Origin of the sequence: Pseudoselenomonas ruminis (assembly GCF_008271295.1) — a bacterium.
In the GTDB taxonomy this organism is placed as follows: Bacteria; Bacillota; Negativicutes; order Selenomonadales; family Selenomonadaceae; genus Selenomonas_A; species Selenomonas_A ruminis.
The window spans coordinates 1-57,671 of record NZ_VTOY01000001.1; the positions used below are offsets into that span (position 1 = coordinate 1).

Annotated in this window: 46 protein-coding genes, 3 tRNA genes and 1 pseudogene (1 of these 50 running past the window's edge); 46 read left to right on the forward strand and 4 right to left on the reverse strand. The window is 48.0% G+C overall.

Features of this window, described 5'->3' with window-relative positions; all coding sequences use genetic code 11:
* The first annotated feature begins 127 nt into the window (after positions 1-127).
* The 8 genes and pseudogenes from FZ040_RS00005 to FZ040_RS14150 all read left to right on the forward strand — a co-directional run bounded on the left by FZ040_RS00005 (position 128) and on the right by FZ040_RS14150 (position 7,650).
* The gene (locus FZ040_RS00005) at positions 128-325 is read left to right on the forward strand and encodes a hypothetical protein (protein WP_149170108.1); all 198 of its coding nucleotides are present in this window, start codon (positions 128-130) and stop codon (positions 323-325) included.
* Positions 326-449: 124 nt separating this feature from the next.
* Positions 450-2,414, forward strand: coding sequence for a molecular chaperone HtpG (gene htpG, locus FZ040_RS00010; protein ID WP_149170109.1), 1,965 nt, complete (start codon positions 450-452; stop codon positions 2,412-2,414).
* Between the two features lie 105 nt (positions 2,415-2,519).
* Positions 2,520-3,266, forward strand: coding sequence for a nitroreductase (locus FZ040_RS00015; protein WP_255448677.1), 747 nt, complete (start codon positions 2,520-2,522; stop codon positions 3,264-3,266).
* 145 nt (positions 3,267-3,411) lie between these two features.
* Positions 3,412-4,287: a UTP--glucose-1-phosphate uridylyltransferase GalU gene (galU, locus tag FZ040_RS00020; RefSeq protein WP_149170110.1), complete on the forward strand. Its 876-nt coding sequence runs from the start codon at positions 3,412-3,414 to the stop codon at positions 4,285-4,287.
* A gap of 10 nt (positions 4,288-4,297) precedes the next feature.
* The gene (locus FZ040_RS00025; RefSeq protein WP_149170111.1) at positions 4,298-5,536 is read left to right on the forward strand and encodes a DUF445 domain-containing protein; all 1,239 of its coding nucleotides are present in this window, start codon (positions 4,298-4,300) and stop codon (positions 5,534-5,536) included.
* Positions 5,533-6,837: a DUF445 domain-containing protein gene (locus tag FZ040_RS00030; protein WP_149170112.1), complete on the forward strand. Its 1,305-nt coding sequence runs from the start codon at positions 5,533-5,535 to the stop codon at positions 6,835-6,837. Before FZ040_RS00025 ends, FZ040_RS00030 begins: the two co-directional genes overlap by 4 nt.
* Positions 6,838-7,041: 204 nt before the next feature.
* Positions 7,042-7,395 (forward strand): annotated as a pseudogene (locus FZ040_RS14145) (P-type ATPase actuator domain-containing protein); the annotation flags it as partial.
* 15 nt (positions 7,396-7,410) lie between these two features.
* Positions 7,411-7,650 (forward strand): HMA2 domain-containing protein, encoded by a 240-nt coding sequence (locus FZ040_RS14150; RefSeq protein ID WP_255448725.1) that lies wholly within the window; start codon positions 7,411-7,413, stop codon positions 7,648-7,650.
* A gap of 58 nt (positions 7,651-7,708) precedes the next feature.
* Here the strand turns inward: FZ040_RS14150 and FZ040_RS14305 are convergent, their stop codons facing one another.
* Both FZ040_RS14305 and mutY read right to left on the reverse strand, forming a co-directional pair.
* Positions 7,709-9,772: a methyl-accepting chemotaxis protein gene (locus FZ040_RS14305; protein WP_304621455.1), complete on the reverse strand. Its 2,064-nt coding sequence runs from the start codon at positions 9,770-9,772 to the stop codon at positions 7,709-7,711.
* Between the two features lie 116 nt (positions 9,773-9,888).
* On the reverse strand, positions 9,889-10,983 hold the full coding sequence (gene mutY, locus FZ040_RS00050; RefSeq protein WP_255448678.1) for an A/G-specific adenine glycosylase: 1,095 nt from the start codon (positions 10,981-10,983) through the stop codon (positions 9,889-9,891).
* Positions 10,984-11,349: 366 nt separating this feature from the next.
* Between mutY and ilvN the strand changes: the two genes are divergently transcribed.
* The 15 genes from ilvN to FZ040_RS00125 all read left to right on the forward strand — a co-directional run bounded on the left by ilvN (position 11,350) and on the right by FZ040_RS00125 (position 25,010).
* Entirely contained in the window at positions 11,350-11,880 is a 531-nt protein-coding gene (ilvN, locus tag FZ040_RS00055) for an acetolactate synthase small subunit (RefSeq protein ID WP_149170113.1), read from the forward strand.
* Positions 11,861-12,877 (forward strand): ketol-acid reductoisomerase, encoded by a 1,017-nt coding sequence (ilvC, locus tag FZ040_RS00060; protein WP_149170114.1) that lies wholly within the window; start codon positions 11,861-11,863, stop codon positions 12,875-12,877. The genes ilvN and ilvC overlap by 20 nt, the downstream gene beginning before the upstream one ends.
* An 80-nt stretch (positions 12,878-12,957) precedes the next feature.
* Positions 12,958-14,220 carry a 3-isopropylmalate dehydratase large subunit gene (gene leuC, locus FZ040_RS00065; RefSeq protein WP_149170115.1) on the forward strand — a complete coding sequence of 421 codons (1,263 nt, stop codon included), beginning with the start codon at positions 12,958-12,960 and terminating at the stop codon, positions 14,218-14,220.
* Between the two features lies 1 nt (position 14,221).
* Entirely contained in the window at positions 14,222-14,710 is a 489-nt protein-coding gene (locus FZ040_RS00070; protein WP_149170116.1) for a 3-isopropylmalate dehydratase small subunit, read from the forward strand.
* Between the two features lie 2 nt (positions 14,711-14,712).
* Positions 14,713-15,780, forward strand: a complete 1,068-nt coding sequence (gene leuB / locus FZ040_RS00075; RefSeq protein WP_149170117.1) for a 3-isopropylmalate dehydrogenase — start codon at positions 14,713-14,715, stop codon at positions 15,778-15,780.
* A 38-nt stretch (positions 15,781-15,818) separates the two neighbouring features.
* A complete protein-coding gene (ilvB, locus tag FZ040_RS00080) occupies positions 15,819-17,483 on the forward strand; it encodes a biosynthetic-type acetolactate synthase large subunit (protein WP_149170118.1) in 1,665 nt (554 codons plus the stop codon).
* An 80-nt stretch (positions 17,484-17,563) separates the two neighbouring features.
* Positions 17,564-18,436 carry a glucose-1-phosphate thymidylyltransferase RfbA gene (gene rfbA, locus FZ040_RS00085; protein WP_149170119.1) on the forward strand — a complete coding sequence of 291 codons (873 nt, stop codon included), beginning with the start codon at positions 17,564-17,566 and terminating at the stop codon, positions 18,434-18,436.
* 5 nt (positions 18,437-18,441) lie between these two features.
* Positions 18,442-19,008, forward strand: a complete 567-nt coding sequence (gene rfbC / locus FZ040_RS00090; protein ID WP_149170120.1) for a dTDP-4-dehydrorhamnose 3,5-epimerase — start codon at positions 18,442-18,444, stop codon at positions 19,006-19,008.
* 19 nt (positions 19,009-19,027) lie between these two features.
* Positions 19,028-20,071 (forward strand): dTDP-glucose 4,6-dehydratase, encoded by a 1,044-nt coding sequence (gene rfbB / locus FZ040_RS00095; protein ID WP_149170121.1) that lies wholly within the window; start codon positions 19,028-19,030, stop codon positions 20,069-20,071.
* A 94-nt stretch (positions 20,072-20,165) separates the two neighbouring features.
* Positions 20,166-20,241: transfer RNA gene (locus FZ040_RS00100), tRNA-Ala, on the forward strand.
* A gap of 24 nt (positions 20,242-20,265) precedes the next feature.
* Positions 20,266-20,341: transfer RNA gene (locus FZ040_RS00105), tRNA-Ala, on the forward strand.
* A 462-nt stretch (positions 20,342-20,803) separates the two neighbouring features.
* Positions 20,804-22,312, forward strand: a complete 1,509-nt coding sequence (locus tag FZ040_RS00110) for an IMP dehydrogenase (RefSeq protein ID WP_149170122.1) — start codon at positions 20,804-20,806, stop codon at positions 22,310-22,312.
* Between the two features lie 142 nt (positions 22,313-22,454).
* Positions 22,455-23,132 (forward strand): response regulator transcription factor, encoded by a 678-nt coding sequence (locus tag FZ040_RS00115; protein WP_149170123.1) that lies wholly within the window; start codon positions 22,455-22,457, stop codon positions 23,130-23,132.
* Positions 23,132-24,457: a sensor histidine kinase gene (locus tag FZ040_RS00120; RefSeq protein WP_149170124.1), complete on the forward strand. Its 1,326-nt coding sequence runs from the start codon at positions 23,132-23,134 to the stop codon at positions 24,455-24,457. Before FZ040_RS00115 ends, FZ040_RS00120 begins: the two co-directional genes overlap by 1 nt.
* A 103-nt stretch (positions 24,458-24,560) precedes the next feature.
* Positions 24,561-25,010, forward strand: coding sequence for a hypothetical protein (locus FZ040_RS00125; protein WP_149170125.1), 450 nt, complete (start codon positions 24,561-24,563; stop codon positions 25,008-25,010).
* Between the two features lie 34 nt (positions 25,011-25,044).
* Here FZ040_RS00125 and FZ040_RS00130 read toward each other — a convergent pair whose 3' ends face one another.
* Positions 25,045-26,205: an FprA family A-type flavoprotein gene (locus tag FZ040_RS00130; protein WP_149170126.1), complete on the reverse strand. Its 1,161-nt coding sequence runs from the start codon at positions 26,203-26,205 to the stop codon at positions 25,045-25,047.
* 134 nt (positions 26,206-26,339) lie between these two features.
* On the opposite strand from FZ040_RS00130, the gene FZ040_RS00135 reads away from it, so the two are divergent.
* From FZ040_RS00135 to FZ040_RS00145, 3 genes are all read left to right on the forward strand, one after another.
* A complete protein-coding gene (locus FZ040_RS00135) occupies positions 26,340-27,575 on the forward strand; it encodes an efflux RND transporter periplasmic adaptor subunit (protein ID WP_255448679.1) in 1,236 nt (411 codons plus the stop codon).
* Positions 27,572-30,670, forward strand: a complete 3,099-nt coding sequence (locus tag FZ040_RS00140) for an efflux RND transporter permease subunit (RefSeq protein ID WP_149170128.1) — start codon at positions 27,572-27,574, stop codon at positions 30,668-30,670. The genes FZ040_RS00135 and FZ040_RS00140 overlap by 4 nt, the downstream gene beginning before the upstream one ends.
* A 13-nt stretch (positions 30,671-30,683) precedes the next feature.
* Positions 30,684-30,760, forward strand: a tRNA-Pro gene (locus FZ040_RS00145).
* Between the two features lie 57 nt (positions 30,761-30,817).
* Here the strand turns inward: FZ040_RS00145 and FZ040_RS00150 are convergent.
* Positions 30,818-31,099 carry a hypothetical protein gene (locus tag FZ040_RS00150; RefSeq protein ID WP_149170129.1) on the reverse strand — a complete coding sequence of 94 codons (282 nt, stop codon included), beginning with the start codon at positions 31,097-31,099 and terminating at the stop codon, positions 30,818-30,820.
* A gap of 184 nt (positions 31,100-31,283) precedes the next feature.
* On the opposite strand from FZ040_RS00150, the gene FZ040_RS00155 reads away from it, so the two are divergent.
* The 20 genes from FZ040_RS00155 to neuC form a co-directional block, all read left to right on the forward strand.
* Entirely contained in the window at positions 31,284-32,660 is a 1,377-nt protein-coding gene (locus FZ040_RS00155) for an amino acid permease (protein ID WP_149170130.1), read from the forward strand.
* A 221-nt stretch (positions 32,661-32,881) separates the two neighbouring features.
* Complete coding sequence (gene nifJ / locus FZ040_RS00160) at positions 32,882-36,406, forward strand: pyruvate:ferredoxin (flavodoxin) oxidoreductase (RefSeq protein ID WP_149170131.1); 3,525 nt, start codon at positions 32,882-32,884, stop codon at positions 36,404-36,406.
* Positions 36,407-36,555: 149 nt separating this feature from the next.
* Positions 36,556-37,152, forward strand: a complete 597-nt coding sequence (locus FZ040_RS00165; protein ID WP_149170132.1) for a recombinase family protein — start codon at positions 36,556-36,558, stop codon at positions 37,150-37,152.
* 436 nt (positions 37,153-37,588) lie between these two features.
* The gene (locus tag FZ040_RS00170; RefSeq protein WP_149170133.1) at positions 37,589-38,941 is read left to right on the forward strand and encodes a GumC family protein; all 1,353 of its coding nucleotides are present in this window, start codon (positions 37,589-37,591) and stop codon (positions 38,939-38,941) included.
* Between the two features lie 4 nt (positions 38,942-38,945).
* Positions 38,946-40,781, forward strand: coding sequence for a polysaccharide biosynthesis protein (locus tag FZ040_RS00175; protein WP_149170134.1), 1,836 nt, complete (start codon positions 38,946-38,948; stop codon positions 40,779-40,781).
* A gap of 118 nt (positions 40,782-40,899) precedes the next feature.
* Entirely contained in the window at positions 40,900-42,114 is a 1,215-nt protein-coding gene (locus tag FZ040_RS00180) for a DegT/DnrJ/EryC1/StrS family aminotransferase (protein WP_149170135.1), read from the forward strand.
* Entirely contained in the window at positions 42,111-42,794 is a 684-nt protein-coding gene (locus tag FZ040_RS00185) for a sugar transferase (RefSeq protein ID WP_149170136.1), read from the forward strand. Before FZ040_RS00180 ends, FZ040_RS00185 begins: the two co-directional genes overlap by 4 nt.
* A complete protein-coding gene (locus FZ040_RS00190; RefSeq protein ID WP_149170137.1) occupies positions 42,746-43,765 on the forward strand; it encodes a glycosyltransferase family 2 protein in 1,020 nt (339 codons plus the stop codon). The genes FZ040_RS00185 and FZ040_RS00190 overlap by 49 nt, the downstream gene beginning before the upstream one ends.
* A gap of 26 nt (positions 43,766-43,791) precedes the next feature.
* Positions 43,792-44,880: a glycosyltransferase family 4 protein gene (locus FZ040_RS00195; RefSeq protein WP_149170138.1), complete on the forward strand. Its 1,089-nt coding sequence runs from the start codon at positions 43,792-43,794 to the stop codon at positions 44,878-44,880.
* A gap of 18 nt (positions 44,881-44,898) precedes the next feature.
* Complete coding sequence (locus FZ040_RS00200) at positions 44,899-46,047, forward strand: O-antigen ligase family protein (RefSeq protein WP_149170139.1); 1,149 nt, start codon at positions 44,899-44,901, stop codon at positions 46,045-46,047.
* 74 nt (positions 46,048-46,121) lie between these two features.
* Positions 46,122-47,453, forward strand: a complete 1,332-nt coding sequence (locus FZ040_RS00205) for a surface carbohydrate biosynthesis protein (RefSeq protein WP_149170140.1) — start codon at positions 46,122-46,124, stop codon at positions 47,451-47,453.
* A 333-nt stretch (positions 47,454-47,786) separates the two neighbouring features.
* A complete protein-coding gene (locus FZ040_RS00210) occupies positions 47,787-49,211 on the forward strand; it encodes a lipopolysaccharide biosynthesis protein (protein WP_149170141.1) in 1,425 nt (474 codons plus the stop codon).
* Positions 49,212-49,216: 5 nt separating this feature from the next.
* A complete protein-coding gene (locus tag FZ040_RS00215) occupies positions 49,217-50,425 on the forward strand; it encodes a polysaccharide biosynthesis protein (RefSeq protein WP_149170142.1) in 1,209 nt (402 codons plus the stop codon).
* Between the two features lie 18 nt (positions 50,426-50,443).
* Entirely contained in the window at positions 50,444-51,622 is a 1,179-nt protein-coding gene (locus tag FZ040_RS00220) for a LegC family aminotransferase (RefSeq protein ID WP_187620177.1), read from the forward strand.
* Positions 51,615-52,697 (forward strand): nucleotidyltransferase family protein, encoded by a 1,083-nt coding sequence (locus tag FZ040_RS00225; RefSeq protein ID WP_149170144.1) that lies wholly within the window; start codon positions 51,615-51,617, stop codon positions 52,695-52,697. The genes FZ040_RS00220 and FZ040_RS00225 overlap by 8 nt, the downstream gene beginning before the upstream one ends.
* Before the next feature lie 536 nt (positions 52,698-53,233).
* Positions 53,234-53,875, forward strand: coding sequence for an acetyltransferase (locus tag FZ040_RS00230; RefSeq protein ID WP_149170145.1), 642 nt, complete (start codon positions 53,234-53,236; stop codon positions 53,873-53,875).
* On the forward strand, positions 53,868-55,058 hold the full coding sequence (locus FZ040_RS00235) for a thiolase family protein (protein ID WP_149170146.1): 1,191 nt from the start codon (positions 53,868-53,870) through the stop codon (positions 55,056-55,058). Before FZ040_RS00230 ends, FZ040_RS00235 begins: the two co-directional genes overlap by 8 nt.
* On the forward strand, positions 55,055-55,888 hold the full coding sequence (locus tag FZ040_RS00240; RefSeq protein WP_149170147.1) for a 3-hydroxyacyl-CoA dehydrogenase family protein: 834 nt from the start codon (positions 55,055-55,057) through the stop codon (positions 55,886-55,888). The genes FZ040_RS00235 and FZ040_RS00240 overlap by 4 nt, the downstream gene beginning before the upstream one ends.
* Before the next feature lie 12 nt (positions 55,889-55,900).
* Complete coding sequence (gene neuB, locus FZ040_RS00245) at positions 55,901-56,896, forward strand: N-acetylneuraminate synthase (protein WP_149170148.1); 996 nt, start codon at positions 55,901-55,903, stop codon at positions 56,894-56,896.
* Positions 56,893-57,671: the 5' portion of a UDP-N-acetylglucosamine 2-epimerase gene (neuC, locus tag FZ040_RS00250; protein ID WP_149170149.1), read on the forward strand. It continues 382 nt past the right edge of the window; the window shows 779 of its 1,161 coding nt (coding positions 1-779); the start codon lies at positions 56,893-56,895; its stop codon lies off the right edge, out of view. Before neuB ends, neuC begins: the two co-directional genes overlap by 4 nt.

Here is a 57,671-nt window from a genome sequence, read left to right on the forward strand (position 1 = left end):
AGAGCTGTTTCGAACCCAGCCTCTCTACCCCACAAACTGCAATTTGAAAACGCAACGGTGATTGCATCTAAATTACAGAGATATAGTATAATATAGAAAAAGCATTAAAAACGAGGAGGTCTTGATTATGGTGACTTATGAAGAGTTATATGAAGCGGCTAAGAAGCAGGGGTTTGCGGGGACGTTTGAGGAATTCCGGGTGGCGTATAATACGTTTCAACAGCGAAAGCCTTCTACGGAGACCCAGGTTCGCGGTATGGTTCAGCAGGAAAGCCTGGCTGACCATATGGATAAGAATTTGGAAATCGCGTATAAAAAACTTTGATCGGTCAAGTGTAAATTTTGACTTTTTGTTTTTTTTGTCGTATACTAATACCTGTACGTTAGCACTCGGCGCCTAAGAGTGCTAAAACTTCAAAAACTATTTCTGAAAAGGAAGGCAGATAGATATGGCAAAAGAAACCCATGAATTTCAAGCGGAGACCAAACAGCTCCTGGAACTGATGATTCATTCCATTTACACGAATCATGAGATTTTCCTGCGTGAGCTTATTTCCAATGCATCGGATGCAATTGACAAGGTTCATTTTGAGAGCCTGACGAATCGCGACCTGCTTGAGGGTGATGACAACTTTGAGATTTTCCTCGAGCCGGATAAAGATGCGCATACGCTGACGATTTCCGATAATGGTATCGGCATGAGCCGTGAAGAAGTCATTGAAAATATCGGTACGATTGCCAAATCCGGTACGAAAGCTTTCATGGAACAGCTCAAGAAAGCCAAAGAAGCCAGCGAAAATGGCGAGAGCAATACGGATAAAGAGCTCATCGGCCAGTTCGGTGTTGGTTTCTATTCGGCCTTCATGGTAGCCGAGAAGGTTACGATTGAGACGCGCAAAGCTGGCGAGACGCAGGGCACGCGTTGGGAGTCCACGGGTGACGGTTCCTACAGCATCGAAGAATGCGAGAAGGAAAAACGTGGCACGACGATTACGATTACGCTGGGCAAAGAGTTCTTCGGCGATGCTTCGGAGGAGAACTACACGGATACGTATAAGCTCGAAAGCCTCGTCAAGAAATACTCCGATTATGTCCGCTATCCGATTAAGATGAACTTCACGTTCGAGGAGACGCCAAAAGACGATGACGGCAAGGAAATCGAGGGTGCTGAAAAGGTAAAACGCGTCGAGCTTCGCACGCTGAACTCTATGCAGCCGCTTTGGACCAAGAATAAGTCCGAAATCAAAGACGAAGAATACGACGAGTTCTTCAAGAATCAGTTCCATGAGTGGGAAAAACCGATGGAGGTATTCCACACCCATGCAGAGGGGTCGGTTGAGTACACGGCGTTGCTTGCAATTCCGGCGCATGCACCGTTCAACCTCTACCATACGGATTATGAGCCGGGTGTTCAGCTCTATTCCCGTCACGTGTTCATCATGGACAAGTGCAAAGACCTGCTGCCGGATTATCTGCGCTTCATGAAGGGCCTCGTCGATTCGCCAGACCTTTCGCTCAACATCAGCCGCGAGCTGCTTCAGCAGAGCCGTGAGCTCAAGACCATCGGCAAGGCACTGGAGAAAAATATCCTCAAGGCACTCGGCCGTAAGATGAAGAACAAACGCGAGGACTATGAGAAGTTCTGGAACGAGTTTGGCAAGTCGCTGAAGATTGGCGTCTATGGCAGCGTTTATTCGGGCATGGATACCATCAACAACCTCAAAGATCTGCTGCTCTTCATGAGTTCGAAAGAGGGCAAGCTGGTATCGCTGAAAGAATACGTTGAGCGCATGCCGGAAAGCCAGAAGAAAATCTACTATGCGACGGCAAAAGACAAGCAGACGATTGAGCAGCTGCCGCAGATGGAGACGCTGCGCGACAAGGGCATCGAAGTCCTCTATCTGTTAGATCCGGTGGACGAACTTTGCATCGAAGCACTGCGCGAGTACGAGGGCAAACAGTTCCATTCCATCAGCCGCGGCGACCTGGATCTCGACGATGCTGAGAGCCAGGAAGTCAAGAAAGAGACGGAGGACATCCAGAAGAAGAATGACGACCTCATGAAGGATATCAAGGAAGCTCTGGGGGAAAAAGTCGCTGATGTCAAGGTTTCGGCCCGCCTCAAATCGAGTGCAGTCTGCCTCGTTGCCGATGAGGCTGGTCCGTCACTGTCGATGGAGCAGACTTTTGCCGACATGAACAATCCGCTCTTCAAGGCACGCCGTATTCTTGAGATCAATCCGCATCATGACCTCTTCACGCGTCTGCAGTCCTTGCACGAGGCCGGCAAAGACAGTGCAGAGTTCAAAGACTACTGCGATCTTCTCTACACGCAGGCACTCCTCATCGAGGGGATTCTGCCGGAGAATCCGGTTGAATTTGCGAATAAAGTGGCAAAACTTATGGCAAAATAAGGAAAAATTCAATAAAAAGAAATGCCTGCTTCCATTTGGAGGCAGGTTTTTTTCTTTTGACAACGAATTATATACAATAGAACCGAATGAAATGGAGGGCATAGAATGGATAAACAGCCGGATATGGAATGGTTTGATTATGTAATCAGCAAACTCGAAGATGTCGATGATGTGCTGCTGATGGAGGGCCATCAGAAATCGCATAAGAAAGTCAGTGATGCCATCGACCTTCTGACCTGGTCGGAAGAAAACCTCATGAAGGGCGCTCTGCCATGTATCGCGTCGCGGCACAGTACGCGAAAATTCAAGCCGGAGCCGATTGAGGAAGAAAAGTTGCGGCAGGTAATTGAAGCCGGGCGGCAGGCACCAAGCGGCAAGAACAAACAGCAGAATCATTTCTTGGTAGTCCGTGATAAAGAAGTGCTCGACACGCTGGTACGCCTGGTGCAGGAAGAATTCGCCAAGATGGAGATTACCGACGAGAACAGCGAAGATATCGGCAGTGCAATCCGACTCTCCAAGAAGGGAAATTATGTGTTCAAATACAATGCACCCTGCCTGATTATCGTTGCCAACAAGCGCAACTATGGCAACCGCTATGCGGATACGGCCTGCGCCATCGAGAATATGATGCTCGCGGCCAATGCCCTTGACCTTGGTTCCTGCTGGATCAACCAACTGCGCTGGCTCAAGGACAATCCGGTTATTATGGAGTATCTTTATGAACTGGGGTTGCATGAGAATGAAGCAGTATTTGGTTCGCTATCCCTAGGCTATGCTGATACGGAAGATGGCATGCCGAACCGCCGCGAAATTCCCATTAAGGGCAATGAAGTTACCTATATCGGTTAAAAAGGAAACCAACGGGCGTGTAAGCAATCGTTCGTTGGTTTTTGTTTTGGGGCATTGGGTGTGGGTTTTGGTAAGTAGCAGGAATTTTTCCATTCATGTATAATATATATACTTAGGACATTTTACCAATAAGGGGATTTATACTATGCAGAAGATAAAGAAAGCAGTAATTCCAGCAGCTGGTTATGGTACGCGTTTTTTGCCGGCCACGAAGGCGACGCCGAAGGAGATGCTGCCGATTGTCGATAAGCCGACCATTCAGTATATCGTGGAAGAGGCAATGGCCAGTGGTATCGAAGATATCCTGATTATCAGTGGTCACGGCAAGCGTGCTATCGAAGACCATTTTGATGGGGCACCAGCACTCGAAGCAGAATTGGAAAAGAAGGGAAAACTGGACCTTTTGGAAAAAGTCCAAGAGACTGCCGACATCAATATTCATTACATCCGCCAGCGTTATATGCGCGGTTTGGGTGATGCAATTCTCTGTGCCAAAGCGTTCATGGGCAATGAACCCTTTGCGGTACTCCTGGGTGATGATGTGGTCTATAATCCGGAAAAGCCGGCGCTGCGCCAGCTTATGGATGTTTATGAGGCCACGGGCGGTTCCGTGCTTGGCTGCCAGAATGTGCCGGAGGAAAAGGTCTCCGCTTACGGTATCGTTGCGGGCACTAAGACCGATAATGACCGTTTGATGAAGGTTACCGACATGGTCGAAAAGCCGGCGCGCGAAGAGGCGCCAAGCCGCATGGCCGTATTGGGACGCTATATCATCAAGCCGCATATTTTTGACATTCTTGAGCAGACGAAGCCGGGTAAGGGCGGCGAAATACAGCTGACTGACGCACTTAAAGTTCTGGCGCGGGAGGATGCCGTCTACGCCTATGATTTTGAAGGCAAGCGCTACGATGTTGGCGATAAGCTCGGCTTCCTCAAGGCGACAGTAGAGTTTGCACTGCGCCGTGAGGATTTAGGCGGACCGTTCAAGGAATATCTGAAAGAGATTACGGGTCGTATTTGAGGTGTGACTTTTGCAGACAAAAAATAAAGCCAACCTGGCTTTAGGCATTAGTGCCGCCGGTTTCATCGGAACGATGGCAGCCGGCGGCACTGGCTTTTTGCCAGGCCTTTTGCATCACGGATTTCTGGCCGCAACGATTGGCGGCCTGGCCGACTGGTTTGCCGTGACGGCGATTTTCCATAAACCACTCGGCATATCGTATCGCACGGATATCCTGCGCCGCAACCGGTCGCGCATCATGGACGCCATCGTGACGTTTGCCAGCGATGATCTGTTGAGTACGCAGAACATTATGCGCGTCATTGAGGGACAGGATACGGCACGCCTGCTCGTCGAGTATCTCGAGCATCGCGGCGGCCGTGAGCGCGTGCATGAAGTGGTCGAGACAGTCCTGCTCCGGGCGGTGGATGACCTTGATACGGCCGCGGTAGCGGCCGAGCTTTCGCCGGCAATCCGCGAGGGGCTCCAGTCGTTTGCGCTGGAGGATGTCGTGTCTGACCTCTTGCGCATGCTGGCTGAGGAGGAGCATTCGGAGCGGATACTGGCAAGCCTATTAGCCATCAGCCAGCGGCTGCTGGCTTCAGAACCACTGCAGCAGGTACTGCTCGCGCGCATCACGAGTCTGCGCCAGCAGTATGAGAAGGACTCAGCGGGACGGGCTTTTGTGCTCGCTTCACTGGGCATTACCGATGAGCGGATTCTCGAGCTGCTGCTCGCGCGCATGCAGCAGCAGTTAACGACTATGCTGGCCGAGCCGACGGAAAGCTATGCCAGCATAAAGGCTGGCCTTGAGACTATGCTGCGCGCATTGAGCCAGGATGCGCGGCTGCGCGATATTTTGCAGGACCGCAAGGAGCAGCTGCTCGAGCGTCTTGATATCGAAGGCGGGCTTGCGCGCTGGCTTGAGGCAAATCTCAAGGGCGAGGCGCCGTTCTGGCTGCCACAGGTGCATGTTTTCCTCGATGACCGCATTGATGATTTTACGCGCTCAGAGCCGTGGCAGCGGCGCTTTGACCGTTTCGTCAAGCAGTTTGTCGAAGATGAGCTGACGAAACATCATGATTTGATTCCGGGAATTATCCGCGAACGGCTTGCTGAGTTCTCTGACGATGAACTCGTGGCCTTCGTCGAGGCCAAGGTCCAGGACGATTTGCAGATGATCCGCATCAATGGTTCTCTGGTCGGCTCGCTGGTTGGCATGGGGCTTTACTTGGTCGTCACGCTGCTGGAAAGGATGTGGGGACTATGAGATGGGCGGATTGGAACAAGGCCGATAAGACGTTGCTTTTGGCGCTGCTGATTTTTTTCCTGGCGTTAGCCCTGCATCTGACTTATCCGGATAAGGTGCTGGCCGATGCGTTTCTGTTCTGTGCCGAGGCGGCCCTCGTCGGCGGCATTGCCGACTGGTTTGCGGTGACGGCAATTTTCCGCAAGCCGCTTGGGTTCCCTTATCATACGGCTATCTTGCCGCGCCGGCGCCAGTCGTTTATCGAGGCATCGGTGACGATGGTGCAGAAGGAGTTCTTTTCGCGGCGCAAGGTATTCCGCCATTTGGAGCGGCTGCATCTCTTGCCGATGCTTTTGAGCTGGCTGGCTGAGCCTGAGACGGAGAACCAGTTGGTTTTGCGTCTCGTCCATTATGCCCGGGACTTTTTATTGCAGCAGGATGCAAAGGCGCAGGCGAAAGTGATTGCCGGTAGATTCCGCGGCACGCTCGATGCGCTTGAGCCAGAACCGTTCTTTGCGATGTGGGGCGGCTGGCTGCGGCAGACGGGCAAGGATAAGGAGTTTTTGAGCCGCGTGGCTATCTATCTTCGCAGCCGGGCAGCTGCGGAGGAAACCCGCGGCGCTCTGGCGGCGATGTTTGAGCGCTATGGCGAGGAAAAGGTGCAGGATAATTCGCTGGGGGCTTTCCTGATGGGGCTGGCCAAGGCCGTAGACCTCGTCAATTACGACGAGGCCGCAAAGCTTGTACAGCAGCAGATTGTAGTGATGCTCGACGACCTGGCAACGAAGGATTCCCACTTGCAGCAAGAAATGCTCGCGCTGTTTTATGAAAAAGCTGCCGAGCTTAATCAGGAGCCTTCTTTCCATGAACTTGTTCATGAACTCAAAGACCGGCTCGTCAATGATCTGCCGCTTGAGGAGGCCGTTTTCCGGACGCTTGACCATCTGCACCGCCATTTTGCTGAGGACAAAGCGCGCCATGTCGACCCGCTTACCGAGCATATGCCGGCCCTTCGGACACGGCTCGAGGAAATCCTGCGCGGTGAGTACCGGCGCATGCTGCAACTCGTGAAGTCGGATGAGGTGCTGCGCCGCTCGGTCGGTCATTTCCTCTATGACCTTATTGCGCGCACGGCGCTGCATGCGCAGACACTCGTCGGTGTCATCGTCACGAACGTCCTGTCGCGGCTTACCGATGAGCAGCTCAATCATCTTGTTTACGATAAGGTCGAGCCTGACCTTCTGTGGATTCGCATGAATGGTTCGATTGTCGGTGCAGGGATTGGCTTGTTGTTGTTTATTCTTATTCGCTGTGCTGGCTGAACTTCCGATTGCTGACCTCCAGCGCCAGAAGGAAGAGCTCGAGGATCTTATCGCAGCTCAGGAAGCTAAAAAGGCTAGCAAATAATAATTCGTTTCAGGACGAGAAAGGAGACTGCCGCTCTGCACTTTTGCGGCAGTCTTTTTGTATGATTAGGGGGAAATCGTTTTGAGTTTGCTGGGAAAGATGCAAATCCCAACGAATATGGTGCCGAAATGCTCACAAGCTACGCCGCCGAGAAGGCGCGCACCCATATTTCGGGGCTGCTGTCGCTTGACCAGCGCTATGTGTGGCTCGTTGAGGGCGATACGGAAAAGAAAGTCCCCGTCGAGCAGGTCAAAGTTGGCGATACGATTGCGGCCCATACGGGCGAGAAAATCGTAGTCGATGGCCGGGTGCTGGCGGGTGATGCCGCTGTCAACCAGGCATCCATCACCGGCGAGTCGAATCCAGCCATGAAACACGCGGAGTCGCCGGTTTATGCGGGCAGTGTGGTCGAGGCTGGCGAGTTTATCATCAAGGTTGAGAAGGTGGGCGAGGACACGTCGCTAGCGCATATAGCGGCCAGCTTTCAGGTGGATTCCTATATGCCCGGGCGGGTGCGCCTGCGCAGCAGCATGCTGGCAGCTAATCCGCAGTGGCAAAAATCCTTGGAGGATTATGTGAGGTCCTTTACTGGCGTAAAATCGGCGGCGATAAATCCGCTGACGGGGTCGCTGCTTATAACTTATACCCCCGAAGAGCTGCGCCAGAAATCGAAATTGGCACGTTTGGAGCAGAAGCTTGCTGATTTGGCGGCAGAACGAATCAGATGAGGAACAAAAAAGAACTATGGTGCATGGCACCATAGTTCTTTTTTTGTTCCTCATCTGATTAGATACCCATCTCGATATTGTGGATGATTGTCGTAAGTTTTTCCATTTCAGCGGCAGTCCGTTCGTTGATGGCCTCGAGTGCCTGAATCGACTGCGTGGATTTTTGGATATGGGCGACACCTTCGTTGAGGCTCTTGTGGAGATTCTTCATCTCGGCCGCGAAGTGTTTGTCGAATTCGTTGATCTTATCTTCGAAGTCCTTGTTGGCCGAGAGGATGTTGTCGATTTCAGCGACGTCGTGCAGCAGGACCTTGATGGCCTCGTCGGAGGTATGCAGGCTCGTCTGCGTGTTTTCCGAGAGCTTGCGGACTTCCTGGGCGACAACGGAGAATCCGCGGCCAGCCTCGCCAGCCCGGGCAGCCTCGATGGCGGCGTTGAGGGCGAGCAGGTTCGTCTGCGCGGCAATCTCGTTGATCATCTTCATGACATCGTCAATCTTCTGCGTGCTCTGCGAGAGCATGTCGAGTTTCGGCGTGATCTCACGGTTGCGGTCGGTCAGCTGATTGAAAAGACCGTTCTGCTCGTCGATGCCCTTGGAGAGCTGCTGGATAGCCTCCTGGATAAGGTCGACATCCCCGGACATGCGCATGATGGTCTGCACGATGCCAGGCATCTTCGACTGGTAATCCTTGAACATATTGATGAGGTTGTCCTTGAGTATCTCGGTGTGTTTCTGCCGGTCGATGACGCGTTTGAAGAAGAACGAGTTGCAGTTTGCATAGCTGCGCGCAAAGTTATCGACATAGGCGTCAGAGAAGGACTGTCCTTCGGGCACGTGGTAGAAACAGATGGCTGTCAGCGTCTCATTGACATGAAGCCCCATGATTTCACCAAAGCTTGAGAAACCAGCAACGGGTAAATCATCGAAGAAGTCCATATGCTTGATTTCTTCCGGATAGCCGAGACGGCGCAGGATGCAGTCATTGAGGATAGCGCCGACGGCATGTGGTTTGCCGTTCGTGTAGCTGCGGATATCGCGGTTAAGTGTTGACTCGAGTGACTGGCGTTTGAGCAGGTAAAGTTTCTCGCCCGTTACGACATCGCAGAAGAAACTGATGCGGTCATTGACATCGTCGATGCCGGAAATCGTGCGGACAAAATCATCGCCGTTGACATCGGTGGCAAACGTATATCCCTGCAGCTTTGTCTGCAGGTCAGCCGTGCTGCTGGCGCCAAAGTGGTCTTTGAGCGTCTCGATAAAGGAGACCGGTTCGCCGTTTGGACCTTCGACGGTCTCGACGTAGCGCAGGGCGGTGTTGGCACTGCCAACGGTGAATACGTCACCCGTGCGCTCGACGGCCTGCGATTTGAAGATACCATAGCGATAGGCCTTCTTGAGGCGGATCAGCGTGATGACTGCATGATTTTCAAGACACTGCTTGTCATTGTAGATATACGTATGCGTAAAGGTCATATCGCCAGCCGAGCTGCCGCCGATAAACGGAATCGGATATTTGCCCGACTCGAATAGTGCCTGCAGCACGAAGGTCTCGCAGGCCGACGCGCCATCGATGTAAATCATGGCGAAAGAATGCGCAACGCTGAGGCGGAACGGAACCGGCAGCTTGTCGATTTCGCGGCGGATGGCGGCAACGCGCTCATTGACCGTGAGCTCGACTTCGCCGCGGCGGAGGTCTTCGCTCGGTAGCGGGATGCTCATGATATGCGCTTCTTCAATCATGCGGTTCGAGAAGGATTGAAGAAGTACTTTGGCCCGGCCATCTGGTGCTTCGCAGTAAAGCGTACGGCTGCCCTGCGGGCGGCAAAGCTCGCCGGAGGTGGTCATCAAAATAACCTTGGTGGTAGTTGGAACTTCACGTTTGATCGCTGAAGCAACTTCGGAAAGATTGAGATCTGGCGATACAAAGCCCATGATGAGCGCACAGCCCTCGGCGACATCAGCTAGGTCTTTGAGACGGACTGCCGTAAGGTCACTTTTGCCAAGGTAAGCAACCTTCATATCCTGCTGCGTGGAGACAACAGGAGCAGCTGGGGTAACGCGGGCAGCTGCCGGGCTGGCAGCTTCGGCTTTCTTCATAGTCGAAGAAAAAATATTCATCATTTCGCAACACCTCTCTGCTTATGCCAAAAAATTTCATCGGAATGTTTTTTGAATTATTGCTTGTACTATTTATTTTTTATTTTTCGCCAAGCGAAAAAAATCTCCTGCCAAAAGCATTATTTTATATAGGAAATATAGTGAGCAAAGGCGGCTGGGATGCTATACTTGCCGGCAATTTCTTCAGGGGTGGCCCAGATGAATTGGTCCCTTGCTTCGGCTGCCGTTAATCCGGCCGTGTCCAGCTGGATTTTCCAGCCAGTCAGCTGCCAGGTAACATGGGAAAAGATGTGTTTGGCAGCAGGCAGTTTTTCAATTTTCACGGCTGTCAGCTGGTGCTTGCGCAGATAATCTTTGACATTTGACAAGTCAAGTTGACCAGTCAAATTGGGAAACTCCCATAGTCCGGCAAGCAGCCCGCGGTTGGGGCGTTTGTGCAGGGCTATACAGCTGCCCTGTTGGAGCAGCAGGATAGTGCGGTCTTCCACCTTCCTGGCTTTGGCAGTGGCTTTTTGCGGAAATTCCTGCTGGGTTTCTGTTTCGTTTGCCAGACACAGGCTGGCGAGTGGACAGCGGGAACAATGCGGCGCGCCATGGGGCAGGCAGATGGTGGCGCCGAGGTCCATAAAGGCCTGATTCAGTGCGCCCGCGTCTTTCCCCGTAGGATAGTGGGGCAGGAGCAGCTGCTCGAAGGCCGTTCGCGTACGCGCCGCCATGATGTCGTCACGGCAGGTGATGACGCGGGCGATAACGCGGAGGATATTGCCGTCAACAGCTGGCAGCGGCAGGCCGAAGGCGATGGAGGCGATGGCGTTAGCCGTGTAGCGGCCAATGCCTGGGAGGGCCATGAGCTGTTTTTGCGTGGACGGGAGCTCTCCTTGATATTCTTTCATAATGACCTGCGCGGCTTTTTTGAGATTCCGCGCCCGTGAGTAGTAGCCGAGTCCCTGCCAGCATTTCATCAGAACTTCATCGTCAGCAGCTGCCAGAGCGGCAATATCAGGAAACGCTGCTAAAAAGCGGTGGTAATAGGGAATGACTGCTGTCGCCCGCGTTTGCTGCAGCATGATTTCCGAGAGCCAGGTGTGATAAGGCGTAGGTTCCTCACGCCAAGGGAGCTGGCGCGTTTGGGCCTGTCCCTTATACCAGGTGAGCAGTGGCGAAATGATTTCGCCGATGGTATCGGCATGGCCGGTAATGCGAACAGATTGCAAAATAGATGGTTCCTTTCCAATAGTTAAAATAGGTTTGCCTTATCGTATCACAAATGCTTGGGAAAGACTAGCAAGGAAAAAACATAAAAAGATAGCAAATCAAATGACGATTCAGAAAAAAGCAAGAAAATATAACCTGCGTTCCTTGTAAGATGGACAGATATGCTGAAAAATGAATTGATATGGCGAGCTTTGTACTTGGTAAGCGGAATAAAATATTAAAAATCATCGACAAAATACAAAAATGTTACAAAACTCTATTGACAAAACCGTCTATCGGCGTAATAATGTATACATGCTTTACAACGTTACATTTTAGAAACAGCAACGACTTTGGTTTTAGGCAATATGGAGAGGAGAATGGCCATGAAACATGTTTTGTCTGTATTTGTCGAAAATCAGACCGGCGTACTGGTTCGGGTTGTAAGTATGTTTTCCAGACGGGAATTCAACATCGACAGCTTGTCGGTGGGAGTGACCGAACGCCCGGAATTTTCCCGCATTACGGTCGTGGTGCAGGGAGATGAAAATCTTGTGGAGCAGATGATAAAGCAGCTCGAAAAGATGCCGGTGGTGCAGGCCGTTCAGCGTTTGGATGAAAAGACCGCTGTGTGCCGCGGAATGACGCTTATCAAGGTCAAAGCGGATGATACGAGCAGACTCGATGTCTTGAAGATGGCGGAGCTCTTTCGGGCTCATGTAGTAGATGTGGACTCGTCTACGCTGGTCTTTGAGATAACGGGGAGCGATGATAAGGTTTCAGCTTTTTTGAAGCTTGTCGAGCCTTATGGCATTGCCGAAGTCATCCGTACTGGTCTTATTGCATTGGAACGCGGTGAGCATACCATTTATGAACATTGTGAGGAGAGAGAGTACTATGGCAAAAACTTATTATGATCAGGATGTCAACTGGGAAGTCTTAAACGGCAAAAAAGTTGCAGTCATTGGCTATGGCAGCCAGGGACATGCACATGCCTTGAACCTCAAAGAAAGCGGCGTTGACGTTGTAGTCGGCCTCTATGAGGGTTCTAAGTCCAAAAAAGTTGCTGAAGAGCATGGCCTGACGGTCAAAAGCGTTGCGGATGCAGTCAAAGAGGCTGACATCACGATGGTCCTGATTCCGGATGAGAAACAGTCCGATGTCTATAAGAACGAAATTGCTCCGAACCTCAAAGATGGCAGTGCTCTTGCGTTTGCTCATGGCTTCAACATTCATTACCAGCAGATTGTTCCGCCGGCTAATGTCGACGTATTCATGGTCGCTCCGAAAGGCCCGGGCCATCTCGTTCGCCGCACGTATACGGAAGGTTCCGGCGTTCCGGCAGTATTCGCTGTTCATCAGGATGCTTCGGGTAAGTGCTTTGATATCGCGCTGGCTTATGCAAAAGGCCTCGGTGCTACGCGTTCCGGCGTTCTGCAGACGACGTTCCGCGATGAGACGGAAGAAGACCTCTTCGGTGAGCAGGCAGTCCTTTGCGGTGGCGTTTGCCAGCTGATGCAGACGGGTTACGAAGTCCTCGTTGAGGCTGGTTATCCGCCAGAAATGGCATACTTCGAGTGCTTCCATGAGATGAAACTCATCGTTGACCTCTGCTATGAGGGCGGCTTCACGAAGATGCGCAAATCCATCTCCGATACAGCTGAATACGGCGATTACATGGTAGGCCCGCGCATCATCACGGAAGAGACGAAGAAAGAGATGAAGAAAGTCCTGAAGGAAATCCAGGATGGTACGTTTGCCCGCAACTGGCTGCTGGAGAACCGTGCAGCTGGCCGTGCAAACTTCATGGCTCAGCGTCGTCTCCATGCTGAGCATCCGATTGAAAAAGTCGGTGCTGAGCTCCGTCAGATGATGCCGTGGCTCCGCGATGGTGCAGACCTGTCGAAAGACTAATTGGTGCAATCGAACAGATTAAAAGCCTTCCCCCGAAGGGGAAGGCTTTCTTTAGGATATATGACTAGGAGGGCAACAACATGGGCATGAATATGAGTGAGAAAATCCTGGCCCGTCATGCAGGCTTGGAGTCGGTCAAAGCCGGTCAGCTGATTACCTGTAAGCTGGACATGGTATTGGCCAATGATATAACGGCGCCGCCGTCGATTAAGAAATTTGAGGAAATCGGACGGCCTGTTTTTGACAACGAGAAAATCGCCTTGGTTCCGGACCATTTCCAGCCGGCCAAGGATATCAAATCAGCGGAACTGGCCAAAGCTGTTCGCGACTTTGCCAATAAATGGAATATCGTCAATTACTTCGAGCAGGGCCGCGTTGGTATCGAGCATGTCATCCTGCCGGAAAAGGGCATCGTTGGCCCAGGCATGCTGACCATCGGTGCGGATTCCCATACTTGCACCTATGGCGCAGTCAATGGCTTTGCCACCGGTGTCGGCTCCACGGATTTGGGCGCAGCTATGGCAACTGGTGAAGCCTGGTTCAAGGTGCCGGAGGCGATTAAAGTCAATTTGACCGGTCAAAAGCCGGAAAACATCAACGGCAAGGATGTCATCCTGACGCTTATCGGCATGATTGGCGTCGATGGTGCCCGTTATAAATCGCTGGAATTTACGGGCCCGGGCGTCAAGGAACTCACGATGACGGACCGCCTGACTATTGCCAATATGGCGATTGAAGCCGGCGGCAAAAATGGCATTTTCCCGTTCGATGAAGTCTGCAAGGAGTATGTTGAGGGCCGCGTCAAGAAGCCGTATGAGCCGGTCGAGGCTGACGCCGATGCGCAGTACTGCCAGACGGTTGAAATCAATCTCAGTGAACTGAAGCCAGTGGTTGCGTTCCCGCATCTTCCGGGCAATACGAAACGGGTAGAGGATATCGAAACGCCGATTGCCATCGACCAGGTAATCATCGGTTCCTGCACCAACGGCCGCTTGGAGGACATGCAGATTGCCGCGGAGATCCTCAAAGGCCATAAGGTGGCTGACCGCGTGCGCTGCATTATCATTCCGGGCAGCCCGGCCATTTATAAAGAATCCATGCGCCTTGGTTATATCGATGCGTTTATCGATGCCGGCTGCTCGGTATCGACGCCGACCTGCGGCCCGTGCCTGGGCGGTTACATGGGCATCATGGCAGCCGGCGAAAAATGCGTGTCGACGACGAACCGCAACTTCCGCGGCCGTATGGGACATGTAGACAGTGAGGTATATCTGGCAGGACCGCATGTTGCGGCAGCCAGTGCCGTCTTGGGACGCATCGCAACGCCAGAGGAGGTAAAGTGATATGAAGTTAGAAGGTAAGGTATGGCGCTACGGCGACAATATTGATACAGACGTCATCATTCCCGCTCGTTATCTGAATTCGTTTGACCCGAAAGAACTGGCCAGCCATTGCATGGTCGATATCGATGAGAGCTTCTCCCAGAATGTCAAAGCTGGCGATATCATGGTGGGCGGCAAAAACTTTGGCTGCGGCTCCTCGCGTGAACATGCGCCGGTAGCCATTAAAGCTTCTGGTGTGCCAGTGGTCATTGCGGCCAATTTTGCCCGCATCTTTTATCGCAACGGCATCAATATCGGCCTGCCGCTTTTGGAAATTGGCGATGATGTGGAAAAAATCAGTGCCGATGACCAGCTGCGGGTGGATACGGCTACGGGGGTAATTGAAAATGTCACGACTGGCGATGTCTTCCATGCGAACCCCTTGCCGGGCTTTATTCAGGATATTGCCAAGGCTGGCGGTCTCATCAACTACATAAAGGAGAAAAAATAACTATGGCGTATAAGATTACGGTAATTCCGGGCGACGGCATCGGCAAAGAAATCACCGATTCAGCCGTAGAAGTTTTAAAGAAAGCCGATGAGAAGTTTAGCCTGGGCCTCTCGTTTGCCTATCATGATGCCGGCGGTACGGCTTATGATAAATTCGGCACGCCGCTGCCGCAGGAGACCATCGATGCCTGCAAGGAGTCGGATGCGGTATTGTTCGGTGCTGTGGGCGGGGACAAATGGGATAACGTTGACCCGGCTCTTCGCCCCGAAAAGGCCATCCTTGGCCTGCGCAAGAATCTCGACCTTTATGCCAACCTGCGTCCGGTAAAGGTCGCCGATGCGCTGGTCGACTATTCGCCGCTCAAACCGGAACTCGTGCGCGGCGTCGACCTCGTTATCGTGCGTGAGCTCGTCGGCGGCATCTATTTCGGCGACAAATGCGAATCCGAGCAGCACAATGGTGCAGAACGGGCTTGGGATTTGGAAAACTATTCCGTTCCGGAAGTTGAGCGCATCGCAAAACTCGCCTTCGAGACGGCGAAATTGCGCCGCGGGAAGGTCACATCAGTCGATAAGGCAAACGTGCTGGCAACGTCGCGGCTCTGGCGCCGCACGGTGGCCAAAACTGCCGAAGGATATAAGGATGTGGAGCTCAACAACCTCTACGTCGATAACTGTGCGATGCAGCTGGCCATCCGCCCGACGCAGTTTGATGTCATTGTGACGGGCAACCTGTTTGGCGATATTTTATCCGATGAGGCCGCTGTGGTTGGCGGTTCGATTGGAATGATGCCGTCGGCTTCCATCGGTACCTGCACGAGCTTGTACGAGCCGATTCACGGCAGTGCGCCGGATATCGCCGGCAAGGGGATTGCCAATCCGATGGGAACCATCCTGTCGGCCGCAATGCTGCTGCGCTATTCGCTGCATGAAGAGCAGGCGGCCAAGGCGATTGAAAACGCGGTAGATAAGGCATTGGCTGACGGTTATCGCACGCCGGACCTTTGGAAAGAAGGATTTTCGAAGGCGAATACCGAAGAGATTACACGGGTAATCTGTGAGCGTATTTAAGTCTTCCCACTTGGGGTAGGCTGTTAGGAGGCGATTGTTTGAATGGTGCACAAGCAGTAGCGGCCTGCCTCAAGGAGCAGGGCGTTACCACAGTTTTTGGCTATCCCGGCGGCATGATTCTGCCGCTGTATGATGCATTTTATGATGACAAGGACATTCATCAGGTGCTCGTTACGCATGAACAGAATGCGGCGCATGCCGCCGACGGTTATGCGCGGGCTACGGGGAAAGTCGGTGTCTGCATTGCAACGTCCGGGCCCGGCGCGACAAATCTCGTAACGGGCATTGCCACCGCCTTTATGGATTCCATTCCGATTGTGGCGATTACCGGTCAGGTGGATACGACGCTTCTCGGCAAAGATGCCTTCCAGGAAACCGATATCCTCGATGTCACCATGCCCATTACCAAGCATAATTACAAGGTAAAAGAGGCACGCCAGTTGGTGCCAACCATTCGGGAAGCTTTCAAACTGGCTCGCAAGGGCCGCCCAGGTCCCGTGCTCATCGATGTTCCGCGGGATTTATTCTTTGCGGATGTCGAGTTTACGGCACTGGAACCGGAAGCAAAACGCGGCGGCGAACCGGATGCGGATTTTTTAATCTGTGCAGCTGAGGCGGCTGAGGAAATCGCCCGGGCAAAGCAGCCGGTGGTTATCGTTGGAGGCGGCGTTATTTCGGCCGGGGCCTCGGCTGAAGTCACGGCGTTTGTGGAAAAATTCCATTTGCCGGTGGTCCATACCCTGATGGGCTTGGGGGCGATACCAAGCTCCCATCCGCAGTCCTTGGGCTTTGCTGGCATGCATGGCGAGAAAGCGGCCAATCATGCGATTGCGGCTGCTGACTTAGTCGTGGCCATCGGCAGCCGTTTTGGCGACCGGCAGACGGGAAACCTCAAGAAGTATACCCAGGATACGAAGTTCATTCATATCGATATCGACCCGGCTGAGATTGACAAGAATGTGCGCAATACGCTGGGGCTGGCTGGCGATATGAAAAAGATACTGGCGCTTATCATGCGCCATGAGCCGGGCGGAGAACTTACCGACTGGTGGACGCAAATCCGCAAGTGGAAGGAATCCTACGAATACGATTATCACCTTAACCGTTTGACCGTGCCTTGGGCCATGCATCAAATCGCGGTCAGCACGCGGGGAAAAAAATACGCCTACGCTACCGATGTGGGCCAGCATCAGATGTGGGCGGCACTTCACCTTCGCGTTGAGGAACCGCGCACATGGCTGACATCTGGCGGTCTCGGGACGATGGGGTTTGGCTTGCCGGCAGCCATGGGCGCCCAGCTTGCCTATGGAGATACCCGGCGGGTAATCCATGTGGCCGGCGATGGCGGCATCAAGATGACGGGCAATGAATATTACACCATTGCGCGGCTGCAGCTGCCAATCATTTCGCTTATTGTGAATAACACGAGCCTGGGCATGATTCGCCAGTTGCAGAAAGTCATGTACAAGGAGCGCTATATCGCCTGCGAGTTTGATTATCCGATGGATTATGCCGCCTATGCGGGGAGCTTTGGCATAGAAGCCGAGAGCGTATCCACGCAGGAGGAATTTGCGGAGGCCTTGCAGCGGGCTTTGGAGGATAAAGAACATCCGCGAGTTATCGTGCTTAATGTCTGGCGGAGCTTCGTGGAGCCGATGATAAAGGGCGGCGCCCGTATCGACGAGTTCGTCGAATTCAAATAACAACTTCATAAAAGAAGGAAAATCACCCCGGTTTGTTGTATAATATTAAAGATGCAACGAAATCCGGAGGTGATTTTCTTTTGATAAGAAAAGGAATAATACTAGCAGGCGGTTCGGGAACGCGTCTCTATCCGCTCACGAAAGTTGTTTCCAAACAACTCATGCCGGTATACGATAAGCCGATGATATATTATCCGCTGAGTACGCTGATGCTGGCGGGCATTAACGATATCCTGATTATTACGACGCCGGAGGATCAGGAGTTGTTCCGGCAGCTTTTGGGTGATGGCAGCCAGCTGGGAATCCAGATTTCCTATGCGGTGCAGCCAAGTCCCGATGGACTGGCACAGGCGTTTTTGATTGGGGAGCAGTTCATAAACGGTGAGGCCTGCGCCCTGATTCTCGGCGACAATATCTTTTACGGTTCGGACCTTGCGCAGGCCATGCAGCGGGCGGCATCCCTCGATGAGGGCGCGACGGTATTTGCTTATTATGTCTCTGACCCGGAACGCTATGGTGTAGTGGAATTTGATGCCGAGGGAAAAGCTCTGAGCCTTGAGGAGAAACCGAAGGAACCGAAGTCGAATTATGCGGTTACGGGGCTTTATTTTTATGACAAGGATATCGTCGATATCGCCAAGACCATCCGTCCGTCGGCACGTGGGGAATTGGAGATTACAGACGTAAATAAGGTCTATTTGGAGCGCAACACACTGCAGGTGGAAAAGATGCGCCGCGGCTATGCCTGGCTCGATACCGGCACGCATGAATCCCTGCTGGATGCCGGTGCGTTCGTGCGCACTATTCAGGCGCGTCAGGGCTTAAAGATTGCCTGCCTCGAGGAGATTTCCTATCGCATGGGTTACATCGATGCTGCTCAGGTGGAGAAACTGGCCCAGCCATTGCTGAAAAATGAGTACGGAAAATATTTAATCAATATGCTGAAAGAGTGAAACTAGTGAAAGCAACAGAAACAAAATTAAAAGGTGTATTTATACTGGAGCCGCAGGTATTTGGCGATGCACGCGGCTGGTTTATGGAGAGCTGGTCCAAGCGCAAAATGGAAGAGGCCGGCATAAACGTGGATTTTGTGCAGGACAACCAGTCCTTTTCGGCGCAGAAGGGAACGCTTCGCGGCCTTCATTACCAGCTGAATCCGAAGTGCCAGGCAAAACTTCTTCGCTGCACGCGCGGCAAGATTTTTGATGTGGCCGTCGATATCCGCAAGGGATCGCCGCAGTATGGCCAGTGGGTTGGCGTTGAGCTTTCGGCGGATAATAAGAAACAGCTCTTCATTCCGCGCGGGTTTGCCCATGGCTTTATCACATTGACTGATGATGTCGAAGTGCAGTATAAGGCAGATAACTACTATGCGCCGGAATGCGACGGCAATATCCGCTGGGATGATGCGGATATCGGGGTAGAGTGGCCAATCGAGCCGGTCATCCTGTCCGATAAGGACAAGAACGCCCCGACGCTCAAGGAGAGGGCAGCAAATCACCTCAACTTTGTATATGAGGGTTGATAGGAAAGAGGTAATTTCTATGAATATCGTTGTAACTGGCGGAGCCGGTTTTATCGGTTCTAACTTTGTGTATTACATGCTCAAGAAGCATCCGGCTGATAAGATTATCTGCTTTGATAAACTCACCTATGCCGGCAATCTGGAAACGCTGGAAAAAGCGCTGACGAAGGATAATTTCAAATTCATTCGCGGTGATATTGCCGACCGTACGCAGGTCTATAAGATGTTTGAGACGGAAAAACCGGATATCATCGTGAACTTTGCCGCAGAGTCGCATGTTGACCGGTCAATCGAGAATCCGGAAATCTTCCTGCAGACCAATGTCATCGGTACGAGCGTCCTGCTCGATGCCTGCCGCAAATACGGCATTGACCGCTATCATCAGGTCTCGACGGATGAAGTTTATGGCGATTTGCCGCTGGACCGTCCGGATCTCTTCTTTACGGAGACGACGCCGCTTCATACGTCAAGCCCGTATTCGTCATCGAAAGCCGGCGCTGATTTGCTGGTTCAGGCATATCAGCGCACGTACAAAATTCCGGTGACCATTTCGCGCTGCTCGAATAACTATGGCCCGTTCCATTTCCCTGAGAAGCTCATTCCGCTTATGATTATCAACGCCCTGTCGGATAAGAAACTGCCGGTTTATGGCGATGGGCTCAACGTTCGCGACTGGCTCTATGTTGAGGACCATTGCGCGGCCATTGACATCATCCTGCAGAAGGGCAAAGTCGGTGAAGTCTATAACATTGGCGGCCATAATGAGCGCTCGAATATCGATGTCGTCAAAACCATCCTGAAAGAATTGGGTAAGGGCGAGGAAAACATCGAGTATGTCACGGACCGCAAGGGCCACGACCGCCGCTATGCCATCGACCCGACCAAGATTCGTGAGGAACTGGGCTGGGAACCGACGACGAAGTTCGAGGATGGAATCAAGCAAACCGTGAAATGGTATCTGGATAACCGCGATTGGTGGATGGGGATCATCAGTGGCGATTATCAGACCTACTATGAACGCATGTATGATACGCGGGTAAAACTCGAATTTGCAAAAATATAATTGCTGGTAAATTTTAAAAATAAGGGGTTGACAGAAAGTTGTCAGCCCCTTATAATATTATCTGTTGACAGCAACAAATCGACAGATTGGTCTTGGGGGCATAGCTCAGCTGGGAGAGCGCTTGAATGGCATTCAAGAGGTCAGGAGTTCGATCCTCCTTGTCTCCACCATAACAATGTTCGATTTAAACCAATGGGGGCGTAGCTCAGCTGGGAGAGCACCTGCCTTGCAAGCAGGGGGTCAGGAGTTCGATTCTCCTCGTCTCCACCATTTTGAAATAATAGGACTTAGCAGTTTGCTAGGTCCTTTTTTGTTGTTAAAATTTTTACTGATATAATCAGAAAATTATTGACATTCATAAAACTCCACGCTATAATAAAACCAAATAAAGGAACTGATAATTCTGAAAAGGTAATAGCTAGCCAACGGAAAATCAGATTCCTGAAGTGTACACGAGCTGATTAAGGAGGGGAGTCCGATGGGCCCGTAAGAGTACCCAAAAGGTAACCAAATGAAGACGATAAAAACGAATAGCGACGAATAGCAGTCAATGAGAAAAAAGCATTGGCTGCTATTTTTACGCCCGAATTACCCGTTTGTAACATTGTAAAGCGAACTGCAGTTTTAAGATTGACACAGATTCGCAATTATATTAACATATATAACAATATACACAGGCACAGTGTACTATTGCGATAGGTATTCAAAGGTATCAAGAAAGAAGGGGTTACGTTGGCATTCTATTTTAAAGAACCATCACACACTTTTGGCGAGTATTTGCTTGTTCCGGGATATTCCTCGGACAAATGTATTCCGAACAATGTATCGCTCAAAACTCCGCTGGTAAAGTTCAAAAAGGGTGAGGAGCCGAAAATCTCCATGAACATCCCGATGACTTCGGCTATCATGCAGGCTGTTTCGAACGATAAGATGGCAATCGCACTCGCTCAGGAGGGTGGCGTATCCTTCATTTATGGTTCGCAGACGATTGAAGAAGAAGCAGCAATGGTGGCTCGCGTCAAAAACTACAAATCCGGTTTTGTAAGTTCTGATTCCAACATCAAACCGACTACGACGCTCGGAGAAATTCTTGACCTCCTGCAGAGAACGAGCCATTCTACGATGGCCGTTACTGAGGATGGTACGCCGGACGGTAAACTGCTGGGTATCGTAACGAGCCGTGACTATCGCGTTTCCCGCATGTCGCTTGATACGCAGGCACAGGAATTCATGACCCCGTTTGACAAGCTCGTTTATGCAAAAGCTGAGGAAGTAACGACCATCAGCCAGGCCAACGACCTGATTTGGGAAAACAAGCTTAATATGCTGCCGATTGTTGATAAAAATCAGCACCTCCGTTACATGGTATTCCGCAAGGATTATACGAGCGATAAAGAGCATGAGCTCCAGCTCATCGATAAAAACAAACGCTACATCGTCGGTGCAGGTATCAACACGCGCGACTATGCTGAGCGCGTTCCGGCTCTCTTGAAGGCTGGCGCTGATGTACTCTGCATCGATTCCTCGGAAGGTTTCTCCGAGTGGCAGCGCATCACGCTCAAATACATCCATGAGAATTTCGGTGAGGATGTCAAAGTCGGTGCCGGCAACGTCGTCGACGGCGAGGGCTTCCGCTTCCTGGCTGAGGCTGGCGCTGACTTCATTAAAGTCGGTATCGGCGGTGGTTCCATCTGCATCACGCGTGAGACGAAAGGTATCGGCCGCGGCCAGGCTACGGCACTTATCGACGTTTGCCGTGAGCGCGATAAATACTATGAAGAAACGGGTATTTATATTCCAATCTGCTCCGATGGCGGTATCGTCCATGACTATCATATGACGCTGGCACTGGCAATGGGCGCTGACTTCCTGATGCTCGGCCGCTACTTCTCCCGTTTCGACGAGAGCCCGACGGATAAAGTCAAAGTCAATGGCACGTACTACAAAGAGTACTGGGGCGAGGGTTCCAACCGTGCCCGCAACTGGATGCGTTACGATCTCGGCGGTGCGCGCAAACTTTCCTTCGAGGAAGGCGTTGACTCCTATGTACCGTATGCTGGCCCGCTCAAAGACAACGTTCAGACGACGCTCGCGAAGATTCGCAGCACGATGTGCAACTGTGGTTCACTGAGCCTGCCGGAATTCCGCGACAAGGCAAAACTCACGCTTGTATCGGCTACGAGTATCGTTGAGGGCGGTTCCCATGACGTCATTCTCAGAGACCGTCTTGGCCGCGAATAATGTTTCCTGGTGTGAGCCTGTAATTACATAGAAATGAGGAAAGGACGGATTTCTTAGGAAATCCGTTCTTTTTTCATAGGAATTTCAAGAAAAGCAGGATATAATAGTAGATAAGATAAACTATCCGGGAGGCATTTTATTTATGCGCGTACTTTTAGCTGAAGATGATAAAAGGCTGGGGAAATTAATCCAGTATATGCTGGAACAGAATGATATTCAGGTTGAATGGGTGACAAATGGCAACGATATTTATGAATATGCCAAGTACACCGATTATGATATTCTTGTGCTCGATTGGATGATGCCGGGCGTGACTGGTGTGGAGGCTTGCAGCCGCCTGCGCCATGAGGGCTATGAAAAAGCAATTCTGATGCTTACGGCGCGCGATTCGGTGGAAGACCGGGTCACGGGGCTTGATGCCGGGGCGGATGATTACCTCGTAAAGCCGTTTGAGTTTGCCGAACTTTTGGCACGCCTTCGCGCGCTGGGACGCCGCAGCACGCAGAAAATCCAGCAGGATGTAGTAGAAGTTGGCGATTTTACGCTGAATCGCACGGCTAAGGTCTTGAAGAAAAAGGACGATGTCATTCAGCTGTCGCCGCGTGAGTTCCAGATTTTCGACCTGCTGGCGCAGAATATCGGCATCGTTGTTCCGCGCGATATTATCCTTGACCGCATTTGGGGACTCGAGTCGGATGTCAGCTCCAACAATATCGATTCGTATATGAAGATTTTGCGCAAAAAGCTTGACCTTGGTGATGGAGATACGATTATCAAGACGGTTCGCGGCGTTGGGTATAAACTGGAGGCCCATAAGTAATGACAGAGAACCTTTTTGGTAAGAGCCGGCGAAAGCTGACGATGCTTTATTCGCTGGTTATGATTATTTTTTTGGCCGTGCTGATTTTTGCTATGCATCAGTCCATGGAATGGTCCATCCGCTCGGAGCAGGCAAGGGAGCTTTGGGATACGGCCGATAATGTCGCCGAGGCACAGAAATATCTCAATCAGCATCCGGAATTGGTCATCGATGATACGGTGGCGTATAAGAGCACGAATGACCGCTTGTTCTTCTATGTGTTTGACGAGGACGGCCGCCTGCTCAATTTTGCCCGGGCATCGTTCCGCATCGAACCCTTTATCCTCGATGTCATGAATCAGTGGAATTCCAGCGAGGGCGAAGTGGCGGTCGTCACCAAGCCGCGGGAAAATGGTCATAAGACGAAAATCATGATGACCATGCAGAAGATTCAGCAGCCGGGCATGACTCCGCAGACGGTTTACGTCGGAAAAGATGTCACGGCGCTTTACAACGGCATGGAGAAAGCGACGACCATCATGGCCGGCCTTGGCCTGCTGGCACTGATTGTCGCGACGATTGTCGGCCATATCCTGTCGGGCAAGGCCATGGTGCCGCTCAAAGCAGCCTATGAAAAGCAGCGCCAGTTTGCAGCCGATGCCAGCCATGAGCTGCGCACGCCGCTGGCTGTTGTCATGGCGTCGGCCGATTTGCTGCAGAACGACCCATCGATAAAGTCGCCGTTCCTCAAACAGGTTATTGAAGACGTGCGGGATGAAGTCAAGAAAATGACGAAACTCGTCGGCGACCTGTTGGTGGTCGCCCGCAGCGACAATAAAGCGCTAAAACTTAAGCCGTCGAAGTTCGATTTCGGCGCAGTGGTAGCGCAGACGGCAAGGCTTATGGCACCGCTGGCTGAGCAGAAAAAGATTACGCTGGTGGCCGACCGCCTGCCGAAGGCCATCATTCATGCCGATGAACAGAAAATTCGCCAGCTGGTGCTGATTTTGGTCGACAACGCCGTAAAGTATACACCGGAGGGCGGGCAGGTGACAGTCGAGTTCCGCAAGGCAGAAAAGGGCAAGGTAAGTCTCGCGGTTGCCGATACGGGAATCGGCATATCGCCTGAGGATCAGGAAAAAGTCTTCGACCGTTTTTACCGCGTCGATAAAGCCCGTTCGCGTGAGATGGGCGGCAATGGCTTAGGTCTTGCAATTGCCCAGGAGATTGTCAACCTTCATCAGGGCGACATCCGCATTGAAAGTGAATTGGGTAAGGGAACGACGTTTATCGTTACGCTTAAGACGAAAGTCAAGGGGAAAACGAAGCCCCTCAATATGATTTAAAAAAGAATAAAATATCTGGTTGGTTCAGCAGGATTTCTTTGGCGGGATAACGAACTATTAAGGTAGTTAAGTGTGCGCAAGTTTTCGCAGCGGAGGTGTGTTCATGAAGCATGACGGTTTTGATGAACGCCTTGATGGAATTCTTGTACGGGCTGCCATCCGCCTCCAGGAGAGGATGCGGCTGGCATATTCTCGGGGGAACTTGTCTGCTTATTTGAACCGTATCGGATTAGGAAAACTTTTGGAGCCTTCGCTCTTGGAACGCGGCAGTCTGCTGGAGCTTCAGGATGAAGCGGCCATCGCCATGGCCAGGGCTATCCGCAAAGCCAGGTTAAGAGGGTATCTCAAGGATTTTCTCGAGCAGATTAACATGCTGGAACTATTGGACTATGGCAAAGAGGAGAAGGTACATAAGCCTTCACGCGGTCATGAGCATAAGGTAAAGAAGAAAAAATCCTACCTGAAGATGGTTGAGGGCGAAAATAAGCGCTCGGCAATGTCAGAAGCTGAGAAGAAGGAACTCCTGAAGAATTTCAAGGTAATTAAAACATGAAAAAGAGGACTGGTGACAGTCCTCTTTTCGTATATCAGATGTTAGTTATGCTTTCGGTGATTTTTGCCAGCTGCTCGGCAGTGGGCGTGTTGGCGATGCGGATATTCGGCAGGATGATTTCAATGCCGGCGGCTTTTAGTTCGTTTTCGACCTGGGCGATGCTCTGGCCGCCCCAACCGTAGGAGCCAAAGGCAAAGCCCAGGTGATTCTTCGGGGCAAGGCCTTTTAGATAGCAGAGGAAGCTTGCGATGGTCGGCATCATCTGGTTGTTGATGGTCGGAGATCCTACGGCGAGGTATTTGGCCGTGAAGATATCGGTGACGATGTCGGAGAGATGATTCTTTTTGATATCGTAAAGTGAGCAGGGAATGTTTCGCTGCTGGAAAGCTTCGGCGATTGTGTGGGCGATCGTTTCCGTTGCGTGCCACATGCTGTCAAAGACGACAACGGCCCGCTCTTCGACTTCGCAGGCAGACCACTTTTGATAGCAGGCCATGATTTCGGGGATATGGCTGCGCCAGATGACGCCATGGCCAGTGGCCAGCAGCTCGATATCAAGGCCACCGAGGGCCTGAAGGGCGGTTTGTGCCTGACGGCCGTAGAGCATGAGAATGTTGGCATAGTATTTTCTGGCTTCGAACAGAATGGTTGACAAGTCATTTTCGTCGTCGAAGCGCTGGCTCGAGGCGAGGTGCTGGCCAAAGGCGTCGTTAGAGAACAGGATTTTTTCCTCGGGGCAGTAGGTGACCATACTGTCGGGCCAGTGAAGCATGGGCGTCGGTACAAATTGCAGTTTGCGCTTGCCGATATCGAGCTGGTCGCCGGCTTTTACGCCTTCGTAGGGCAGCTCCCCATAGCGTGCCTTGAGGCCTTTTAGCCCGTTGGGCAGGCTGGTGATGATTTTTGCCTTCGGGCATTGCTGGGCAAGGATGGCCAGTGAGCCTGAATGATCCGGCTCGACATGGTTGGAGATGATGTAGTCGATTTTGGCTGGATCGATGACGGACGAAATCCGCGCGAGCAGTTCCTCGGCGAAACTGTCTTTTACGGTATCAATCAGCGTGATTTTATCGTCGATGATCAGATAGGCATTATACGTTGTGCCGCGGCCGGTCTGGTAGCCGTGAAAACTGCGCATGGACCAGTCGATGGCACCGACCCAGTAGATATTTTTCTTGATTTCAACTGCTTTCATGTAGATGGCCTCGCTTTCAAATTTTTACTATACCAAAATATTCTGCAAATGTGTGCATTTACCTGCTCTGCGTGTTAAAATAAAGCTATCATATTAAGGTAGGGTGAAAGACCATGCGTCATAAGTTTCAAGACATGAATAGAAAACAGCAGCTTATTGCGGCGGCGGCTTGCCTGGTGGTATTAGCTGTTGCGCTTTATTTTTATTTCGGCAATGCCCGGAATACAAAAAAGGCGGTGCGTCATGGCAATCCGCTCGTCAAAGTGCAGACCGTAGTGCGGCAGGATATGATGCGGCACATTGCGCTGTCGGGGCAGACGGTTGCCGATGCCAATATTCCGCTGGCGCCCAAATACACGGGGCGCATTACGGCGGTCAATGTCAAACTGGGCGATGTGGTCAAAGCCGGCCAGGTCCTTATGGTTCAGGACACGGCAGACCTTGATATCTCCATCAATCAGAATGCGGCGGCGGCCAATGCCGCCCAGGCCGATGCCCGCGAAGCGGCGGCTTCCTATGATGCCAATTACATCAAGGCCAAGAATGCGTACGAATTGGAGCGCAGCCGCTATCAGCGCAATCAGTATCTCTTTTCCATCGGGGCGATATCGCAGGATAAACTCGACTCGGTGGAGCAGGAGTATATGGCCAGCAAGGCAGCCTTTGATGTGCTCGCCAATCAGGTGGAAGGCGGTGACGCAGCCAGCGTCCAGTCCAAGGAATACACGGCTGAAAAGCAGAGGCATGCTACTGATGCCCTGCGCAAACAGCGCGACGATATGATCCTGCGGGCGCCGCGCGATGGTGTTATCGGCTACCGCAATGCCGAGGTCGGTGCCATCGTATCGGCGGGCACGAAGGTGCTCTCGCTCGTCGACAACAGCCATATCAATGTCGATTGCACGCTGTCGGAGAGCGATGCGGCGATTCTCGAGCCTGGCATGGACGTCAATGTGACGATTGATGCGATGGGGCAGGATTACGTCGGGCGGATTGTCTACGTGAGCCCGGCGATGGATGACAGTTCCAAAACGTATCAGGTCCGCATTGAATTAAGTGAGAGCAAGGACGCCATCAAGGCGGGGCTCTTTGCGCATACGGCGATTGACATCCTGCAGCGGCGGGATACGCTCTTCGTGCCGAAGGCGGCCGTGCTCTCTAAGAACGGGCGGCAGACGCTCTTTGTGCTACGCGAAGACGGCACCGTCGAGGAACGCGAGGTCAAAATCGGCCTGATGAACGACGATGACGAAGAGATTATCGATGGCCTCGAAGATGGCGACATAGTTATCCTGTCCAACCAGGACAAGCTGCAGACAGGGACTAAGGTCGATGTAGCCGATGGCGATGAAGCGGAGGCAGACGAATGAATCTGACACGTTTTTCCATTAATAGGCCGGTTGGCATCTCGATGATCGTCATGTTCTTCGTGGTGCTCGGCCTGTACAGTTACTATCGCATTGGTGTCGAGCTGCTGCCGGCACTTAACACGCCTTACGTCACGGTCTCGGTAAAATACCCGGGGGCCAGTGCGGATTCTGTTGAGCAGGAAATCGTAAAGCCGGTGGAGGATGCGCTGTCCTCGGTGTCAAATGTCAAGAAAATCACCTCGACGGCCAGCTATGAGCGCGCCCGCATCATGCTCGAGCTGAACTTTGATGCCAATGCCGATACGGCGGCGATTGATGCGACCAAGAAAGTCGAGGCCATCAAAAACAAACTGCCGGATGAAGCGGATTCGCCGGTCGTCATTAAGCGCGATATCAACGCCAAGCCAATTGTCGAGCTGGCGGTCATCAGCCAGCACAGTCTGGCCGATACCTACTCTATGACGGATAACACCTTTCAAGAGGTATTGCAGCAGGCCGGCGGCGTTTCGGAAATCGAACTGCACGGCGGCCGGGATAAAGAGGTGGCTGTGGAAGTCGATCGCGACAAGATGGCGGCCTACAAACTGACGCTCAGCAAAATCAGTTCGGCGATCCGCAACGAAAACCAGCTGCTGCCGTCGGGCTCCGTCTATACGGAAACAACTAAATCCGATGTCCGCGTCATTGCACAGTACAAGACGGCCAAGGACATCGAAAAGGTACAGGTGCAAAACACCGAGGGCAAGATGATTCCGCTGACTGCCGTCGCAACCGTCCGCGAACAGGATGCGCGCATTGCGCGCTATGGCCGGTTGAATGGGGAAGATGCCATCAACGTCCTGATTTATAAAAACAGTGATGCCAATGTCGTCGAGACGGCGGGCAACATTCTAAAAGCCGTGGAAAAACTGCGGAAGAATTATCCCGATTACCAATTTGTCGTGGTTTCCAACGATGCCGATTACGTTCAGGATTCGCTCCACAACACACTCGGCACCCTGATTGAGGGCCTTATCACGACAGGGCTCGTGCTGTTTTTGTTCCTGCGCGGCTGGCGTTCGACGGCAGCCGTCATGGTGGCGATTCCGACCTCGCTGATTGCCACGTTCTTCGTCATGTATGTGGCCGGCTTTACGTTCAACATGATGTCGTTGATGGGCATGACGCTTTGTGTTGGTATTTTGGTCGATGACTCCATCGTCGTGCTCGAAAATATCACGCGCCATTTGCAAATGGGCGAGGAGCCGAAACTGGCCGCCGAGCATGGGCGCAACGAAATCGGCATGGCCGCTATCGCCATAACGCTTTGCGATGCTGCTGTCTTTATGCCGATTGCCTTTATGGAGGGCATGACCGGTCAATATTTCCGCCAGTTCGGCCTGACCATCGTCTTTGCTGGCTTTTTCTCGCTGTTCGTTTCCTTCACGCTGACGCCAATGCTGGCATCAAGGCTTTACAAGCATGGCTATCATCCGCAAAAGACAAAGCTTTGGGATTATATGGACCGGCTGGAAAGTAATGCCGTGGAATACTATGAGAAAATCCTGCGCTGGAGCCTTGGCCATCAGAAAAAACTGCTTGGCGGCATAACGGTGATTTTTATTGCCGTTGTTTCGATGGTGCCCTTGGGACTCGTCGGTTCCGAGTATATGCCGCAGACGGATGAGTCGAGTTTTACCATCAACATTCAGGGGCAGATTGGGTCATCGTCGGAGGAGACCAACCGCATTGCCAAAAAACTTGAGGGCAAACTTGCCGAAATTCCTGAAGTCAAGTACTATATGACTCAGGCGGGCGGTTCCACGGCCTATGAAGGCCGCATCAAAGTCCAGCTTTACGACCGCAAGGACCGTTCGCGTTCGGTCTGGGATGTGGCCAATGAAGTCCGCCGCTTTGCGGCCGATATCAAGGATGCGGACATCCGCATTGCCGAAACGCAGAGCAACGTGGCCGGCATCTCGGGCGGCGGTGGCGCCCGAAATGGCGGCGGTGCTCTGCAGATTGAGCTTCGCGGCAACAATACCGAAGAACTCAACGCGGCCGCCGAGCGCGTCATGAATATTTTACGGTCCGATGTCAAAGGCGTTACCGACGTCAACAGTTCCTATACCGAGGGCATGCCGGAGCTTCAGCTGACCGTTGACCGGCAGAAGCTGAAGACCTATGGCACGTCGCTTGCCGACGTCGATACGGCCTTTGCGTCGGCTATCTCGGGCCTGTCGGCCGGGGAACTTAAAAACGACGCGGCCAATAGCGGTCTTGATACCAATATCAAGGTCCGGTTCAAAGGCGCCGATGGCTATAAGCCGTCTGATGTCGCCCATGTGCCGATTTCGGCTGGCGGCAAGCTCATTTATCTTGGCGATGTTGCCGAAATCAAGAACGGCCGCGGTCCGGTATCGATACGACGGGTGGATAAGCAGCGGGCCATCGCCATCGGTGCCAATATCAGCGGGCGCCCCATCGGCGATGTGATGAGCGATGTCAAAAAAGCCATGAAGAAAGCAAGTCTTGGCGATACGGTAACGTATCAGTTCAAGGGACAGGCAACCCGTATGAACGATACGTTCTCAGACCTTTTGAGCGCGCTTTTCCTGGCTTTGGTGCTCATCTATATGCTGCTGGCCGTGCTCTATGAGTCGGTCATCACGCCGTTTATCCGCATGTTTTCGCTGCCACTGGGAATCATTGGTTCGATTCTGCTGCTGTTCATCACCCACAATACCCTCAATCTCTATTCGATGATTGGTATTTTGGTAATGGACGGCATTGTCGCCAAGAACGGTACGCTGCTGATTGACTACACGCTGACGCTGATGGACCGCGGCCGGACGGCGCTGGAAGCCATTATTGAAGCCGGCCGGGTAAGACTCAAGCCGATCTTTATGACGACCATTACGATGATGGTCGGCATGATGCCGACGGCTCTTGCGATGACGGCAGGCAGTGAGACGCGCGTCTCGATGGCCTGGGTTATCATCGGCGGCCTTTTGACCTCGACGGTATTTACGCTGATTATCATCCCGATAATTTTTTTGTGGTTTTATCAAAAAAAAGAAAAAAAGACTTGCGTTAATCCGAAGACTGCGTTATAATAGTTTCTGTTGTCGGGATGTGGCACAGTTTGGTAGCGCGCTTCGTTCGGGACGAAGAGGCCGCAGGTTCGAATCCTGTCATCCCGACCATTATGACGACAATACAAAAGACCAGCTCAGTGAGCTGGTCTTTTTTCATCTGCACAATCAATAGTCACGTACATTTTTGTCGCCAATAAAGCGGATAAACATATCTGGTGCTATAATTTCATCATCCAATTGAATCAGGGCCTTATGCAGATGGATGGAGACGAAGCGGCCATCGTGTTCATGCTCAATCTCATCGGCAAATTCTTCCTCGTAGTGTTCCTTGAAGGTTTCTGCGGTACTTTTACTGGAAGAGACGTTGAGAATACTCGTGTAGACGTTTTCCTGTCCTTTTCCGTACTCGAGCTTGAGGATGACATAGATAGTCATGTTCTTGATCATAGGTCGCCACACTCCTTGCTTTATCCCACAATTACCTATTGGTCTCTATCAAAGCTTATTTATTCGACGTGCTACAAGGGAATCCTGCTTACAGAATTACAAAATTTGTGTTTGCTTCTGTCCTTTAGTGTGGTATAATACAACAGTATGTTTATCCAGAGAAAACAATTTGAGGAGTGATTGTGTGGGGATTTTTCGCACAAAAAGCATTGCCGAGTATCAAAGCGATGCGTCAAAATCCCATCTGAAGCGGGCGTTAGGCTCTCTTGATGTTACGCTTTTAGGTATTGGTGTCATTGTGGGAACGGGCATTTTCGTACTCACGGGCGTGGCGGCAGCCAAGTATGCCGGACCGGCACTGATGCTTTCGTTTTTATTGGCAAGCCTGGCTTGTGGTTTTGTCAGCATGGCTTATTCGGAACTTGCGTCGATGATTCCGGTGGCGGGCAGTGCTTATGCCTATGCGTATACGTCGGTCGGCGAACTTCTGGCATGGTTAGTAGGGTGGAACCTCGTGCTAGAATATTCGGTTGGTGCCAGTGCCGTTGCCGGCGGCTGGTCGGCTTATGTCGTGGGACTTTTGAAATCGGCGGGGATTACGCTTCCGGCTGAGTACACGATGGTCCCGGCCGATGGCGGTATCGTGAACCTGCCGGCCGTGCTGATTACGGGCTTTTTGACCTTCCTGCTCGTGCGGGGCGTTCGGGAAAGCGTCACGGTCAATAAGATTCTCGTCGGGGTCAAGCTGCTGGCCATCTTTATTTTCTTGTTCCTGGCGGCGCCAACGGTGAATCCCGCCAACTGGGAACCATTTATGCCGTTCGGCTTCGCTGGCGTGTCGGCAGGTGCGGCTGTAATCATCTTCGCCTATCTTGGCGTTGATTCCATTGCGACAGCTGCCGAGGAGACGAAAAATCCAGCGCACGATATGCCGACGGGCATCATCGCTTCGCTTTTGATTTGCACGCTGCTCTACATTGCCGTGACGGCCGTCATGACCGGCAATGTATCGTATACGGAGCTTGACAATGCCGAGCCAGTGGCCTTTGTCCTGCGCGAACTCGGTTACCGCTTCGGCTCAGCCGTAGTCGGTACCGGCGCGATTGCCGGGCTTACGACCGTACTGCTCGTCATGATGTATGCGCAGACGCGTGCCTTCTATGCCATGAGCCGCGACGGGCTGATTCCGAAAGCCGTTTGCAAGATTCATCCGAAATACGCGACGCCGCACCGCATCACGGTGATTGTCGGTCTCGCCGTCATGCTGATTAGCGGCTTTACGCCCATCAACGTCGTTGCCGAGATGTGCAGCGTCGGCACGCTCTTTGCCTTTATCGTTTCGTCCGTAGGCGTCATGGTCATGCGCCGCAAATATCCGGACATCAAGCGTCCCTTCCGCTGTCCGGCGATTTACGTCATGGGAACCCTGGCCATTGCCAGCTGCGCCTACATTATGTACAACCTCTCATCGATGACCTGGGAGCGTTTCTGGGTATGGAGTGCCGTGGGCATCCTGATTTACTTCGCCTATGGGTACCGTCACAGCAAGGAAAACAAATAAATACAGCCTTCCCCTGTGGGGAAGGCTTTTCTATATGTAAACATGTAACATAATATTTACATTTGTCCATTTACGATATATAATGTTATTTACGTGGGGATATACGCAAAATTTATTGTGTGATTATCTTCAGTAACATAGATTACTGACCACGGCGCGGTTTTCGCGTTATCCTAGCTATATATTGCAATTCTATTTTAATAGAGGGGAGCAAACAAAACATGAGCAAACAGATGAAAACGATGGACGGCAACCAGGCTGCCGCCTACATTTCCTATGCTTTCACCGATGTTGCGGCAATCTATCCGATTACGCCGTCTTCGCCGATGGCTGAGCATGTGGATGAGGATGCCGCCAAGGGCAAGAAGAATCTTTTCGGCCAGACGGTCCGTGTCATCGAGCTGCAGTCCGAGGCTGGCGCAGCAGGTGCCGTTCACGGTTCCTTGCAGGCTGGTGCCTTGACGACTACCTATACGGCATCCCAGGGCTTCCTGCTGATGATTCCGAACCTTTATAAAGTTGCCGGTGAACTCCTGCCGGGCGTATTCCACGTATCGGCACGCGCACTGGCTGCCAACTCGCTGAACATCTTTGGCGACCATCAGGATGTCATGGCTGCCCGCCAGACTGGCTGCGCTATGCTCGCTGAGGCAAGCGTACAGGAGGTCATGGACCTCTCGGCGGTTGCCCATCTCGTTGCCATCAAGGGCCGTGTTCCGTTCATCAACTTCTTTGACGGTTTCCGCACCTCCCACGAGATTCAGAAAATCGAAATGGTCGACTACGATGACCTCAGCAAGATTCTCGACTGGGATGCCGTTAAGGAATTCCGCCGCCGCGCACTGAACCCGGATCATCCGGTTATCCGCGGTACGGCAACGAATCCGGACGTCTACTTCCAGAGCCGTGAGGCTTCCAATGAATACTACAACGCGCTGCCGGATCTCGTCGAGGAAGCTATGGCTGACATGGCAAAAATCACGGGCCGCGAGCATCACCTGTTCGACTACTACGGTGCCGAGGATGCCGACCGCATCATCATCGCAATGGGTTCTGTCTGCCAGGCAGTCCAGGAGACGGTTGATTACCTGAACCAGAACGGCGAAAAAGTCGGTCTCATGAACGTTCATCTCTATCGTCCGTTCTCGCTCAAGCACTTCTTCCAGTTCATGCCGAAGACGGTCAAGAAAGTTGCCGTCCTTGACCATACGAAAGAGCCGGGTTCGCTGGGTGAGCCGCTTTACCTCGATGTCAAGGCAGCCTTCTACAACTCCGACATGAGCCCGATTATCGTCGGCGGCCGTTTCGGTCTCGGCGGCAAGGACACGACGCCGGATCAGATTTTCGCCGTATTCGAAGAACTCAAGAAAGACGCTCCGAAAGATGGCTTCACGATTGGTATCGAGGACGATGTCACGAACACGAGCCTCGCACCGGTTATGAGCGATGTTGACCTGACGCCGGAAGGCACGACGGCCTGCAAGTTCTGGGGGCTCGGCTCTGATGGTACGGTCGGCGCTAACAAGAGCGCCATCAAGATCATCGGCGATAAGACCGACATGTATGCTCAGGCATACTTTGCCTATGACTCCAAAAAATCCGGCGGTATTACCATGAGCCATCTGCGCTTTGGTAAACAGCCGATCAACAGCCCGTATCTCATCAACAAGGCAGACTTCATCTCCTGCTCGCAGCAGTCCTATGTCTACAAATACGACCTGCTCGCAGGCCTCAAGAAGGGCGGCAAGTTCCTGCTCAACACGACCTGGTCCGATGAAGACCTCACGCAGCATCTGCCAGCTTACATGAAGCGCTTCATCGCTAAGAACAACATCGAGTTCTACACGGTAAATGCTGTCGACATCGCCAAAGAGCTCGGCCTCGGCGGCCGCTTCAACATGGTAATGCAGTCGGCATTCTTCAAGATTGCGGGCATCATTCCTATCGACACGGCTGTTGACTACCTCAAGGATGCCGTCGTAAAATCCTATGGCAAGAAGGGCCAGAAGGTTGTCGATATGAACAACGGTGCTATCGATAAAGGTATCGAGGCCCTGCATCGCGTAACGGTTCCGGCTGACTGGGCAAATGCCGAGGATGAGGCAGCAGAGAAGAAGAACGCTCCGGCCTTCATCACGGAAATCCAGGATGTCATGAACCGCCAGGAAGGCGACAAACTGCCGGTTTCCAAATTCGCAGGCGAAATGGCTGACGGCACGTTCCCGCTCGGCGGCACGGCCTATGAGAAACGCGGCACGGCTATCAGCGTTCCGGTTTGGGATGCTGAAAAATGTATTGGCTGCAACAAGTGCTCCTATGTCTGCCCGCATGCTACGATTCGTCCGGTACTGACGACGGACGAAGAGCTCGCAGCAGCTCCAGAAGGTTTCCCGTCCAAGAAGGTAAAGGCCGTCAAGGACTACAACTTCACGGTGGCAGTATCGACGATGGACTGCCTCGGCTGCGGCAACTGCGCACAGGTCTGCCCGGTCAAGGCCCTCGAAATGAAGCCGCTTGACGATGAGCTCAAGGCTCAGCAGGTATACTTCGACTACGGTGTCGACGCGAAGAAGGTCGCTCCGAAGAAGAACCCGATGAAGAAAGAGACGGTTCTCGGTTCCCAGTTCGAGCAGCCGCTGTTCGAGTTCTCGGGTGCCTGCGCTGGCTGCGGCGAGACGCCGTATGCAAAACTTCTGACGCAGCTCTTTGGCGACCGCATGATGATCGCCAATGCTACGGGCTGCTCTTCCATCTGGGGCGGCAGTGCACCGGCTATGCCGTACACGACGAACCACCTCGGCCATGGCCCGGCATGGGGCAACTCCCTGTTCGAGGACAACGCTGAGTTCGGTCTCGGCATGTTCCTCGGCACGAAATCCGTTCGCGACAGCCTGGCTGCTGATGCCAAGGCGGCCGTTGAGGCAGGTAAAGGCAGCGCCGAGCTGCAGGCCGCTCTGACGGATTGGGTCGAGAACCTCAACAACGGCAACGGCACTCGCGAGCGTGCCGATAAACTCACGGCTCTGCTCGAAGCTGAGAAGGGCAGCGATGAACTGCTGAACAAACTCTACGAGAACAAAGACTACTTCGTCAAACGTTCGCAGTGGATCTTCGGCGGCGACGGCTGGGCTTACGATATCGGTTACGGCGGTGTTGACCACGTTCTCGCATCGGGCGAAGACGTCAACGTATTCGTATTCGATACCGAGGTTTACTCCAACACGGGCGGCCAGGCATCGAAATCCACGCCGGCAGCCGCTATCGCACAGTTCGCAGCCGCTGGTAAGAAGACGAAGAAAAAAGACCTTGGCATGATGGCTAAGACTTATGGCTATGTCTATGTTGCTCAGGTTGCTATGGGCGCTGACCAGAATCAGCTGCTCAAGGCAATCACGGAAGCTGAGGCATATCCAGGCCCGTCCCTCATCATCGCCTATGCACCGTGCATCAATCACGGCATCCGCAAAGGCATGGGCTGCAGCCAGCTCGAGGCAAAACTTGCTGTCGAGTGCGGCTACTGGGCTAACTACCGTTACAACCCGCAGCTCATCGGCACGGATAAGAATCCGTTCAGCCTCGACTCCAAAGAGCCGGACTTTGACAAGTTCCAGGAATTCCTCATGGGTGAGAACCGCTACATCAACCTCAAGCGTTCCTTCCCAGAGGCAGCCGAAGCGCTCTTTGAAAAGACGCAGAACGATGCTAAGACCCGCTATGAAGGCTACAAGGCTTTAGCTGGCAAATAATTAACAGAATAGCTGAGACAACGAGCCCGCTCTATTGATGAGCGGGCTCGTTTTTTTTGACTTTTTGGGGAGAGGAGGCTGCTTTTTGACAAGTCAATTCATGTATTCCTATAGAGGGGAAATTTCCCCGTCAGATAGGAGGAAGAAAAATGAAAAAATATGCGTACATCCGGGTGTCGAGCATCGACCAGAATGAATTGCGGCAGCTGAAGGCAATGGAAAAACTAGAAATTCCAAAGCCAAACATCTACATCGACAAACAGTCCGGTAAGGATTTTCAACGCCAAAACTATCAAAAGCTGGTACAGCGGCTAAAGCCAGGCGATTTGTTATACATCTTAAGCATTGACCGGCTCGGGCGCAACTATAAGGAAATCCAGAACCAATGGCGGCACTTGACTGAAGAGCGAAAAATCGACATCTGCGTCATCGACATGCCTCTCCTCGATACGCGCCGCTACAAAGACTTGCTTGGAACCTTCATCTCCGATCTTGTGCTGCAAGTTCTGTCATTCGTAGCCGAATCCGAACGCGACAACATCCGCAAGCGCCAGGCGCAAGGCATCGCCGCCGCTAAGGCCAAAGGCATCCGCTTCGGCCGCCCCGAGGTAAAAGTCCCGCAAAACTTCGAAAAACTCGTCAACAAATGGCGCAATAACAAAATCACTTGCGAAGAAATACTTAAAATATGCGAAATAAGTAAAGCAACTTTCTACCGAAGAGTTCGCGAAATGGGAATAAGTTAACAAATAACTTAACTAAAACTTGAATTAGTTAAGTTATTGCGTCGATATTTGAAGTAATGATGCAAAAGTGAAGGAATAACTGAAGAACTTGTTAAGTTACGGAAAGAAAATTAGCAAAACGCATAGCAGGCTAAAAGCCAGCGCCCCCAAAGAGGTGGTTTCTCTTTAGGGGCGCTGGCTTTTTATATAGGTAAAGTCTCATAAAGTGTACTTTTTGAGACAAGACAATCACAAGGCTTATTATAGCATTCACAACGACATATGTCCATTTTTGTTTGTTTTTCATACCCTAAAAGGTCAGGAAAAATAAAAATTAAAAGAAAATAAGAGGCCAAGCGTCTTTATCAAAAAGTACACTTTTTGATAAAAATCGCACGCAATGATTTATATATAATCTACACGAAGAAAACGAGACGAAAAGGAGCAACGTAACGATATGGAAAACGAAGAGAGCATTGACCTGGGCAGACTCATGCAGATCATGCTGGAGCGCAAGAAGGTAGTAGGGGGTATCGTTGCGGGCTGTACAGCCTTGGCTATCGGTACGGCGTTTATCCTGCCGAAGCAGTACGAGTCCACGGCCCTCGTCCAAACGCGAAGCGCGGGCAAGGATATTGGTGGTGCCGCCGCCATGGCTGCCGCAATGGGGATTAATGTTGGCGGCAGCAGCTCGAATGCATCGCCGCTGAACTACATCGAACTCATGAAATCGCGCCGCGTCCTTGAACCGATTATTGACCAGATGGAATGGCCAAATGAAAAAGCGAAGCCGGACGCTAAAGGCTTTGCGAAAAGCAATCTTAAAATCGAGAATACCAAGCAGACTAACCTCATCACGGTAACGGCCACGGGCCGCACGCCGGAAGAGGCGCAGATGATTTCTCAGGGAGTTGTGGATAACTTCCTCACCATGCAGACGGAAAACAGCCAGCAGACGCAGAGCCTGCTCGTAACGTTCCTCAACGACCGCATCGAAAAGGCAAAACAGGAAGCCGACGATGCCGCCGCGAAGCTTGCCGCCTACTCCAAGGAAAATAAAATCTACAGCCCGAGCGACCAGGCCAAACTTGCCATCGAGCAGCTAAACGCCTACGACAAGACCATCGGCGAAATGCAGGTCAAACAAAAATCGGCCCAGGCCCAGTACGATGTCGCGACGCAGAAACTTGGCGAGCAGAAAGCCGGTGCGAGAAACTTCAACATCAACGACAACAGCACCGTCCAGAGCATCCGCTCCCAGATTGTCAAACAGGAAGTCGAGCTCGTCGGCCTTCGCCAGAAATACACCGAAAACCATCCAAACGTAATCGCGGCCAAGAATCAGCTGGCCCAGCTCCAGCAGGCCCTTACCGATGAAGTCGGTGCTGTCGTTGGCTCCAATGCCGCCAGCCTTAACGCGGCTCAGATGGAAATCCTCAAGAACCAGGCTGTAGCCCAGGCCGAAGTCAGCGCCGCCAGCGCCAGCGAAGAAGCCATCAAGGCGAAAAAATCCGAAAAAGAAGCCGAAATCGGCAAACTCCCGGACGCCATGATGAACTACATCCAGCTCGAAAGCGACTCGAAAATCAAACAACAGATATACCTGAGCCTCGTTCAGCAGTGCGAACAGGATAAAATCCAGGAAGCCATGGAAAGTATGGATATCCAGATTATCGACGCCGCCAACCTCCCTGACGAAGACAAACCCGCGGCACCAAGAAAGAAACTAATCGCCGCCATCGGCTTCGTCATCGGCTGTCTGATCAGCTTCGGCTACGGACTCATTTGTTATAAACGAGAAGAGGCTTAAATCAGTGACATATCTGAAATTAATACGAGACAAACTAAAACTGCTATTAATTGACGCCATAATCCTGGCCGTAATGCCTTTGGTTGCCCTATTGCTTCGTTTTGAGGGGACGGTTCCCGCCGCAGAATTTGACACGTTCCGTGCCTGCTTGCCGTGGATGGTGCTGATTTCCCTGGCTATCTTCTATTTCTATGGTATGTACCACCGCATTTGGCACTATGCCCGCATCCGTGACCTTATTGCGATAATCGGTGCCATCACCCTGTCGCAGGCTATCATCTTTTTCGTCACGGTCATGGCGGCGGTTTCCGTGCCGCGCAGTGTCATCATCCTGACCTGGCTGCTCACGATTTGTGGCGTTGGCGCCAGCAGGTTGGCCTACAAAGTCAATCTTGATATGGTCACAGAATCCCAGGGCGACAGGAAAAATCTCCTGATTGTCGGTGCCGGGGATGCCGGTGCCATGCTGGTCCGGGAATTGGAACAAAAAGCCGCTGCGTCCATTTGTATTGTCGGCTTTGTCGATGACGACGAAAAGAAGCAAAAAGGAAGACTCGCAGGCTTTCCAATACTCGGCACCATCAGCGAGATTCCCAAAGTAGTGCAAGAAAACAAAATTGACAAAATCGTAATCGCCATACCTTCGGCGGATGGTGATACCATCCGCCATATTGCTATGCAATGCCGCAAGACGGGCGCCAAAGTCCGCATCATGCCGGGGATCTACGAAATGATGACCGATGGCGTCGGCATGGGCGAAATGCGCGAAATCCGGTTAGAGGATTTACTCCGCCGTGACCCGATACACCTTGACTTTGCCAAGATAACAAACTACATCGCCGGCAAAACGGTATTGATTACGGGCGCTGGCGGCTCCATTGGTTCCGAGATTTCCCGCCAGATCAGCCGCGTAGGAGCCAAAGAAATCATCCTTCTCGGCCGTGGCGAAAACAGCATCTACGAAATCCATCAGGAACTCAAGCGCAAATTCCCCGAGCAGACCTATCATACGGTAATCGCAAACATTACGGACAGAGACCGCATGGAACGTATTTTCAAACGGTTCCAGCCACAGGTTGTATTCCATGCCGCGGCGCATAAACACGTCCCGCTCATGGAAATACAGCCCGAAGAAGCCATCAAGAATAACGTCTTTGGTACGAAAAACGTGGCAGAGCTGGCCGATGAAAATCAGGCCGAAATCTTCGTCTTAATTTCCACGGATAAAGCTGTAAACCCGACCAGTGTCATGGGCGCCACCAAGCGCACGGCTGAACTCGTTTTGCAGGAAATCAACCAGCACAGCAAAACGAAGTTCGTCACCGTAAGATTCGGCAACGTCCTCGGCAGCCGCGGCAGTGTCGTGCCATTATTTGAAAAACAAATCGCCGCCGGCGGCCCGGTAACGGTCACCCATAAGGAAATGACAAGATTCTTCATGACCATCCCCGAAGCCGTCCAGCTCGTACTCCAAGCGGGCAGTCAGGCCGAAGGCGGCGAGGTATTCCTGTTCGACATGGGAAAACCCGTAAAAATCAAAGACATGGCAGAAGACCTCATACGGCTCCACGGCCTGACCCCAGGCGAAGACATCCAGATAACCTACACCGGGCTAAGGCCAGGAGAAAAACTCTACGAAGAACTCCTAACCAGCGAAGAAGGTACCACCAGTACCAAACACAAGAAAATCTTCAAAGCCCAGATTCAGCCGTTGAATGAGGCAGACCTAAAACAAAGCCTGCAAACTCTCAAGGAAACCACGAATAAACAAGTAATCTTGCAGACGTTAAAGCATATGATACCGACTTATAAGAGTAAGCAGCTCGAAGAAGCAAAATAAAGCCGTCCCCTCTGGGGGCGGCGAAGCCGCGGGAGTCCAGTGGACTCCCCGGAGATTGGTCCGAAGGACCGGATGAGGTAACGCACTCCCAACAACCACGAAAGAAGGCAGTTATAATATGAAATCCCGTCAAATAAGCTTTTCCCCTCCTGACATTACGGAGGAAGAAATAAAGGAAGTAGCCGAAGCGATGCGTTCCGGCTGGATAACCACAGGTCCGAGAACGAAGAAACTGGAGTCGCAAATTGCAGACTTCTGCCATACGAGCAAAGCCGTCTGCTTGAATTCCGCAACCGCAGCACTGGAACTAACGCTAAGAGTTCTTGGTATCGGCGAGGGAGACGAAGTAATCACCAGCGCCTATACCTACACGGCATCGGCCAGCGTCATCGACCATGTAGGAGCCAAGATCGTATTGGTAGATACCGCCAAAGACAGCTGGGAAATGGACTACGATGCGCTGGAAAAAGCCATTAACGAGAAAACTAAAGCAATTATCCCGGTCGATTTAGGCGGTGTTCCCTGCGACTATGACAAAATAAAAGCCATCGTCGAGGCGAAAAAAGACCTGTTCCAGCCGAATAACAAAATCCAGCAGGCAATGGGACGGATTGCTATCACGGCCGACGCAGCCCATGCTTTTGGCGCTAGCTACAAAGGTCAGCCAATTGGCGCTGTTGCGGACTTTACGAGTTTTTCGTTTCATGCCGTGAAAAACTTCACCACAGCCGAAGGCGGTGCAGTAGTCTGGAAAGATATCAATGGCATAGACAATGAGGAAATCTATCATCAGTATCAGCTCTTTAGCCTTCATGGTCAGTCGAAAGATGCCCTGGCAAAGACCAAATTGGGAGCATGGGAATACGACATAAAAGGGCCTTGGTACAAGTGCAACATGACCGATATCATGGCGGCAATTGGTTTGGTTCAGATGAAGCGTTATCCGGAAATGCTCAAGCGAAGAAAAGAAATTATCAGTAAATATAATGAAGCCTTCAAGGGCATGTCGATCCAGACGTTAATGCACTATAGCGAAGATCATCAGAGCAGCGGCCACCTTTACTTGGTTCGATTGTTGGGATTGGGAGAGGAAGAACGAAATGCCTTCATCACCAAGATGGCTGAGCACGGTGTTGCCACGAACGTCCATTATAAACCGCTGCCGATGCATACGGCATACAAGAACTTGGGCTTTGATATCAAGAACTGTCCGAATGCTTACAAGCAGTACCAAAACGAAGTCACGCTTCCGTTGCATACCAAACTGACGGATGAAGATGTGGACTACATTATAGAGAATTTCAAAGAAGTATATCAGGATGTGAAGGCATGATTCTGCGCAAATGGGAAGACCTGCCGGCAGAGATGAAAAATGAACAGGTACGCCCCTATTATGAGTATTTGGCAAAATATAAAATGACACTAGCAATGAAGTTTTTGCTGGACAAAATACTTGCTGCGATTCTACTGCTGGTTTTATCCCCTGTATTTTTTACAGTAGCGATTTGGATCAAAACGGATTCGCCTGGTGAAGTGTTCTTCCGCCAGGAACGTGTAACTCGCTATGGGAAGAAGTTTCGTATCTACAAGTTTCGTACCATGGTAAAGAATGCAGAGGCTTTAGGCAGTCAGGTAACAACCAACGCGGATATGCGTGTAACGAAAGTCGGTAAGAAAATTAGAGCCTGCCGTCTGGATGAAATCCCGCAGCTCATAAACATCCTAAAGGGAGAAATGAGTTTTGTGGGTACGCGGCCGGAGGTGCCAAGATATGTGAAGCACTATACCGAGGAAATGTATGCAACTTTGCTACTTCCTGCGGGAGTGACCAGTGAGGCGAGCATCGAGTATAAAGATGAAGAACGGCTTCTAGCAGAAGCAGATGATGCAGATGAAGTCTACATAACAAAAGTGTTGCCAGAGAAAATGCGTTGGAACTATAGCAGCATAGGAAAGCAGGGAATATGGGAGGACTTCAAGATAATATTGAGAACATTGGGGGCTGTAATTTGAGGGTTAGTATATGCATCGTTGCTTTAAATGAAGAGCGATATTTACCAGGTATTCTAGAGGATGTGTTGAGACAAACATATTTGCATGATAAAACAGAAATACTCCTTATCGATAGTAAATCTACAGACAATACAAAGAAGATAATGATTGATTTCTCGATAAAATATCAAGATAATTATTGGCAAATAAGGGTGTTAGATAACGCAGGCCAACGGCAGGCCAACGGCTGGAATGTAGCACTTGAAAATTATCGAGGCGAGGCTATTATTCGTATAGATGCACATGCACATATACCTATAGATTTTGTGGAAAAAAATATTGAATGTTTAAAGCGTGGTGAACGTGTATGTGGTGGTAGACGGCCTTGTATTGCTGAGGAGGATACGTTTTCATCAAGACTGTTGTTGTCGGCAGAAAGTGCTATGTTTGGCAGTGGAATATCTAATTTTCGTAATAGTGAAAAAAGTGGATACGTAAAATCAATTTTTCACGGATGTTATCGACGTGAGGTATTTGATAAAGTCGGTAGATTTGATGAACGGTTGGGACGAACAGAGGATAATGATATTCATCAAAGAATCAGAGCTGCTGGATATAAGATTTTTATGGATAAGGATATTGTTTCCTATCAGTATGTAAGACCAACACTTTGGAAAATGTTCAAACAAAAGTTCATGAATGGGTATTGGATTGGTAAAACTGTCTATATAAATCCAAAATGTTTGAGTGCATATTACTTTGCTCCGTTAGTATTTATTATAATGTTATTCGGTTCATTGCTAGTAAGTACACTTGGATGTGTATGGCCGTTGATGATGCTAATGATTGCTTATGGCAGTGTGATAATATTATCCACATTTTGTAGTGTATGGGAACGGAAAGATATAAGATTTATAGCTGTTGGCTTGATCTGTTTTATGATGCATATATGTTATGGATGGGGGACACTTCGAGGATTGTTTAAATTGTAATATATATCAATGGTAGGGCGGAGCTTATGAGGAAAATATGTTTTTTTACGCATAGTATGAATAATTCTGGTGGTGTAGCACGTGTATTGGCAAATGTGGCTAATATGTTTAGTGATAGTGGGGATGAAGTATCTATTATTGTAATGGATTCTTGTGGAGAAAGTTTTTTTAGAATAAATACAAATATAAAAATACTTACCCTAAATAATGGAATTTGTAATAGTATTGTTGGGCAATTTATTGGTGCCATTAAAACTGTTTATGAATTAAGAAAAAGAATTAAACAAATGCAGCCAGATGTCGTTTTCGCTTTTTGGACAAGTAGAGCAATTATTGCGATTATAGCAGGATATAAATTAGGGATACCAATAGTTGCATGTGAACATACTGCATATTGTCGCGCAAGAAAAGATGCCAATATAATTAGATATATAGTATATAGACAAGCAGCAGCAATTGTGTCACTTACTAATGAAGATGCTGTGCGATACAAAAAAATTAACCCCAATACGTATGTAATTCCTAATGAGATTAATGATTTAGAAATTAGAAAACATAACAATTCGAATGAAAAAGTGATTTTGTCTGTTGGAAGATGGTCTCGTGAAAAAGGGTACGATTTGCTCATTGAAGCTTGGAATATAATAGCAAATAAATACAATGGTTGGAAATTGAAAATTGTAGGAGATAAAGAAGATTTAGAATTTGTGGAAGAAGTTAATGCGAAAATTAGAAATTATAAAATAGGACATACTATTGAGGTTAAAGATGCTACTCTTGATATTATGGATGAATATGATAAGGCAGATATTTTTGTGTTATCATCACGTTGGGAAGGCTTGCCTATGGTATTGTTAGAAGCAATGTCACGTGGCGTTGCTTCGGTAAGTTTCGACTGTCCGACGGGGCCTAGAGATATAATAACAAATGAATATAATGGTTTTTTAGTAAATGCAAATAATGTCAAAATGTTATCTGAAAAAATTGAGTTATTGATTCAAAATAATGAATTGCGTAAAAAAATAGGTGTAAGAGCTAATAAAGAAATTTGTGAAAAATATAATAGAGAGATAATATATGCCAAATGGAATGAAGTGTTAAATCAAGTTGTTTGATGTATAAACGTGGGGGATATGATGTTCAAAAAAATAGAAATTAATATGATAAATTTGTATGCTTTTCTTATCCCTTGCGTAACTGCAACAAGAGATGCTTATGGATTTAGTATAGGCAGAATATTTCTATTAACAATAGCGTTCATTGCAATAATTGATGCTATGTTTAGTAAAAAAATAAAAAATAATCAATATTTGTTAGTTTTGTTATTTTTATATCCATTATGGATGACATGCTCGTTGTTGTGGACTCCTAGTAATTGTGTTAATCAGGGGATTATAAGGACAGGATTCACAATTGCAATTTGCGTCTTCTTTTTCTTGATATCTTGTAGGGATATATCTGAAATAGAGTTAAAAAAAATAAAAAATAAAATAATAATTGGCGGCGTAATTTCCTCCTTGCTATTAATTGCTTTGGGAGGAGATTATTATGGGGATGAGGAAGAAGTTAGATATTCATTAACACCACAAACTGATCCTAATTATTATTCGATGTATTTGCTTATGCCTGTTGCTTTAGTGTTTAAAGCGATAACTACAAGTACAGGGAAGAATAAAGCTATAGCAGTATTGAGTATGATTATCATGCTGTATGCAATATTCTTATGTGGCTCTCGTGGGGCGTTGCTATCAATATTTATTATGTTGGTTATAGAATTGGTACGTAATCGAAGATTTTGCATAATAATGATGCTATTGTTTTGTATTTATATGGCCTTTGATAGTGTTGGCGAAATATATCCGCGCTTTGAAATAAATACGCTTGCATCTGGCGCAGGAAGAAGTTTAATATGGACAGTTATTACACAAATGATAAAAGATAATATTATATGTGGAGTTGGTGTTAGCGGGATAAAAGGTGTTTATGATGAATATGCAATACAAGCAGGTGTTGGATTTTTGGCAGGCCATGGAAGGGACCCTCATAATGCGTATATGGAAATATTTGCTGAATTAGGCATTGTAGGATTTGTTTTGTACACTATGATTATACTTGTTTCGCTATATAATAATTATAAATATAAAAAAAACAATTTTGATATGTCCATAGGTATTGTTGGAACTTTAATTGCAGCATTTTTTTTATCGAGTGTATTAGAAGAGGCAATTTGGTTTTATTTAGTATTGTTGACAATGAGGATAAAAAATGATGAAACAAATTAATTATGTGATGATTTAATTATACATTTGTGTGTTTATAGTCGATTAGAAAGAGATGAAAGTTTTAGGGTGATTGCATGGCTAGTATAGTGATTTTATACGAACATAAAGCACGAGAAATGGAAACTGTATTGTTACTTCGATATGAGCTTATGAGAAGAAGACATGATGTAAGTATTTTTCAGATTGATGATTTGAGTCGGATGAAATATTTGTTTAAGAAAACAGATTTGGTGATAACTCCATTTTTGTATGGAGATTATGAATTGAAAAAATATGTGTTAGAAATATTTGGATGCGTAAACAGAATATGCAATTTGCAGTGGGAACAAATATATAACAGAGGAGGAAAGAATAATCCTAAACGAAATCCTAAAGGTAATGCGAAATACGCTACTCATATATGTTGGGGGATGGATACATATAATCGCTTAATTAGTGATAAATGTATAAATTCTGTAATCACAGGGGCTCCACAAATGGACTTTTTAAAGGATGATTTCAATAATTGGTATTTAGATAAAGAAACTTTATATTCTAAATATGGTATCGATAAAAATAAAAAAACACTGTTATTTATTTCGTCGTTTTCTTATTTGGGGCTTAGTGACGAGAAATTGGAAGAACTAAAATTATTAGTAGATTTTAATCCATATTTGTTTAGAGATTTAACTGAAAAATCGAGAGATGTAATACTATCTTGGTTCGATAATATAATGAGGGAGAATGATAATATTAATATTATTTATCGCCCGCATCCTGGGGAAGTGATGGACGATAGAATGAGAGATTTATGTAATCGATATAAAAATATATTTTTTATTGGTGAGGAGTCAGTATCACAGTGGATTGTAAGATGTGATGCGATATTAAATTGGTATAGTACAGCAGGCGTAGAAGCTTTTTTTGCTAACAAGAATAATATTTTTTTAAGACCATTTGAGTTCCCTATAGATATGGATTATGAAATGTTTGGGAGTGTTTGTACAGCAAAAACATATAATGATTTTAGAGAATTAATCTTAAATGAAGAAGCAGTTAATGAATATTATAAAAATAATCCATTAGATAAGAAAGTAGCATTATATTATTTAATAGACAAAAAATTTTCATTTATAAAAATAGTTGGCGTAATTGAAAAAATGCTACAGGAAAAAGAAGATACGAGAATCAGTTCGGCGTACCGTTGCAGATGGAGATGGTACAGCCTGTTTAAGAGTTATATAAAACTAATTGTATACAAGTCTTGGAAACATTCAGATTTTTTTGCAACTAAAATTGTAAAAAACATTAATGTTTTACAAAGGGTTGTCGAATCTTGCTTAAAAAAGGAAACAGAAACTATTAAACAGGAAGATATATGTTCTTTTGATGAAAAATTTCGTAGGATCTACAAGGCGGATTGTTGATCCATTATATGTAATTGTTAAGATGTGGGATCGAAAGAGATATCTTATACTGCTTGTTCTCTATATACATAAGTCCAATTTTCATTATAACAGATTACTGCTCGAAATTTTACAAGTTGGAAATTCAATAAACACTAAAGATATGAGGGGATAGTAGTAAAATAGGTTGATGTTATGACATGATAGTGACCGTCATGCCGTAAATGTATGAAAAGTTTTATTGAGAATAATGCATAATTATCAGTTGGATGATACAACGGCTGATGTGTGGGGAATTCTTATACATGTTTGATAAATATGATCTAATAAAAATGGGTATGAAGGTATTTAAAAGTGTTGAAAAGTATAATGAGTTTTTCTGTATCAAATATAGTGAATTTATTCATAGGGCTTTTTACAGTGGTTGTTCTTACTAGAGTGTTTTCTCCAGAAGTTTATGGTGTTGTAAATATTTTTAATACAACTGTAGCTACAGGTTTGAGTATATTATATATGGGATTAGATAGTAGCTATATCCGTTTTTATAATGAGCCTCCAATAAATGATAGTAACAAAGATCTTGGTACAAAATTACTTTTATGTTGCCTTATAATAACTTTTATATGTGCATTGATATTTTCAATTTTTTTTCACAAGGAATTTGCTTATTGTTTTTTCGGATTTGAGAATAGAATTATAGTAATTATGATATTTGTAAGTATTTGCGCACAGTTAATACTTCGCTTCCTTAATATTAAATATAGAATGGATTTTAATATTAAACAGTTTACTATTCAGTCAGTACTTACTCAAATAATTTCCAAATTATTTATCGTACTGGCTGCATTATTATCATTTACTATAAATGGTGTTGTTTCTTTTAGTGCATGTAGTATACTGGCTTTTTCACTTCTACATATTTATGTGCAAAGGAAAATGTTTTTTTCTTTTAAAAACATTAATAATTTTGAAGACTATAGAAAAGTTTTTTTATTTGCTACTTTTTCCGCTCCTCTTCCTGTTTGTATGAATGTTAATATTTCTTTAACTCAACAAATAATTACGCACCTATTAGATGTTTCTTCTGTTGGTGTCTATTCGTCTGCAGGATATTTTTCAAGTATATTAGGGGCTTTACAAGGAGGATTTACAACTTACTGGGCTGCCTATATGTATAGAAATTATAAATATAAACAAAATGAGATTAAGCAAGTTAATGAATATTTATTGCTGTGCATTATAGTTGTGTTTGCATGTATGATATTAGGAAGAGATGTTATATATTTATTAATTGGAAGCGACTATCACGAAAGTAAAGATTTTTTTTCTTTAGTGTTATCATATCCTATTTTTATGCTTGCTGCTGAAACGACATCATATGGAATAAGCATTATGAATAAAATGCAATATTTTTTTGCTTGTTTTATTGTTTCTATATGTATAAATCTATGGATGACTTATACGCTAATTCCTATTGTTGGCCTGAAAGGGGCAGCAGTTGCATCATTTGTTTCTGGGGTATTTCTTTATATATCACGAACAATAATCGGACAGAGACTGTATAATAGTATTTCAGACATAAAAGTCACTATAATCGATAATATAATTATTATTCTTATGGCACTTATTCCTTCGGTTTTTTCAGATGTATTGTCTAATGTCTTTGTGCCACTATTGTTGGTGATGGCTCTAATAATAAATAAAGAAAGAATTTTTTGTATTAAAAATAAATTAATAGGATTAATTAAATTGTTGTTAAATATTAGTGCGAAAGGATGATTTTGATGTTTAGATTGGAAGAATTTATTAATCATTTTGTTACAATGAGAGCTGCTTCAATGTTTTATTCAGATGTTGAAGCAAATAAAGAAATTTTAAAATCGAAAATTGAAGGAAAGAGTTTTTTAGTGATAGGTGGAGCTGGTTCCATTGGTTCCTCGTTTATCAAAGCGATTCTGCCTTTTAAGCCTGCATCATTGGTAGTAGTGGATACGAATGAGAATGGATTAGCAGAACTTACGCGCGATCTTCGTTCTACCAAAGGTATGTATGTTCCTGATGATTATGTTCCTTATCCGATGAATTTTGCATCAACTGTTTTTGAGAAGATGTTTCGCAGCCGTGGTGGCTTCGATATCGTCGCGAACTTTTCGGCCCATAAACATGTGCGTTCAGAGAAGGATATCTATTCGGTGGAGGCGCTCTTGCAGAATAATGTCCTTCAGGCCAAGAAATTACTTGATTTGTTGGCTGAGATACCGCCAGAAGAGTATTTTTGCGTTTCGACGGACAAGGCGGCAAATCCCGTGAATATCATGGGGGCCAGCAAGCGTATCATGGAGGATGTCATTTTTGCTTATTCGAATAAATTCCCGGTGAAGACGGCTCGTTTTGCGAATGTGGCATTTTCCAATGGATCTCTTCCAGCTGGATTTATTGCACGGTTACAGAAACTGCAACCAATCAGTGCACCGTCGGATGTAAAACGATATTTTGTATCGCCAGAGGAGAGCGGTCAGATTTGCATGCTGGCTTGTATGTTGGGCGAGAATCGTGAGATTTTCTTCCCAAGATTGGAAGAGGCTCAGATGATGACCTTTGATGAGATTGCTACAGCCTTTTTGGAAGAACATGGCTATGAGGTTATGCAATGTGCCAGTGATGAGGAGGCAATTGAGAAGGCAGAAGATCTTCGGAATGGTAGCAGAAAATATCCGGTACATTATTCAGGCTCCAATACTTCCGGTGAAAAGGCCTATGAGGAGTTCTATACGGATAGCGAGACTGTTGACCTTGACCGCTTGCGGGCTCTAGGTGTTGTTACTGGTAAACAGATACCAGATGTTTCGCGGATTGAGGCTTTGTTTGAGAAACTGCATGCTGTTTTTGCTAAGGATGATACTACCAAAGAAGAAGTGGTAGAAATCATAGCAGATTACTTGCCGAATTTTGAGCACATTGAGACGGGAAAATCACTGGATAGCAAAATGTAAGCATTGGAGGACTGGGTGATGAGCAGATTTGTACCTTTATCTATACCGAACTTTGAAGGCAATGAAAAGAAATATGTGAATGATGCGGTAGAGCAGGGATGGGTTTCTACTGGCGGTGCTTATATCAAGAAAATGGAAGCATCATTGGCAGAATTCCTGCATACGGATAATGTGGCTGCCTGCCAGAGCGGTACAGCGGCATTGCATCTTTCTATGGTGGAGGCAGGTGTCCGTCCTGGTGATGTTGTTCTGGTGCCGCCGCTGACCTTCATTGCGGCAGTCAATCCGGTGAAGTACCAGTTTGCTACGCCGGTATTCATTGATTGCGATGATAGTTTCTGTATGGATCCGGTAAAGCTGCGGGATTTCTGTGCGAACGAATGCAGTTTTGCGAATAATCAGCTCAAATACCAGGGTAATCCCGTAAAGGCAGTCGTAGTTGTACATGTATTTGGCAATATGGCAGACATGGCAGCTATCATGGAAATTGCCCGTGATTATAACATCAAAGTCATCGAGGATGCAACGGAGGCTTTGGGGACGCGATACATAGATGGAGTGTATGCTGGAAAATATGCGGGCACCATTGGTGATTTCGGCTGCTATTCCTTCAACGGTAATAAGATTATCACGACTGGCGGCGGTGGTGCGGTAACGGCTAATGATTCGAAGGTTGTAGACCATCTGCGTTATCTGTCCACGCAGGCCAAAAATGATGTCCATTACTATATTCACAATGAAATCGGCTACAATTACCGCATGACGAATCTGCAGGCGGCGCTTGGTGTGGCGCAGATGGAGGAGCTGCCGGAGTTTATCCGTCGCAAGCAGGCAAACTACAATCTTTATGGCCAGTTGTTTGATGGTTTTGAGCTTGGTCATATGATTGGTTTCCGCGAGGATACCTACTCGAATATGTGGTTCTATTCGCTGGAAATCAATCGGGACAAAGTCAAGGCCAGCATGCGGGAAATCATCACGGCGTTGGAAGAGAAGGGCGTCCAGACCAGAGCTATATGGGGACTTATCAACGAGCAGATTCCTTATCAGCACGAGAAAACCTATCAGTTGGAAAAGGCTCCGTACTATGCGGAGCGAATCCTCAATATCCCGTCGAGTACTCAGATTACCAAGGAAGATATTGAGTATGTGGTTGAGCAGGTAAAGGCTGTATTGGAGGCGTTTGCTCATGAATAGGGAGCAGGTCAGGGAGTTTACGGGTAAGCTGCCTCTGAATGTGGTGGAGGCAATGAACCGGATTGACAAGCATGCCTCGTCTGGAGACTTGTTATTTATTGTAGATGGAAAGGGTAGTCTTATCGGCTGCATAACAGATGGCGATATACGGCGCTGGATATTGAAAGGCGGCGAGCTTAGTGCGTCTGTAGAAAAGGTTATGCACAAAAAGCCAGTGTATCTCCATGAAGATGAGCGGTATAAAGCGAAGTCCGTGATGCTGGACAAGGTTATCACGGCGATTCCGCTGGTCGATGAGGACAAGAGGATTCTTGACATTGTTTTGCTGCGAGAAGTCAGCAAAGTGCAGAAAGAAAAGAAAAGCCTAAAGGGTGTGCCAGTGGTAATTATGGCTGGTGGCAAGGGAACACGGCTTTATCCCTATACAAAGATTCTGCCTAAGCCACTTATACCGATTGGCGATACGCCGATTGTAGAACGGATCATTGACTGCTATGTCGAGTATGGTATTGCTCGGTACTTTATGACAGTCAATTACAAAAAAGGAATGATGCGGTCGTATTTCAATGATTTGGCACCGGACTATGAGGTGGTTTTTGTTGAAGAGAACAAGCCGCTGGGCACAGGTGGCAGCATCAAGTTGATTGAGGAGAAATTCGATTGTCCGTTATTCGTCACCAACTGTGATGCCCTTATCCGTGCAGATTACGCGGATATTTATGAGCATCATGTCAAGGCGGGCAACGATATCACTATGGTTTCGGCGTTGAAAAACATCACGGTTCCCTATGGCGTAACGCATTCCGGTGAGCAGGGCGAACTGCTCGCTATGGAGGAGAAACCGAAACTGTCGTATTTCATCAATACAGGCATGTATGTCATCAATCCGGAAACAATAGAGCTGATACCAGATGATACGATGTTCCACATGACGCATTTAGTGGAAAAAGTCATGGCTAATGGTGGCAAGGTCGGTACCTATCCGATAAGCGAGGATTCGTTCCTGGATATGGGCGAGTTCGAGGAAATGAAGCGGATGGAGCAGAAACTGAACATCATTTCGGAGAAGGGATAAGAGGCAGGTGTATTCGTATGGATAAACCGGTGATTATCATTGGTGCTGGTGTTTATGCCAAGGTGCTTATGGATTGCTTGCGTTTGCAGGAATTAAAGTGCTAGGAATGTTGGACAAATGCTTATACCTTCGAGAATAGGGGGGATCAATTAGTAGGAATGATAGTGCGATTGATACATACTCCTGTGATGCGGTGGAGCTTATCGATGGGCTGGGGCCGGTTGGGGACACGAGTCTGCGCACTAAAATAGCAGCAAACTCACTTATCAGTATTGGAGCAATTGTAGATTATGAACATGCTATTGGTATTTATTGTGCATTGTCTGATGGCGTTTGCATATGTACAGGAAGTCATGTGGGACGGACCTATTTCCTAAGAAAAAGGTGGAAAATCTTTAGTAGGAGCCGACGTGGTTGCGATAAGAGATGTTGCTGTTGAGGAAAAAGTTCTTGTTGTATCAGTTAAGGTTGTATAAGTAGATTTTAAAAAGATATCGCATAAGATAGATTTGATATTTATGTGAGAGGTGCTTTCTTTGAAAGATTTAGTAATTATTGGTGATGGTGGTTTTGCTAAAGAAGTAGAATGGTTAGTCGAGAGAATTAACCAAAAAGAACCTACGTGGAATTTTTTAGGATTTATTGACAAGGTTAAGAATAAACCTCAAGTAATAGGTGATGATGACTTTGTTCTAAATTATGGTCATGAGCTCAATGTTGTTATTGCTATTGGGACGTCTAATATACGGGATAAAATATACAATAGATACAAAAGAAATTCCAAAATAAAATTCCCTAACTTATTAGATCCTGATGTTAAACATTCAACTAAAATAACAATGGGGGAAGGCAATATTATCTGTGCTGGAACAATTATGACGGTGGATATATCTATTGGAAATTGCAATATTATAAATCTTGATTGTACTGTAGGTCATGATGTGCATATAGATGATTTTGTAACGATAAATCCAAGTGTAAATATCTCTGGGAATACGCATATTAGCAATGGTTGTAATATTGGAACCGGAACACAGATTATACAGGGGCTTATAATAGAACATAATACGATTGTAGGTGCGGGTGCAGTTGTTAACAAAGATTTGCCTGCAAATTGCACGGCTGTTGGTGTCCCTGCTAAAGTTATAAAAGTCAGGGAGGAGCAAGTCAATGCATAAAGTTTATATAATGGGAGCGTGTCGTACGCCGATTGGTAAGATGGGAGGTGCTTTGTCATCACTTTCAGCTATCGACCTTGGTGCGTTGGTTATACGTGAAGCAATAGAGCGTAGTGGAATCTCTGCAGATGAAGTAGATCATGTATACATGGGATGTGTTCTGCAAGCTGGATTAGGGCAGAATATTGCCAGACAAGCAGCTATACGTGCAGGACTTCCCTATAAGGTAACCGCAGAAACGCTTAATATTGTCTGTGGTTCTGGATTAGATGCCATAAATACTGCTGCTCGCCTGATTCAAACAGGGACGGTAGATGTTGTAATAGCTGGCGGTACTGAGTCAATGTCAAATGCACCGTTTGCGTTAAAGAATGCGCGTTTTGGATATCGTATGGGAAGTCCTATGCTAGATACGCCCTTAGTTGATACTATGGTGAATGATGCCTTATGGGATGCAATTAATGATTATCACATGGGGATTACTGCAGAAAATATCGCAGAAAAATATGGCTTAACAAGAGATGAGCTCGATGAATTTGCTGTGATAAGTCAAAGAAAAGCAGCTATTGCAATTTCGCAAGGGAAATTTAAGGATGAAATTATTTCTATTACAGTGAAAAATAAAAAGGGAGATATTATAGTTGATACTGATGAGGCTCCCCGACCAGATGTAACGGTGGAAGATTTGGCAAAACTAAAAGCTGTCTTTAAACCGGATGGTATTGTGACAGCTGGAAATAGTTCTGGAATCAATGACGGGGCTGCAGCAATGGTGCTCGTTTCAGAAAAAAAAATCAAAGAATTGAATCTGCATCCGCAGGTTGAATGGATAGATGGTGCTTTAGGTGGCGTTGACCCTGCTGTTATGGGAATAGGTCCTGTAGAAAGCACGAAGAAATTGATGAATAAGTTGTCTATGCAAATAGAAGATATAGATTTAATCGAAGCTAATGAGGCCTTTGCATCGCAATCTATAGCAGTACAGAGAGAGCTTTTATTGCCTCAAAATAAAGTAAATATACATGGTGGAGCTATTGCGCTTGGGCATCCAGTGGGGGCATCTGGTGCAAGGATTATGGTTACGTTGATTCATGAACTTAAACCGGGGCAAAAAGGGATGGCAACACTTTGTATAGGTGGTGGCATGGGGTGTTCCACGTTGATAAAGAGGTGTGAAAAGTGAAGGTCGCAGTAATCGGAACGGGAACATTGGGGACATCTATTGCGCAGGTGTTTTCTCAGTGTGATAAAGTAGAGAGGGTTTTCCTTTGTAAAGGACGCCCAACATCAAAGAATGGTAAGGATAAAATCGTTGAAGTATATGCTAGATTGGTAAAAAAAGAGAAACTGAGTCCTAAGCAGGCAGAAAATTTTTTAGCAAAGATTGAATCAGGAGAATTGGAGGATAGCAAAAGTGCAGATATTTTGATTGAAGCTGTAGCAGAAAAATTGGAAGTAAAACGAGAGATATTCGAAAAACTAGATGTGTTATGTGATAGTCATACAATTTTTGCTACGAATACATCGTCATTACCGATACAGGCAATAGGTGCAGGATTAAAGCATTCATTATTGGGAATGCATTTCTTTAATCCTGCTCCAGTCATGAAACTGGTAGAGGTGATTGCAACAGACGATACAACGGATGATATGCTGGCACAGGTTATGCAGATTGCTAGAGATATTGGGAAAACACCTGTGGAAGTCAGGGAAGCTCCCGGATTTGTAGTTAATCGTGTACTAATCCCTATGATAAATGAAGCTGTCAGTATCTATGCTGAAGGCGTGGCCACTGTGAAAGATATTGATACTGCTTTGCAACTGGGGGCTAATCATCCCATGGGGCCGTTGGCGTTGGCAGATCTTATAGGATTAGATGTAGTTTTGGCAATTTTAGACGTTATGTTGAAAGAAACAGGGAATAATCGTTACTTGCCACAGCCAATGCTGAAGAGAATGGTTAGAGAAGGGAAGTTGGGACGAAAATCTGGTCAGGGATTTTACAAATATTAAGGAGATATGACAATGGGCAAGACTTTGATAATAGCTGAAGCGGGTGTTAACCATAATGGTAGTTTAGAAATGGCAAAAAAGTTAGTAGATACAGCTTATGAATGCGGTGCGGATGTTGTAAAATTTCAGACGGCAAAACTTGATTCGTTGGTATCAAAGAATGCTCAGATGGCTGAGTATCAAAAGAAAAATATTGGTGTAGAGGAAAGTCAGAAAGATATGCTCAAAAAAATACTTTTGAGTTTTGATGATTTTATCGAATTATCGGGGTACTGCAAGAAGGTTGGAATAAAGTTTTTATCTACGCCTTTTGATATTGATAGTATTCATTTTCTAAATGACATGCAGAATATCTGGAAAATTCCATCCGGAGAGATTACCAATTATCCTTATCTAGTGGAAATAGCAAAAACACATAAAGAAGTTATTTTATCTACAGGGATGGCTGAAATATCGGAAATTGAGGATGCAGTTAATTTGCTGAAAGACAATGGTGCTGGTAAAATATCGATTCTTCATTGTACGACGGAATATCCTACACCTATTGAGAAAGTAAATTTAAATGTAATGAAAAATTTGAAAAAACATTTTAGATGTCCTGTTGGGTATTCAGATCATACGCAGGGAATTGAGGTGGATTTAGCTGCTGTAGCTTTGGGCGCTGAAATAATCGAAAAGCATTTTACGTTAGACCGAAGCCTCCCAGGTCCAGACCATAAAGCAAGTTTGGAACCGGAAGAACTAAAAGCGATGGTCAGGGGGATTCGTAAGGTTGAATCAGCTTTAGGAACAGAAGAAAAAAAACCATCTGTCGATGAAATAGCAAACAGGGTTGTTGCACGTAAAAGCATAGTAGCAAAGCGAAATATTGCTGCTGGAGAGATTTTGACGGAAGATAATATTACAACAAAGCGCCCTGGAACAGGAATTAATCCCATGCATTGGAAAAATGTGTTGGGGACAAGGGCTGTGAGAGATTTTTGTGAGGACGAGTTAATTGTGCTATGAAAAAAATTGCGATTGTGACAGCTACTAGAGCTGAGTATGGATTATTAGCACCGATAATTACGGAATTGAGAAAATATGAAAATGATATTTTGACGGTAGAATTGATTGTTACAGGTACTCATTTAAGTCAACAGTATGGAATGACAGTACAGGAGATAGAAAAATCCGGTCAGCGAATAGACAAGCGAATAGAGATTCCTTTGGACTCGTCTACGGCATTGGATATTTCTAGCAATCAAGCAGCGACTTTGGTTAAATTTACTCGTTTGTTTGCAATTGAATGCTATCAAGCTGTTGTTTTGTTGGGAGATCGCTATGAAATGTTGATGGTTTCTATTGCGGCGGGGAATACGCAAACTCCAGTATTTCATCTCTGTGGCGGTGATACCACAGAAGGTGCGATGGATGAATGGATTCGTCATGCTATAACCAAGATTAGTTATCTGCATTTTGTGACGAATGAAGAAAGCAGGAGAAGAGTTATTCAACTGGGAGAAGATCCTGCTCGGGTGTTTAATGTTGGTTCTACTAGTATTGATAACATTTTGACTGTTGTGGATATGAGCAAAGCTGAAGCATTAAAAAGCGTGGGGGTTGATATGTGTGATTATGCTCTTGCTACTTATCACCCTGTAACAATGGAAGCGGATGACGTGGCTAAACAGGTGAAAGATTTTTTAGCGGCGTTGCAAGCTTTCCCACAGATGCAGTTCATCGTTACAAAATCCAATGCTGATCAAGGGGGGGCAAGAATCAATGCGCTGCTGGATGCAGC

Excerpts from the sequence above, each read along its gene's own strand:
- FZ040_RS00005 (WP_149170108.1), top strand. The coding sequence starts at position 128 with ATGGTGACTTATGAAGAGTTATATGAAGCGGCTAAGAAGCAGGGGTTT.
- htpG (WP_149170109.1), top strand. The coding sequence starts at position 450 with ATGGCAAAAGAAACCCATGAATTTCAAGCGGAGACCAAACAGCTCCTG.
- FZ040_RS00015 (WP_255448677.1), top strand. The coding sequence starts at position 2,520 with ATGGATAAACAGCCGGATATGGAATGGTTTGATTATGTAATCAGCAAA.
- galU (WP_149170110.1), top strand. The coding sequence starts at position 3,412 with ATGCAGAAGATAAAGAAAGCAGTAATTCCAGCAGCTGGTTATGGTACG.
- FZ040_RS00030 (WP_149170112.1), top strand. The coding sequence starts at position 5,533 with ATGAGATGGGCGGATTGGAACAAGGCCGATAAGACGTTGCTTTTGGCG.
- FZ040_RS14305 (WP_304621455.1), bottom strand. The coding sequence starts at position 9,772 with ATGATGAATATTTTTTCTTCGACTATGAAGAAAGCCGAAGCTGCCAGC.
- ilvN (WP_149170113.1), top strand. The coding sequence starts at position 11,350 with ATGAAACATGTTTTGTCTGTATTTGTCGAAAATCAGACCGGCGTACTG.
- ilvC (WP_149170114.1), top strand. The coding sequence starts at position 11,861 with ATGGCAAAAACTTATTATGATCAGGATGTCAACTGGGAAGTCTTAAAC.
- leuC (WP_149170115.1), top strand. The coding sequence starts at position 12,958 with ATGGGCATGAATATGAGTGAGAAAATCCTGGCCCGTCATGCAGGCTTG.
- FZ040_RS00070 (WP_149170116.1), top strand. The coding sequence starts at position 14,222 with ATGAAGTTAGAAGGTAAGGTATGGCGCTACGGCGACAATATTGATACA.
- leuB (WP_149170117.1), top strand. The coding sequence starts at position 14,713 with ATGGCGTATAAGATTACGGTAATTCCGGGCGACGGCATCGGCAAAGAA.
- rfbB (WP_149170121.1), top strand. The coding sequence starts at position 19,028 with ATGAATATCGTTGTAACTGGCGGAGCCGGTTTTATCGGTTCTAACTTT.
- FZ040_RS00115 (WP_149170123.1), top strand. The coding sequence starts at position 22,455 with ATGCGCGTACTTTTAGCTGAAGATGATAAAAGGCTGGGGAAATTAATC.
- FZ040_RS00120 (WP_149170124.1), top strand. The coding sequence starts at position 23,132 with ATGACAGAGAACCTTTTTGGTAAGAGCCGGCGAAAGCTGACGATGCTT.
- FZ040_RS00125 (WP_149170125.1), top strand. The coding sequence starts at position 24,561 with ATGAAGCATGACGGTTTTGATGAACGCCTTGATGGAATTCTTGTACGG.
- FZ040_RS00130 (WP_149170126.1), bottom strand. The coding sequence starts at position 26,205 with ATGAAAGCAGTTGAAATCAAGAAAAATATCTACTGGGTCGGTGCCATC.
- FZ040_RS00135 (WP_255448679.1), top strand. The coding sequence starts at position 26,340 with ATGAATAGAAAACAGCAGCTTATTGCGGCGGCGGCTTGCCTGGTGGTA.
- FZ040_RS00140 (WP_149170128.1), top strand. The coding sequence starts at position 27,572 with ATGAATCTGACACGTTTTTCCATTAATAGGCCGGTTGGCATCTCGATG.
- FZ040_RS00150 (WP_149170129.1), bottom strand. The coding sequence starts at position 31,099 with ATGATCAAGAACATGACTATCTATGTCATCCTCAAGCTCGAGTACGGA.
- nifJ (WP_149170131.1), top strand. The coding sequence starts at position 32,882 with ATGAGCAAACAGATGAAAACGATGGACGGCAACCAGGCTGCCGCCTAC.
- FZ040_RS00165 (WP_149170132.1), top strand. The coding sequence starts at position 36,556 with ATGAAAAAATATGCGTACATCCGGGTGTCGAGCATCGACCAGAATGAA.
- FZ040_RS00170 (WP_149170133.1), top strand. The coding sequence starts at position 37,589 with ATGGAAAACGAAGAGAGCATTGACCTGGGCAGACTCATGCAGATCATG.
- FZ040_RS00180 (WP_149170135.1), top strand. The coding sequence starts at position 40,900 with ATGAAATCCCGTCAAATAAGCTTTTCCCCTCCTGACATTACGGAGGAA.
- FZ040_RS00185 (WP_149170136.1), top strand. The coding sequence starts at position 42,111 with ATGATTCTGCGCAAATGGGAAGACCTGCCGGCAGAGATGAAAAATGAA.
- FZ040_RS00190 (WP_149170137.1), top strand. The coding sequence starts at position 42,746 with ATGGGAGGACTTCAAGATAATATTGAGAACATTGGGGGCTGTAATTTG.
- FZ040_RS00195 (WP_149170138.1), top strand. The coding sequence starts at position 43,792 with ATGAGGAAAATATGTTTTTTTACGCATAGTATGAATAATTCTGGTGGT.
- FZ040_RS00200 (WP_149170139.1), top strand. The coding sequence starts at position 44,899 with ATGATGTTCAAAAAAATAGAAATTAATATGATAAATTTGTATGCTTTT.
- FZ040_RS00205 (WP_149170140.1), top strand. The coding sequence starts at position 46,122 with ATGGCTAGTATAGTGATTTTATACGAACATAAAGCACGAGAAATGGAA.
- FZ040_RS00215 (WP_149170142.1), top strand. The coding sequence starts at position 49,217 with ATGTTTAGATTGGAAGAATTTATTAATCATTTTGTTACAATGAGAGCT.
- FZ040_RS00220 (WP_187620177.1), top strand. The coding sequence starts at position 50,444 with ATGAGCAGATTTGTACCTTTATCTATACCGAACTTTGAAGGCAATGAA.
- FZ040_RS00225 (WP_149170144.1), top strand. The coding sequence starts at position 51,615 with ATGAATAGGGAGCAGGTCAGGGAGTTTACGGGTAAGCTGCCTCTGAAT.
- FZ040_RS00235 (WP_149170146.1), top strand. The coding sequence starts at position 53,868 with ATGCATAAAGTTTATATAATGGGAGCGTGTCGTACGCCGATTGGTAAG.
- neuB (WP_149170148.1), top strand. The coding sequence starts at position 55,901 with ATGGGCAAGACTTTGATAATAGCTGAAGCGGGTGTTAACCATAATGGT.